The organism is Chitinimonas lacunae (assembly GCF_042650885.1).
GTDB lineage: Bacteria > Pseudomonadota > Gammaproteobacteria > Burkholderiales > Chitinimonadaceae > Chitinimonas_A > Chitinimonas_A lacunae.
On the sequence record NZ_JBHSBU010000001.1, the window covers coordinates 2,522,135 to 2,579,805 of the forward strand.

Here is a 57,671-nt window from a genome sequence, read left to right on the forward strand (position 1 = left end):
GGTAGTTGATGGTTTCAGGCTTCTTGACTTCGCCGAACGACCAGGAACGGATCTTTTCGGGCGACGCGAGGCCGATGCGGATTGCATCGAACTCTTCTTCCTGCGTCACCTGTTTGAATAAGTCCAGTAATGCTTTCATTCAAAACCTCCGGGTTTTGAAGTGAAACGTGAAACGTGCCGCAACGACTGCGGTGACGCGCAGCCAGGCCGCGCGACGTCTCACTTTTCACCCTTCACGTTTCACCAATCAGTAGCGTTCCAGGTCGATATCGATACCGAGCGAACGGATTTCCTTGACCAACACATTGAACGACTCGGGCATGCCGGCATCGATCTTGTGGTCGCCCTTGACGATGTTCTCGTACACCTTGGTCCGGCCGGTCACGTCATCCGACTTGACCGTCAGCATTTCCTGCAGGGTATACGAGGCGCCGTAGGCTTCGAGCGCCCACACTTCCATCTCACCGAAGCGCTGGCCACCGAACTGAGCCTTACCGCCGAGCGGCTGCTGTGTCACCAGCGAGTACGGGCCGGTGGAACGCGCGTGCATCTTGTCGTCGACCAAGTGGTGCAGCTTCAGCACATGCATATAACCCACCGTCACCAGGCGTTCGAACGCTTCACCGGTGCGGCCGTCGTACAGCGTGACCTGGGTCTTGGTCCGATTGAAGCCAAGACGTTGGGTATGGGCATCCTCATCCGGGTAGGCCAGCGACAGCATGCCCAGCAGGTCTTCTTCCTTGGCACCGTCGAACACCGGCGTGGCAAACGGCACGCCATCGCGCAGGTTGTGGGCCAGTTGCATGATCTCGCGGTCGCTCAGCGAAGCCAGATCCTCCTGCTTGCCACGCGCATTGTAGATCTGCTCCAGATAGCCACGCATTTCCGCCACTTCGCGCGCTTCCTGCAACATGCGATCGATGCGCTTGCCGATACCCTTGGCAGCCCAGCCCAAGTGAACCTCAAGAATCTGACCCACGTTCATCCGCGACGGCACGCCGAGCGGGTTGAGCACGATATCGACCGGAGTGCCGTCAGCCATGTAAGGCAGATCTTCCACCGGCAGGATCTTCGACACCACACCCTTGTTACCGTGCCGACCGGCCATCTTGTCGCCAGGCTGCAGGCGGCGCTTGACCGCCACATACACCTTGACCATCTTCTGCACGCCCGGCGGCAGCTCATCGCCCTGGGTCAGCTTGCGCTTCTTCTCTTCGAAACGTTGGTCGAATTCGGCACGCTTGAGCAGCAGGTTTTCCCGCACCAACTCAAGCTGCTTGGCCACATCTTCGTCGGACAGACGAATATCGAACCAGTCGTGGCGGGTAATGCTGCCCAGGTATTCCTTGTCGAGCGCAGTGCCCTTCGGAATGCGCTTCGGACCGCCGTTGACCACCTTGCCGATCAGCAGACGCTCCAGACGTTCGAAAGCATCGTTTTCCAGAATCCGCAGTTGGTCGTTCAGATCGAGACGGAAGCGCTTGAGTTCGTCGTCGATGATCGACTGGGCGCGCTTGTCACGCTCGATGCCTTCGCGCGTGAACACCTGCACATCGATCACCGTACCGCTCATGCCCGACGGCATACGCAGACTGGTGTCCTTCACATCGGACGCCTTCTCGCCGAAGATCGCACGCAGCAGCTTTTCTTCCGGGGTGAGCTGGGTTTCGCCCTTGGGCGTCACCTTACCGACCAGCACATCGCCAGCCTCGACTTCGGCTCCGATATACACGATGCCCGATTCATCGAGACGGCCCAGCATGCGCTCGCTCAGGTTGGAGATATCACGGGTGATTTCTTCCGGTCCGAGCTTGGTGTCACGCGCCACCACCGACAGTTCTTCGATATGGATCGAGGTGTAACGGTCATCCGCAACCACGCGCTCGGAGATCAGGATCGAGTCTTCGTAGTTGAAGCCGTTCCACGGCATAAACGCCACCATCAGGTTCTGGCCCAGCGCCAGTTCACCCAGATCGGTCGAGGCACCGTCGGCGATCACGTCGTTGCGGGCGATCACATCACCGACTTCGACAATCGGGCGCTGGTTGATGTTGGTGTTCTGGTTGGAACGGGTGTACTTGACCAGATTGTAGATATCGACACCGACTTCACCGGCGCTGGTCTCATCATCGTTGACCCGCACCACGATACGGTTGGCATCGACATAGTCAACCCGGCCGCCACGCAGCGCTTTGACCGCCGTACCCGAGTCAACGGCACAGGTACGCTCGATGCCGGTACCGACCAGAGGCTTCTGCGGCCGCAGACACGGCACCGCCTGACGCTGCATGTTGGCACCCATCAAGGCACGGTTGGCATCGTCATGCTCCAGGAACGGAATCAGCGAGGCTGCCACCGATACGATCTGGCTCGGGGCCACGTCCATATACTGGACGCGCTCGGGCCGGGCCACGATGGTTTCGCCATGCTCGCGGCAAGTCACCAGTTCGTCCACCAACTGGCCTTCCTCGTTGAGCTTGGCGTTGGCCTGGGCGATCACATACTTGCCTTCCTCGATCGCGGACAGGTATTCGATCTCGTCCGTTACCTTGCAGTCGATCACCTTGCGGTACGGCGTTTCCAGGAAGCCGTATTCGTTGGTACGGGCATACACGGCCAGCGAATTGATCAGACCGATGTTCGGACCTTCGGGCGTCTCGATCGGGCAGACCCGACCGTAGTGGGTCGGATGCACGTCACGGACTTCGAAGCCAGCGCGCTCACGCGTCAGACCACCCGGACCGAGCGCCGAGACGCGGCGCTTGTGGGTGATCTCGGACAGCGGGTTGGTCTGGTCCATAAACTGGGACAGCTGCGACGAACCGAAGAATTCCTTGATCGCGGCCGAGACAGGCTTGGCGTTGATCAGGTCATGCGGCATCAGGTTCTCGCTCTCTGCCTGGGACAGACGCTCCTTGACGGCGCGCTCGACCCGGACGAGGCCGGCACGGAACTGGTTCTCGGCCAGTTCGCCGACCGAACGGACCCGGCGGTTGCCCAGGTGATCGATATCGTCCACTTCACCACGGCTGTTGCGCAGCTCGACCAGGATACCGATCACGGCCACGATGTCATCGACTTCGAGTACGCCAGGACCGATCTCGTCCTTCTTGCCACAGCGCTCGTAGAAGCGACGCTGCCAGCCCGGCGCCTTCTCGTCGAGGCGGTCGGGGTAGGCGCGGCGGTTGAACTTCATCCGGCCCACGGCCGACAGGTCGTAGCGGTCTTCGGAGAAGAACAGACCCTGGAACAGCGCTTCGACGGCTTCTTCAGTCGGCGGCTCGCCCGGGCGCATCATGCGATAGATGGCGATACGGGCGGCATTCTTGTCCGGGGTCTCGTCCAGGCGCATGGTCTGCGAGATATAGGCGCCCTGGTCGAGGTCGTTGGTATACAGCAGCTTGACTTCGTCGACGCGGGCGATATCGAACTTGACCAGCAGATCTTCGGTGACTTCTTCGTTGGCACGGGCGATCAGCTCGCCGGTTTCCGGGTTCACCACATTGGTGCCGAGCACACGGCCGATCAGGAAGTCGGTCGGGATTTCCAGTTCGGTCACACCAGCAGTCTGTAGGTCACGGATATGTTTGGCATTGATCCGCTTGTCCTTCTGCACGATGACCTTGCCGTCGGCCGCGACGATATCGAACTTGGCAACTTCGCCCTTGAGCCGTTCCGGCACCAAGGAAAGAAATACGCCAGCACGGCTCAAGCGCACAGAATCGAATTCATAGAATTCGCTCAAAATACGCTCATTGTCATAGCCAAGCGAGCGCAGCAGGATCGTCACCGGCATCTTGCGGCGACGGTCGATACGGAAGTACAGCAGATCCTTGGCATCGAATTCGAAATCGAGCCAGGAGCCACGGTAAGGAATCACCCGGGCCGAGAACAGCAGCTTGCCCGAGGAGTGGGTCTTGCCACGGTCGTGTTCGAAGAACACACCCGGGCTGCGGTGCAGCTGGCTGACGATCACCCGCTCGGTGCCGTTGATGATGAAGGAGCCGTTGCGGGTCATGAGCGGAATCTCGCCCATATAGACTTCCTGCTCCTTGGCTTCCTTGACCGTGGGCTTGGACGATTCCTTGTCGAAGATGGTCAGGCGTACGCGCGCCCGCAACGGTGCGGCAAAGGTGATGCCGCGCTGCTGGCACTCGACCACGTCGAACGGGGGCTCGCCCAGGGCGTAGCTGACAAAGTCCAGACGGGCGTAACCGTTGTGGCTGACGATCGGGAAGATCGAGTTGAAAGCGGCCTGAAGGCCTACGGTGCGGCGATCATCGACCGGCACGCCCAGTTGGAGAAACTCGGTATAGGAGTCGATCTGGGTGGCGAGCAGGTAGGGAACATCCAGAACGCTCGCCCGCTTCGCAAAGCTTTTACGAATGCGTTTTTTCTCAGTGAATGAGTAACTCATAGAGTCTCCAATCGAGTTGCAAAGTCCCCATGCCGGGCATATGGCCCGGCCGGCCGGGACTCCGATGGGGCGCGAACAACAAACCGCAATGCCCGTTCGTCAGGTATTCCGGTTTGTATGCCGCAGTAGGGGCTATTCAACAGCTATAAGATTCGTAGCACATCCGCTCAAGGTTGAACGGTCGCGCCGTCCCTGAAGCGCAACAAGGCCGGCGGCCTAAGCCGCCAGCCTTTAGCGATCACCCGAGGGGTGATTACTTCATTTCAGCTTCAGCGCCGGCTTCGATCAGCTTCTTGACCATGGCTTCGGCGTCGGCCTTCGGCACGGCGTCCTTAACGGTCTTGGGAGCGCCGTCGACCAGGTCTTTGGCTTCCTTCAGGCCCAGGCCGGTCAGTTCGCGCACCACCTTGATGACGCCAACCTTGTTGGAACCGGCGGACTTCAGGATAACGTCGAAGTCGGTCTTCTCTTCCACGGCAGCAGCGGCACCACCGACCGGGCCAGCAACGGCCACCGCAGCGGCGGACACGCCGAACTTCTCTTCGAACGCCTTAACCAGGTCGTTCAGTTCCATAACGGTCATGCCGCCAACGGCTTCGAGGATGTCTTCTTTGGTCAGAGCCATGTTGGATTACTCCTGAATTCAGTAAAGTCTGTGGATCTATGAAAAGGCTTAAGCGGCTTCGGTCGCTTCGGCTTCGGCAGCTGCGGGAGCACCGCCACCTTGCTTCTCGGCCAGAGCAGCCAGCGCGCGGGCCATACCGGCCACCGGCGCCTTCATCACGTAGAGCAGCTTGGACAGCAGCTCTTCGCGGCTCGGGATCGAAGCGAGTTGGGCAACTTCAGCAGCGTTCAGCACTTTGCCGTCGTACGAACCGGCTTTCAGAACGATCTTGTCGTTGCCTTTGGCGAAGTCGTGCAGGACCTTAGCAGCGGCGACCGGGTCTTCGGAAATACCGTAAACCAGCGGACCGCTCATATGCGAGGCCAGGTCAGCGAACGGGGTGTCCGCTACGGCGCGGCGGGCCAGCGTGTTCTTCAACACGCGCAGGTAAACGCCCTGCTTGCGTGCTTCCGCACGCAGCTTGGTCATGGCGCCGACCTGGATACCGCGATACTCGGCCACGACAATGGTTTGAGCCTTCGCCACTTCGGCGGAGATCTCAGCCACTACGGCCTTTTTATCGTCGAGATTGAGACTCAAGGTCTACCCTCCTAGAAAATCCGTCGAACCATTCCGACGGGGCCTAAAGAAATGGCGACCAACAATCAGGAGAGTTGAACGGCACGGGAATCCGTACCGGAAAATCCTGTTCTTGGGTACACCATCTGCGTAGGGCGGGGCGACGTAAGCAGGGTTGATGCTTGGTTTCGCTGGTCAATTAAGCGGGATATGCCATCCGAAAATCGCTTATCCCTCCCCTACGGTCTTTGATAATCCGTCGTCCACCGGGACGACGGCCCAAAGATAGGGCGCAGCCTAGGCTACGCCGGATACAACTTAGGCGTTGCCGAGCACCGTAGCGGCGTCGACACGCACGCCAGCACCCATGGTGCTGGAGACAGCGATCTTCTTGAAGTACACGCCCTTCGAAGAAGCAGGCTTGGCCTTTTGCAGGGCCTCGACCAGAGCAGCCAGGTTGGCCTTCAGGTCAGCAGCTTCGAAAGTGGCACGACCGATGGTGCTGTGGATGATACCGTTCTTGTCGGTACGGTATTGCACCTGACCGGCCTTGGCGTTCTTCACGGCTTCGGCGACGTTCGGGGTGACGGTACCCACCTTCGGGTTCGGCATCAGACCACGCGGGCCGAGGATCTGGCCCAGCTGGCCGACGATACGCATGGCGTCCGGCGTGGCGATCACCACGTCGAAGTCCATCATGCCGCCCTTGACTTGTTCAGCCAGGTCGTCGAAACCCACCACATCAGCACCGGCAGCCTTAGCGGCTTCGGCATTGGCGCCTTGGGCAAACACGGCGACGCGCACGCTCTTGCCGGTGCCCTTGGGCAGCACGACCGAGCCACGGACCACTTGGTCCGACTTACGGGCGTCAACGCCCAGGTTGATGGCAACATCAACCGACTCGTTGAACTTGGCAGTAGCGCCTTCTTTGACCAGGCCCAGGGCTTCGTCGATCGGGTACAGCTTGTTACGGTCGATCTTGGCCTTGAGGGCAGCAACGCGCTTGGAAACCTTAGCCATTTACACACCCTCCACGTTGAGGCCCATGCTGCGGGCGGAACCGGCGATGGTACGGACGGCGGCGTCCAGATCAGCAGCGGTCAGGTCGGGTTGCTTGGTCTTGGCGATTTCTTCCAGTTGGGCGCGGGTCACCTTGCCGACCTTGTCGGTGTGCGGCTTGCTGCTACCCTTCTGGATGCCGGCGGCCTTCTTGAGCAGAATGGTCGCAGGCGGGGTCTTCATCACGAAGGTGAAGGACTTATCCGCATAAGCGGTAATCACCACCGGAATCGGCAGACCAGGTTCCAGGCCTTGGGTCTGGGCGTTGAACGCCTTGCAGAATTCCATGATGTTCAGGCCGCGCTGACCCAGTGCCGGGCCGATCGGCGGCGACGGGTTGGCTTTACCGGCGGGCACTTGCAGCTTTACATAGCCGACAATCTTCTTTGCCACGTTGAATGCTCCAAAAACGGGTAATTGACGCGATCGAAACCGCTCCCCGGTTCAACAGACCCGGCCGAGGCCGGGACCATACAGATCGATCAGACTTTCTCGACCTGCGAAAAATCGACTTCCACCGGCGTAGCCCGACCGAAGATCAGGACGGCTACACGCAGTTTGTTCTTGTCGTAGTTCACTTCTTCAACGGTCGCGTTGAAGTCGGCGAACGGGCCTTCGGTGACGCGCAGGGTTTCACCCACTTCGAACAGCACCTTGGGCTTGGGTTTTTCCACCCCTTCCTGCATCTGATGCAGGATTTCGTTGACTTCTTTCTGGCTAATCGGCGTCGGACGCATACCGGACCCACCGACAAAGCCGGACACCTTGGGAGTATTCTTCACCAAGTGCCAGGTATCGTCGGTCATTTCCATCTCGACCAACACATAGCCGGGGAAGAACTTGCGTTCGGTCAGGGCTTTATGACCATTGCGCATTTCCATCACTTCTTCGACCGGCACCAGAATCTGGCCAAACAGATGTTGCATGCCAGCCCGCTCGATCCGCTCGCGCAACGCCTTCTGCACGCCCTTCTCAAAACCGGAATAGGCATGAACTACGTACCAACGCATTGCCATGTTTGTTTTCCCCGCGAATCGTTCAACCACGTACCAGAAGCACGTCGAAGAACAGCCAGGTCAGGCCAGAATCGACCGCCCACATAAAGATTCCCAGCACGAAGACGAACAGGAATACGAAACCGGTGATCTGCCAAGCCTCTTTTTTGGTAGGCCAGACAACTTTCTCGGCTTCCTTGATCGAGTCGCGGGCATAGTCGACAAACACTCGACCAGGACCGGAGAACCACATCACCGTAGCGCCGAGCGCCACCCCAGCCAATACCGCAGCAACCCGCAGGATTTTCTGGTCAACCGGCAGAAGGTAGAAACCCGTCACCCCAGCTACCACGAGCAGCAGGGCACCGACCACCTTCAATTTATCCACGTTTTCCATGCGTCGATTCGCGCCTTCAACAATAAAAGACAGCCGTTTTCCTGTTGGGAAAACGGCTATCGTAATCAATCCGAATCTACTGGACTTATTCTGTGGCAGGCGAGGAGGGTCTCGAACCCCCAACCCCCGGTTTTGGAGACCGGTGCTCTGCCAATTGAGCTACTCGCCTGCATCGTCTAGAACACCGCCCTAAAGCGGCGTCCCAAATAAAAACTTACTCGATGATCTTGGCCACGACGCCGGCGCCGACGGTACGGCCGCCTTCGCGGATGGCGAAGCGCAGACCTTGTTCCATGGCGATCGGAGCGATCAGGGACACGGTCACTTCGACGTTGTCACCCGGCATCACCATTTCGGTGCCGGCCGGCAGTTCAACCGCACCGGTCACGTCGGTGGTACGGAAGTAGAACTGCGGGCGGTAGCCGTTGAAGAACGGGGTGTGACGGCCGCCTTCGTCCTTGGACAGCACGTACACGCTGCCAGCGAACTTGGTGTGCGGGGTGATCGAACCCGGCTTGGCCAGCACTTGACCACGCTCAACGTCTTCACGCTTGGTACCACGCAGCAGGGCGCCGATGTTGTCGCCAGCCTGACCTTGGTCCAGCAGCTTGCGGAACATTTCCACGCCGGTACAAGTGGTCTTGACGGTGGGCTTCAGACCCACGATCTCGATTTCTTCACCGACCTTGATGATGCCGCGCTCGACACGACCCGTCACCACGGTACCGCGACCGGAGATCGAGAACACGTCTTCCACCGGCATCAGGAAAGCGCCATCCACAGCGCGCTCCGGTTCCGGAATGTAGCTGTCCAGCGCTTCGGCCAGACGGAAGATCGCCGGCTCACCGATTTCGCTTTGATCGCCTTCCAGCGCCTTCAGGGCCGAGCCCTTGATCAGCGGCAGGTCGTCGCCCGGGAATTCGTACTTCGACAGCAGTTCACGCACTTCCATCTCGACCAGCTCGAGCAGTTCAGCGTCGTCAACCATGTCGCACTTGTTCATGAACACGATGATGTACGGCACGCCCACCTGGCGGGCCAGCAGGATGTGTTCACGGGTTTGCGGCATCGGGCCGTCAGCAGCCGACACCACCAGGATGGCGCCGTCCATCTGGGCAGCACCGGTAATCATGTTCTTCACGTAGTCGGCGTGACCCGGGCAGTCCACGTGCGCGTAGTGCCGGTTAGCCGTTTCGTACTCAACGTGAGCAGTGTTGATCGTGATACCGCGAGCCTTCTCTTCCGGCGCGCTGTCGATCTGGTCGTAGCCCTTGGCTTCGCCGCCGAACTTCTTCGACAGAATCGTGGTGATCGCTGCAGTCAGGGTGGTCTTGCCGTGGTCCACGTGACCAATGGTGCCAACGTTAACGTGCGGTTTTGTCCGCTCGAACTTCTCTTTTGCCATGATGAATTCCTTAGATTTTGCCGTAGAAAACGATCAAGCGAGTGGTGCCCATGGGCGGAATTGAACCGCCGACCTCTCCCTTACCAAGGGAGTGCTCTACCCCTGAGCTACATGGGCGTCCCGTACAAGATGGAGCGGGTGAAGGGAATCGAACCCTCGTCGTAAGCTTGGAAGGCTTCTGCTCTACCATTGAGCTACACCCGCAACGCCGCACGACGCGACTTCTTTACTACCCTTACCGCGCGCAGCGTTCGGCACCGCGACGCTACTACTACGAAACTGGTGGAGGGAGAAGGATTCGAACCTTCGAAGGCAGAGCCGTCAGATTTACAGTCTGATCCCTTTGACCGCTCGGGAATCCCTCCGTGATGAGCCGCGCATTCTAGAGATGACCCCAGCACCTGTCAACACTTTTCGGCAAAATTTTTTCCTGATCGACAGATTTTCCACAGCAACAACAGCAAAAACCCCTTATTCATCATCAATGTAAAGTGTTTTTACCGGCAGAAATTTTTTTTTGGCGCAGGCTTTGCAACTCAGCATTTCATGCGAAACCCTGCTCATCTCCAACGCCAAACCGGGGCCGTTTTTTTGCTGGTTCTGCTGATTTTCAGCATCGGAGCCGGATTTTTCGGCCTTTGGCTGCACCAATTCCCTCGCTCGGAGACTCGCGAGGCCCTGACGCAACGGTCGCTGACCCAGGCGAAGGACGCTTTACTCGCCTGGTCAGTCGCTCGCGGCGAACTGACCGGCACAGCCCGTCCCGGCGAACTACCCTGTCCCGATACCGATCCGCCCGGGCATCGCCAATACGGGCTACAGAACGTTCCCTGTGCCGCAGGCGCCATGGGAAGGCTGCCCTGGCGTGATCTGGGCATCGACGAATTGCGCGATGGAGAAGGCGAGCCGCTCTGGTACGCCATCGACGGCGCGTTTCGCGGTGGAAGCAGCAATAGTCGGCCGATCAATAGCGATACCCGCCCCAACCTCCTCTATCACCGTTCACCTGCTCATCCCGCCGAACCGATAGTTGCGGTCATCCTGGCTCCTGGCGCGCCACTTCCGGGACAGCGGCGAACGGCCGATACCCGGCTTGACCGCCACCATTACTTCGAGTCGTTCGGTCCGGCAGATAACCGTCGTCCAGGCGGACCTTATATGAATGGCGTGGATCAGCACCAAGCACCTGCCTTAAACGATCGACTGCTTGCCATCACCCCGCCCATATTGTTCGACGTGATCGAGCGTCGCGTCGGCAATGAATTGCATCAGTTATTACAGAGCTATCGTGCCCGTCATGGCCGCTGGCCAGCAGCAGCCGTGCCGGACAGCCCAGCATGTCGGCGCAGTACCGTGGCAACCCGGCCCGAAGACGGCTGCCTGCCGGCAGCAGGCCGCTGTAGTGGCCGGCTGCCCGCGCCCAATCTATTGAACTATCGCTACGAACCGAGCCGCGCCGTCTGGCAACTCCTGCCTTCGGCCCAGCGGATTACCGTGCCTGCCTGGCTTAACGTCAATCTGTGGCATCAGGTCACTTTCTATGCTGTCGACGGAAACCTGATCGATGGCGCTGCTTTGCCGACTGCCGCTCAACCCTGCCGCGCCGGCTTGCAACTCGATGGCCGAGCGCATGCTGCGTTGCTGATCCTGCCCGGCGCACCGGGCGAGGCTTCGGGGCGACAGGTCCAGCCCTACAGTGCCCAACTTGCCGACTACCTGATCGATCCGGCCAATCAATCGGCCTGGACCGTGGGTCTACCGCTCGATCTGCATTCACCGAGCCGTCCCAATCGGCTGCTATTGCTCGACCCCATCAATTGAGTATCCGGCTTCCCCTCCCCTTTTCCCAACAAGATCGAGGCTGTCCTGATGAGAAAAACGACCAAGGCGCCAGGTTTTACCCTGGCCGAGCTGGTGGTAGTGCTGGCGGTGATTTCACTGCTACTGAGTGGGGGCCTGTTGCTGACGCCGGCGCTGGCCGATGCGACACGTTACCGCACCACGCAGCAGCGGCTCGATACAGCGCGTGAAGCCTTGATCGGCTTTGCCCTGATCCATGGCCGCCTACCCTGCCCCGCCACGGAAGACAGTCAAGGACAGGAAGCCCCGTTAGGAGGGGGTATCTGTCTTCGTCCTTATGATGGGCTATTGCCCGCTGCCACCCTGGGACTGAACGGCACAGACCGGGAAGGCTTTCTAGCTGATGGTTGGGGTGAAGGGGCTTCCCATCGGCTGCGTTATGCAGTCACCGCCGTGCGGGATGGGGCTTTTACCAGCGCAGATGGGTTGGCACGTTATAAGGCGGCCTCAGGATTGGGGGCGATTGAAGCCGATCTACATATCTGTGATCTGGAAAGCGGCCTTGCTGTTGCAGAACCGGACAACTGCGGCGGGGCATTGCGTTTGTCGGGCAACGCCGCGGCCGTGCTGTATTCAACCGGTCCCAATGGTGCGGGCGCTGCGGGACCGCTTGAACAGATCAACCCTTATCACCATGGCGGCCACGCTGACCGGATATTCGGCCGGCGCAGTCGGGTCGGCAAGGAGGCGCCCAGTGGAGAATTCGACGATCAGTTGATCTGGCTGCCGTGGCCTGAGCTGGCCTTGCGATTGGTGGAGGCCGGGCGGCTTTGAACGCATCAAAACATGAAATGTTTGTTTCTTATCTTATAAAGCCAAATATCTAGCGAATGGATTTCATATTTTTATACTTTCATCTCCACCTTCTCTCCCTACCTCATCTCCTCTGCTACCCAGATGACCAACCTGTCGAAATCTCGACGTTGCAGTCGAGATTTCGACACGAAGCGGGACATGGATCTGCACGACGCTGTCCGCTGAAGGCGCCAGCACGGCCTGTTGGCTCAAGACATGATTTGGAACGGGAGTTGCGTTGAGCCTGGCCCAGTCCACAACATAGCGGAGCAAACGATGCGTCAGAGCACTCAACGTGGTTTCACCCTGATCGAGCTGGCCATGGTGCTGGTGATTATCGGGCTGCTGGTAGGTGGGGTATTGAAAGGACGGGAGCTGATCGACAGTGCCCGACTGCGCAATATTATTGGCGATTTTGATGGGATTGCTGCGGCGGTGCAGGTCTACCGCGAGCGGTATCGAGCGTTGCCGGGCGACGATCCGGGTGCGACGGAAAGTCGTGGCTGGGCCGCGCTGGCATGCAACGGAAGCGGATGCGATGGACTAATCGGCAGCGCAGGCCAGACACCGTTCGGCGCGGAGGGAGAGACACTCAATGCCTGGCGTGGATTGCGTTATGCCCAGTTATTGACGGGCGATCCGGCCGCGACCGGGGCGACGGCCCTTCCTGAACATGCAGGAGGTGGTCGGATAGGTATAGGCCGGGGCTTGTTTGGCTGGGGCAGCGCGCAGCACAGCGTATGCCTCGACAATCTCCCGGGAAAGCTCGCAGCAGCGCTTGATTTGCAGCTCGACGACGGTCGCAACCACAGCGGCAGCGTCAGGGCAGCAGGGACTACTGCGGCGATACAGCCGGACAGTCAACCCTATAGCGAGAACGGAACGGCTTACGTCTTATGCAGGCTGTTATAAGAAAAGCTGAGCGCACAACGGACCAGGCGCCCCAATGAAAAAGGGTAGACCATCTGGTCTACCCCGCCCTATCGCTCCGGCCGGACAGCACGGAGGCGTCTTGAGCGCCTACTCGACCATCAGACACTCGCCACGGCTGGTGCAGACCGCAACATATTTGCTGCCGCTGTCGCAACTGACTTCATAAGTGGCTTCATGGTCGCGCTTATCCGTAACCCAGGCTCCGCCGTGGCAGCCCTTGGCACGGGCCATTTTCTCAACCGCATACGACCAGGTGCCAACCTGACGCTGGGTGCGCGGTTTGGCATAGGTCATCGGCAAGGCAGCCGCCAGCAAATTGGCAGGTCGCGCCTGCGCCGGGGCAGCGGCTGGGGCGGAAGGGGCAGCTTGCGGAGCGGTTTCGGTCTGGGCTGCGGCAGCAGGCTTTTCAGCCTCGACCGGGTTGACTACCACGGCGGAATCGGCAAATACGGCAGTATGGAGAAAGACACCCAGGCACAAGGCTGACAACAGGGTTTGCGGGCGAGCGAGGATCTGCACGGGGGCCTCCACAGGTTTGTGCTAAGCACCGGCGATGGATACCGGTCAATTAGGGGCCGACATTACAGCAGCATAATGACGATGTCAAACACACGAAACATTAAGAACATGCTCAATTCCCGATTGGCATAGCCATAGCCACAACTGTCCGCCAACAAGCGAAAAACAGCACAAAAATACAAAGCAACGCAAAATCAGAAGCCTGTAGATCGGCCAGGGAAGGTGCTACAGAACAAGCACTATGACAGCAGGAAGACGTCCGTCGGTAAAACGGACGGACGTCTGGGGAGCATTACTGAAAATCGGGATGGATAGCGATCGGTTTGGCGCTCAGCTCGATCCGTGCATCGCTGGCCTGGGCGAACTGATCGAATTTCAGGGCGATCCGCCGGTCCTGCATCGCCAGCGTCTGCCGTCTGCCGCCACCCAGATCGATTGACGCCGTCGCGTCAGGTTCGGCGAACTCGAATACCACGCCTTTGACCATCTTCAGCGCCAGTCGGGCACGTGCCGACCAAGGCATCAGCGACACCGCTTCCTGCGCCTCGGCGGCGGCATTACGCAAATGGGCCAGCCGGTACTGGCGCTCGCCTGAGGAGCGAATCAGCGGGAAAAACAGCCAGCGCAGGGAACCGGCCTTACGGTTGGCGACGAATTCAGCGTTTTCAGCCAGTGCCTGGGCATCGAGCGGAACATCGAAAAAGCCGTCCTGATCGATATCGATCGCGATATCGGTGGTCTTGCCATAAAGATGGAGCGCCAATCCCTGAAGATTGTCACCGGGCCGGGTCGGCATCAGCCGAAAACGGATCATCACCGATTTATAAGGCGAATCCTTGAAGCGGGAAGCCAGATCGTAAGCCTTCTCATAAGGCATCCAGGCCGGGTCGCGCACCATCTGGACTTCCAGCTTCTCACCTTTTTCGACCGTGGGCTTGGTGGCGGCGAAGACGGGCAGCGGAGCAAATAGACCAAACGAAAGGATCAAAGCAGTGGGCAGTCGAGGCACGATGTCATCCTTGTCTTGATTAACCAGTCTGCTGAATCGGACAGGTCATTGTTATTCTAGGCAACAACAAGCGACTACCAGAACACCGCCGATAAAAGCAAAAGCCCATCTCGCGAAAGATGGGCTTTTGAGAAACCGAAACGGCCTGATCAGCTTAGAATCAGACAGCCGGACGACACTGTCCGGCCGAGCATACGACTAGCAAGGGCTTGTCGTTGCGGCAGTCGACGCGGTAGGTACCTACCCCATCAGCCTCGCTGACCAACCAGGCGCCCGAACCTTCGCAACCACGCTGCTTAGCCAGTTTCTCGACTTCGAATGACCAGGTACCGGCACGCTCACCACGGCGCTCGGTCGACTGTGCAGCCACCGGTGCGGTAACCGTCGCAGACGGCTGGGCAACTGCGGCAGGCTGGTTCACCAGCGGATTGCGGGCGACCACCTCACCACGCATATTGACCAAGACACCGTCGGGATAGGCGAAAGCAGCCTTGTTGGAGAAGTCGATCACGATGCCGATCAGGCCACCGAACAGGATATTGCCAAATACCATGCCACGTACCGAAGCGGCGGCTGAGGTCTCTCCTGTAGCACCTTGCTGCTGGCGGCAAGCCACTCGCAGATCACCACTGCTGCGGCGAACCCGGACCGTACCCGGCGCCTGCACTTCCCATTGACCACGATTATTGCTGAGCTGGCAGCGCGCATCGATGGACGAGCCATCGGCCGCCCGAGCCTGCACCGATACATCCTGCGAGGTACCCCCTACGATCGATGCACAGCCAGTCGCCAAGAAAACCGCCGCCAGCGCTGCCGCAGTCACACGAATATTCATATCCCTTTTCTCCGTCAAAATCCGTTACAAGTCGTATCCAGCACATTCCAAGCAGCCAGACTGCATAAGGTTCTGCCTATACAACAGAAGCCGCGAAAATTATAAAGATGTAATAAACAGGAGACAAATTTTCATATGCATCCAGGAACTTAATGTCTATTCCGTAGTCGCCGGCTGCGATTGCCTTACAGGGCCGCACCTTCTTTTATGCCCAGTCAGGCCCAGCAGATTGAGAAAGAGAAGAAGACTTACCAGGAAAACGGACACCGCCACAGGAATCACGGGCGCAATACATATCAGCGCCGTCTCCGCAACAGCGCTTAGCCGTGGGGCCGACAGATCGCCCCAGCAAGGCTGGAGCTGGCCGGCTCAGCCAGAGCCGGCTAGACCACTCACGCTTTGAGCAAGGACAGCACCAGTTCCGGGGGCCGGGCGACAATGGCACGGCTTCCTACCACCACGATCGGCCGCTCGATCAGCCGCGGTGTCTTGACCATGGCCTCAATTAATTGCTGCTCGCCCAGATTGGGATTGGCCAGCCCCTGTGTTTGATACTCACTTTCCTTACTGCGCAATAGCGAGCGGGCATCGGTGCCGAGCAGTTTCAGTAAGCGAGCGATCGTATCGGCATCAGGTGGCTGGGCCAGATAATCGATTACCGTCGGCTGCGCCCCTGCTGCCCATAACAGAGCGAGGGCCTGACATGACTTGGAACAGCGGGGATTGTGGTAGATCGTTACGGCCTGGGTCATAGTCAGCCATCCTTTCCAACAAACAGAGTCGACCGCCGAAGCATAGCGCGCTTCTGTCAGAAAACAGACTGGCAGCCGATATCCGGCCCTCCAAACCGCCAAACGGCTTTATCTATGTATTTTTTTATAAAGCCGTTTCATTGTCTACCAAGTGCTTGTCCTGAATATTTCATATTTAGGACCTCACGAGCATAGCCAGCTATCACGTCGTGACCGCTTACTTCAATAAGCGAGATTCGGCGCCAGATCGCGCTCTGCCTGCTCCACCGTCACGCCGCGCCGGCTGGCGTAGTCGAGCAGTTGATCGCGGTCGATCTTGCCGACGGCGAAATAGCGGCTGTCCGGGTGGCTGAAATACAGGCCCGACACCGCTGCCGTCGGCAGCATGGCGTAGCCCTCGGTCAGTTGCATCCCGATCGACTCGGCGTCGAGTACCCGGAACAGGTCGGTCTTGGTGGTGTGGTCAGGACAGGCCGGATAGCCCGGTGCCGGGCGGATGCCCCGATAGCGCTCGTCGATCAGCGCCTCGTTGTCGAGCTGCTCGTTCTCGGCATAGCCCCACAGCTCGGTGCGGACCTTGTGATGCATCAGCTCGGTAAACGCCTCGGCCAGCCGGTCGGCCAGGGCCTTGAGCATGATCGCCGAATAGTCATCATGGGCCGCCTCGAAACGGGCCACATGCGGCTCGATATCCAACCCGGCCGTGACGGCGAACAACCCCACATAATCAAGCCGGCCACTGTCGGCCGGCGCGACGAAATCGGCCAGGCACCAGTTGGGTTTGCCTTCAGCCTTGAGATTCTGCTGCCGCAGCGCATGGATACGCATCAGCGGCTTCCCCGCCGACCCGTCCGCCTGCGGCTCGTACAGCTCGATATCGTCGCTGATGCGCCGGGCCGGGAACAGGCCGATCACTGCATTGGCCGTCAGCCACTCCTCGGCCACCAGCTTATCCAGCATGGCCTGGGCATCGGCGAACAGTTCACGTGCCTGCTGGCCGACCGTGGCGTCGTCGAGGATGCGCGGATATTTGCCGAACAATTCCCAGGCGTTGAAGAACGGGCTCCAATCGATATAAGGCACCAGCTCGGCCAAGGGATAGCGCTCGAAGCGCTGTACGCCCAACTGACGCGGCACCGGCGGCTCATAGGTCGACCAGTCGGTCCGATGAGCATTGGCGCGTGCCTGATCGAGCGACAACAGTTGCGCCTTGCCCTTGTTGGCGTGGATATGGCGGATCGTCGCGTACTCGTCAGCCACCTTGGCCGAATAGTCGTTGCGCAGTTCATCGGACAGCAGGCTGGCGCAGACCCCGACGGCGCGCGAGGCATCCGGGACGTAGATCACCGGATATTGGTAGTTGGGAGCAATCTTGACTGCCGTATGAACCTTGGAGGTCGTGGCACCGCCGATCAGCAGCGGAATGGTGAAGCCCTGCCGCTGCATCTCCTTGGCCACATGGGCCATTTCTTCGAGCGACGGGGTGATCAGGCCCGACAGGCCGATCAGGTCGGCACCGACTTCGCGGGCGGTGTCGAGAATCTTCTGCGCCGGCACCATCACGCCCAGGTCGATCACCTCGTAGTTATTGCAACGCAGCACCACGCCGACGATGTTTTTGCCGATATCGTGCACATCGCCCTTGACGGTGGCCATCACGATACGACCCTTGGCCGCTGCATTGGCAATGCCCAGTTCGCGCTTTTCCTGTTCGATGAACGGTTCGAGATAAGCCACCGCCTGCTTCATCACCCGCGCCGACTTCACCACCTGCGGCAGGAACATCTTGCCCGAACCGAACAGGTCGCCCACCACATTCATCCCGTTCATCAACGGGCCTTCGATCACATGGATCGGACGCGGCAGGGTGCGGCGCGCCTCTTCGGTGTCTTCGACGATATAGGTCGTGATGCCCTTGACCAGTGCGTGAGTAATACGCTCCTGCAAGGTGCCCTGACGCCAGGCCAGATCCTCGCCTTGTTTGTCGGCGCTCTCGCCCTTGAAGCGTTCGGCCAGGGCAATCAGCGACTCGGTGGCATCGCTGCCGTCGCGCGGCGGGCGGTTCAGCACCACATCTTCGATCCGTTCGCGCAAGTCCGGCTCGACCTCCTCGTAGACCTCAAGCGCGCCGGCGTTGACGATGCCCATGGTCATGCCGCGCTGGATCGCGTGATAGAGGAATACCGCGTGGATGGCCTCGCGTACCTTGTTATTGCCCCGGAATGAGAAAGAGACGTTGGAAACGCCACCAGAGATTTTGGCGTATGGCAGGTTCTGCTTGATCCATCCTGTAGCCTCGATGAAATCTAGGCCATATTTGGCGTGTTCTTCAATACCAGTCGCAACAGCGAAGATATTGGGATCGAAGATCACGTCCTCGGGCGGGAAGCCGACCTCCTCCACCAGGACCCGATACGAGCGTTCGCAGATTTCGGTCTTGCGGGCAAAGGTATCGGCCTGCCCCTGCTCGTCGAAGGCCATCACGATCACCGCCGCGCCGTAGCGCCGTACCAGCCGGGCATGCTCGACAAAGGCATCGTGGCCTTCTTTGAGCGAGATCGAATTGACAATGGGTTTGCCTTGCACGCATTTGAGGCCCGCTTCGATCACCGACCATTTCGACGAATCGATCATTACTGGCACGCGCGAGATGTCAGGCTCAGAAGCGATCAGATTGAGGAAGGTCACCATGGCGTGCTCGGCGTCGAGCATGCCTTCGTCCATATTGATGTCGATGACCTGGGCGCCGTTTTCCACCTGCTGGCGAGCCACTTCCAGGGCCGCGGGATAGTCGCCGGCCAGGATCAGACGGGCAAAAGCCTTGGAGCCGGTCACATTGGTGCGCTCGCCCACATTGACGAACAGATCGTGATCACCGATGTTGAACGGTTCCAGTCCGGCAAGGCGCAAGCGGCGCTCGATGGTGGGCCGCTGACGTGGCGTGAGACCGCTGAGCGTCTCGGCAATCGCCTTGATATGTTCAGGCGTGGTCCCGCAGCAGCCGCCGACGATATTGACCAGCCCCGATTCGGCCCATTCGCGCACTTGCAGCGCCATATCGGCCGGAGTCAGGTCATAGCCGCCGAATGCATTGGGCAGGCCGGCGTTGGCGTGGACCGAAACGAAGGTTTCCGACACCCGGGCCATTTCCTCGACATAGGGTCGCAGCAGATCGGGGCCGAGTGCGCAGTTAAGGCCGAAGCTCAGTGCTTCGGCGTGGCGCAGCGAGTTGTAGAACGCTTCGGTGGTCTGACCGGTCAAGGTACGGCCCGACTGGTCGGTGATCGTGCCCGAGACCATGATCGGCAAGCGCTCCCGTGCCGGATTGGCATCGAAGAACGACTGGATCGCAAACACCGCAGCCTTGGCATTGAGAGTGTCGAATACCGTCTCGACCAGCAGCAGATCGGCACCGCCATCGACCAGACCGCGCACCGCCTCGGTATAGGCCGTCACCAGTTCATCGAAGCGGATATTGCGAAAGCCCGGGTCGTTGACATCGGGGCTGATGCTGGCAGTACGGTTGGTCGGCCCAAGCACCCCGGCGCAGAAGCGCGGCTTGTCGGGGGTGCGGGCGCTTTGCTCGACGCACAGCCGTTTTACCAACCGGGCGGCTTCGAGATTGAGTTCATAGGCCAGCGCTTCCATGCCGTAGTCGGCCATGGCAATGCTGGTGGCGTTGAAGCTGTTGGTTTCGAGAATATCGGCGCCGGCGTCGAGATACGCCTGATGGATACCGGCGATCACATCGGGTTGGGTCAGGACCAGCAGGTCGTTATTGCCCTTGAGATCGTGCCCCCAGTCGCGGAAGCGCTCGCCGCGATAGTCGGCTTCCTCAAGGCTGTGCCGCTGGATCATCGTGCCCATGCCGCCGTCGAGAATCAGAATGCGTTGCTGGAGGAGTTCTGTCAGGCGGGCGGTACGTGTCATGGCAAGATGCTGAAAATATTGCAGAAGTCGCCGATTCTAGCACGGAGCACCCGAGTATTATCGTTGCAGCTCTCTAAGCATCATGAGTGAAATTCATGATCGAATTTGCTTTGAATCTGCTTTCCCTACCTGCCCTATGTCTATCCTCTCCCCCTTCCTTCTCCTTGCCCTCGTCTTCATTGCCGTCGGCTTTTTCCATTGGCGTCACCGCCGCAAGCCGATTCCGGTCTGGTACCGCGGGGGACTGGGCACCGCTGCCATGCTGGTGCTGTTGGTAGCTCCCCGCTGCGTGTGCAGACTCGATCTGCTTGAGCTTTTTCTGCTTGAGCTATCAGGCGGAACGGTCTTTTATCTCCTAGTACTGTTCGGCGCCTTTCTTCTGTCGCTTATCCATTCGCGGATCGCGAAAACTTTGGTGCAACGTACTACGCACAAGCACGGGCTCAACGGAAAGTAAAATTTTAGGAAAATATCGTTCAAGTCATATAGCCATTTATTAAAATAAATAAACATAAATCGCAAAAATAAATCTCCCGCACTGCTTCCCCGGCCTATGGCAAAAGCCGAGCGGTCCATTCTTTCGAACAATAAAAAAGCGGACCCTGGACGGGTCCGCTTTTCCCTTATGCCCTGGAGCCTAGCTCACCCTTCGAGATTGACGCACTTTAACGCCACTTCGAAGACGAATTGGCATGACAAGCCCCGAGGTTCTGCCATACCCCCCAGGCTCCCGACTTGGTCGGATCTTCACCCTGGGTCCACCACTGGTTGCGGTAGTTATGGCCATTGGCCGATACCGTCGTGCCCACCTTGTCGTAGACCGTATTGGCGCTCCAGGCCGCAGCACAGACGCCGCTGGGTTTGGGTGTCGGTGTCGGCGTCGGTGTCGGTGTCGGCGTCACGGTGGTGCTGCAATTCCCTTGCAGCTTCCACGGCCCCCACTGATCGGCGCCTGGGATCGTGCCGACGTTCCACCATTGAGCCTTCCAGGCTTTCTGATTGTAGGAGACGACTTCACCGCCCGTGTAGGTCACGCTGGTGCTCCACGACGGCAGGCCGTTACAGGCCGGATCGGGGCTGCCGCCCGGTGGCAGGGTGATGTCGATCTGGAAGTGGTTGCCGCTGCCGTTCACCACATAGACGCGGTTTTCGCTGGCACTTCTCACCGCCGCCACATTGCCGCGCGGATCGAGCACGCCGACCTTGACCCGGCTGGAGGCGCTATTGACCTGATTGCCCAGCAGTTGCGGCCACAGATCGGCCAGGCCTTGGCCGGCAGCGAGTGTCAGGGTATGGGTTTCCAGATCGCGGCCGCCGCTGTCGAACAGCCGCAGTGTCACCTTGCTGTCTGCCGGCAGGTTCTGCTGGGCCCGAACCTGACCGGCTTCCTTCCAATTCGAGACCACCGCACCGTTGAAGCTTACATCCATGCAGGCATAGAACGCCTCGGGGCTGTCCGAGCGCTGCCAGATGTTATAGATCACATGGCGCCCGCTCTTATTCCTGGGCAGCGGACAGCTCATCTTATAGCGGCCGTTCTCCAGCTTGACCGTGGTGACGCGGCAGAAAGGCTGCGCTTCCAGATCGCTCCACTTGAGCGGCTTGGTCGGATCGTAGCCATCGCGGGTGATATAGAAGTCGAAATAGCGGGTGGCATGTGGTGCCGCCGCATGGTAGACGAATTCGAGATTACCGTTGGCATCGGCCGCGACCGGCGTGGACGGCCAATCGGCGCGCGGCAGGTCCATGCCTTTGTAGAGCGATTTGCCGCCCGAGCAGAGTTGGCCATCGGGCACGAAGTCACGATGGCGGCCGTCCGGATTCTGGTTGACGCCATTCCAATCGTAGAGCGCCTGGGTACCGCCCGCGGCGACGGCTGCCTGGCAAGCGGCCGATTTCGGTGCTTCGGGGCCTTCCTTGAAACAGCCGTAGATACGTGAGATCGGCAGCTCGAAGCTGCCATGGGCAGCCGCGAACAGCGGCATCAGCGCAAGCGCCAGCGGCGCCAGGCGCGGGGAAAACATACGACGCATAAGAGCCTCCTCAGAGTCGTGTCAGCCGTCATCATCTGGACGGCCCGAACGCCGCCCTGGCTACCTTAAGCGGCGCGTCCTGCGCCGCCGCGGTAATCGGTAGAACCGGAAATTCAGAAATCAGAAATCGGCAATCCGCAGCAACATCGGTCCGAACCGACGCAAGAAAGCGCCGCCCGCAGGCGGCGCTTTGCCGGACTTACTTCAGGGTCACGCCGAAGTAGCCTTCAACGCAGCGCACATAGTCGCCAGCATTGAGTGCCGTATAAGGCGTCTGATAGCCCACCAGCTTGCACTGGTAGCTCTTGCCGTCGGGGCTGGACGGGTTGTAGCTCCAGTCCTGGTCCCAGTTGATCAGCATCGCGCCGCCGCCCGTGGCAGTGAACTGCTTGCTGCCGGCACAACCGAGCTTCTCATCGGCCGGAATCGCCACGCCCAGTTCACGCGCAAAGTTCTTGTAGTACTCGATCCGGTTGAGCGATTGTTGCTTCTCGCTCGCACCACCGCACTCGATGCCACCGTTGATGATCATGGTGGTGGCGCCAAAACCCGGGGTCAGGCCGTTGGCCAGATCTTCGGCATTGGGCTTCCAGGTGCCGTCGAGCACATGGAGCATCGAAGGCTTGGGCGGTTGCGGATAAGCGAAGAAGAAGGTCGCCGATGCCAGGTTGAGCCAGGTGCTTGCCACCAGATCGGGGAATTGCAGCAGCGTGCCGTCACCGATCATCGCTTCCGAGAACGGGCCATAGTTGAAGTTGTACGACAACTGCTTGGCACCACGACCGTAGTACTTCTTGCCCGGCGCACATGGCCAGCGCTTGGCCTGCCAACTGGTCGGATCGCACGTACCGGCCGTGTATTCGCAACCGGCGCCAGTTTCCGAACAACCCATCTCCCGCAGATAGTGCAGACCCTGACGCCATTCCGGCACACCGAGGCCGGTCGAGTGGCCACCGGTTTCCTGGGCGAAGTGGGCAAACATGGTGGCCAGCGATTTACGGCAGATCGCCTCAGCATCGCGGCCATCGCTGTAGTCACCGCACAGCGCCGGGAACTTGGCCACGGCCTTGAGGAAGTTCGGGTAGGTGTAGGACGGCTCACGTACCGCAAACAGATGGTTCCAGCGGCTCTCCGGCACGATGCGCTCGACGCGTTTCACGTTGACCGGATTGTCGGCTCGACCCGGCATCACTTTCTCGACCGCCGCATTGTCGAGCGTGCGAATCGATGCCTTGACCTGGCGGAACAGCAACGTATCGGTCAGCGCCCGCTCGGTCGCCTCAGCCTGAGCCTTGGTCGGCACGCCGGATGGGGTCGGCGTAGGGGTGGGCGTCGGAGTTGGCGTGGGTGTAGGAGTCGGGGTCGGGGTCGGCGTACCGGTCCCCGAACATTCGCCCAAGCGCTTCCACGGACCCCATTGCTCCTTACCCGGCTCATCGCCCTGGGTCCACCACTTGGCTTCCCATTCGGCGCCGTTGAAGGCCACCCGGCGACCGCCCAGATAGACAGCGGCCTTGTTCCAGCCTTCCACACTGCAAGCGCCCGGCTTGGGGGTCGGGGTCGGTGTTGGCGTCGGTGTTGGCGTCGGTGTTGGCGTCGGTGTTGGCGTCGGAGTGGGTGTCGGGGTGGGTGTGGGAGTCGGCGTGGGTGTCGGCAGCACCGAGCCATCGCAGCTACCGATCTGCTTCCACAGCGTGGTCGAGGCAGCCGGGTTCCAATTGGTGCCGATCCAGGCCGTATGTGTCACCAGCGCTTCATAGAAAGCCCCGTTGAAGGCCACTTTGGCGCCCACTTGATAAGTCGGGCCTTCGGTCCACTTGGCGCAGCTCGACGGCACAGGAGTGGGGGTCGGCGTGGGAACCGGCGTCGGCGTCGGCGTCGGCGTCGGCGTCGGCGTCGGAGTAGGGGTTGGCGTGGGAGTCGGCGTAGGGGTGGGCGTCGGCGTACCGTTCACCCCCAGATCTGCCGCCAGCTTCACCAGCAGCGAACGTTGCGGGTCGTTGCGGACATCGCCCGACAGCTCCCAGAACATGGCGCCGCCCAGGCCCTTCTTCTTGATGTAATCGGTTTTGATGCCAAGCGATTCGCGGTCTTCATAGCTGATGACATGGCCGTTGCTGGCGTTATAGAGCCAGGGCACCTTGGCGATATCGTCCCAGTAGCGCTGATAGCCGCCACCGGCTTGCAGGCGCAGCACATCGTAGTAATCGTTGACGCCGGCTTCCCAGGTACCGGCCGGAATGGTGGCCGAAGTCGGCTGGAACAGACCGCCGTTGGTACCCGATTTGGCGGTCCAGCCCCGGCCGTAGAACGGCAGACCCAGCACCAGCTTGGCAGCCGGCGCGCCGCCTGCGATCAGGTTGTCGATCGATGCGGCAGCGTTGTAGTGCTTGCGCTGCGCTTCGGCGCTCGGATCGTTCGGATTGGAGAACAGCGCAGCGTGATGGTTGGAGACCTGTTCCCAGCCGCCGTGGTAGTCGTAGGTCATCACATTGGCCCAGTCCACGATCGACATGAACTTGGCCACTTCGAGATTGGCGATCTTGTCGTGACCGGCGCCCAGCGCAGCGGTCAGCAAATATTTGCGGTTGTCGTTGCGGCCACGACGGTCGAGTTCGTCGCGCAGGGCCTGCATCAACAGGGTGTAGTTCTGCTTGTCTTCCGGGCGGTACTTATTGGTTTCGAGGCCACCGCCGACCGGGTATTCCCAATCGATATCGACGCCGTCAAAGCCGTAGCGGATGGCGAAATCGACGCAGGAAGCAGCGAATTTCTGCCGCGAAGCCGGTGTGAGGGCCACATCGGAGAAGTATTTGGACCAGGTCCAGCCGCCGACCGAGATCAGCGTCTTGAGATGGGGATAGCGCTGCTTGAGCTTGAGCAGCTGATTGAAGTTGCCAAAGAAAGGCTTGGTTTCATTCCAGGATTCACCCGGGAAGCGCTTTTCGATATCGGCCCAGGTATCGCCGCTGACGCACTGGCCATCGGCCGAGATATTGACGAAGGCGTAGTTGATATGGGTCAGCTTGTCAGCGGGAATATCGCTGACCTGGTAGTTACGGCCATAGATGCCCCACTGGGCAAAATACCCCACCACCTTGGCGCTGTCGGCCAGTGCCGGCGCACAAGCCAGGGCGCAGGCCAGCCATAGCTTGGCCGGACGAAAAGATTTGCGCACGTCGGATTCTCCTGAAAAGAGTTTGTTGGATTCTTTGATCGCGTCGCCACGCCATCATGAGACAACTTCAATACCATGCCAGATGACGAATGGATTTTCAAGACAGTGTTATTCATATAGAGGACAAAGCAAATACCGAAACGTCATTTTTTTACCAGAAATAGTCGAGTCGCTCGGGACAACCCTGTCACTTTTCTACGCCAAATCGCTAGACAATTATCCAAATAAGTCTTTCCGGATAACTAGTTAGCACAAAAAGAAAGCAAAATGTAAGGTTGGTATCGGAGTGGTCAGCAAGCGGTCAGCAGGCGACGAACGGTAGGAAGAAAATTTGTGCAGTGCGATGGCCGAACGCCGGTCATCATGAAATGGTACGGTCCAGCGCTTGGCGCCGGGCGCTGAAGCGGCCAAGATGGTCTGGTCCATTTCCAGCGCTCAGCCCCATGTCCCTGACTTTCGTCTATCTGCACGGCTTCAACAGTTCGCCCGAGTCGGTCAAAGCCAGAATGCTGGCCGACTACCTGCGCCAATACGCGTCCGATGTCGGCTTCGACTGCCCCACCCTGCCCTATGCCCCCGACCGCGCAGCCGAACTGATCGCGACACGACTGGGCCGGCAGTCAGGGGAAATCCGCCTGATCGGCAGCTCACTGGGAGGCTTCTACGCCACCTGGGCGGCCGAGCGCTTTGGCTTGCCGGCCGTCTTGATCAATCCGGCGGTCCATCCGCATCGGCTGCTGCCCGCCTATCTCGGCCCGCAACAGAATCTCTACACCGGCGAGCGCTATCTCCTGACCGAGGCCCACCTCGACGCCCTGCTGGCGCTCGAAGTCCCTTCGCTCATGCCAGAGCGCTACTGGCTGATGGTGGAAACCGGCGATGAAACCCTCGATTACCGCGAAGCCGTCGACTTCTATGCCGGCGCACGCCAGACCGTGATCGAAGGCGGTGATCATGGTTTCCAGAGTTGGGGAAGTCTGCTGCCAGCGCTGCTGGCATGGGGACGCGGGGAAACTACCGACAAATAAATATATTCAGCAAATTCCTTGCAAGATTTTTAGCTTGATATAAACAAAAAAACATATATTCAGCCTAAAACCACGCCATTCCTGTCCACCCCGCCTTCACGCCAGCCAGACACAAAAAACGCCGCCCACCTTGTCAGTGGGCGGCGTGGCGCAAACCGGCACGAGGCCGGTTCAGCGGCTTCAGGGCTTGGCCGACGCGGTGCGCTTGGCGCTACCGGCGAAATCCCCGGCATAGCTGTGAACCAGCTTGGCCGGGTCCAGATGACGCCGGACCGCCTCATTGACCTCGGCCACCGTCAGCGCCTCGATGCGCTTTTCCAGATCGGCGACAAAGCGCATATCGCGGCCCAGGAACAGCAGATAGGCCAGTTGGCCCGACAGGCGCGAATCCTGGGTGCGGCCGAGCCGGTTGCGCTGCAACAGTGCGCCCTTGGCCTGGGTCAGCTCGGCTTCGGTGATGCCCTCGCGCCGCAGCGTTTCGAAGGTCTCGATCATGCCGGTCTTGAGCTTGGCCAGATTCTCGGGCGCGTAGCTGACCGTGACATTGAGGGTGCTGTTGGCGTCTTTCGAGTTGTCTTCAAGGCGGGCGTAGGCACCGTAGGTGATGCCGTCGCGCTCGCGCAGACGCTGCCACAGCCGCGAGCTGCCGTCGCCACCCAGGATATGTACCGCCACCGACAGCGCGGCAAAGTCCGGGGCATCGTCGCGGATCGGCAGCGCCAGTCCGGCCAGATATTCCGCATTGGCCTTGTCGGGCGTCTCGGCGCTCAGCACCTTGGGGGTGGCAGCGTGGTAGGGGTCCTCGATACGACGATAGGACACCTTGCTCTTCCAGTCGCCGAACAGCTTTTCAAGCTGGGCCTGCACCGCGGCCTGATCGAACGAGCCGACCAGCGCCACTTCGCCATGGTTGGCGCCGAAGAATTCGCGGTGGAATTTCTGCAGATCGCTGACCTGGGCCTGCTTCACCTGGGCAAGCTGCTCCTCGAAGGTCGGCACATAGCGCGGATCGGTCGCCGGATACGGATTGTCATGCCGCTCCAGCGCCAGCTGGGCCACGGCACGCGGCTGGCGACGCTGGTCTTCGATGCCGGTTATCCATTCCTGCTTGAGCTGGGCCAGTTCGGTCTGGGCGAAGGTCGGCTTGCGCAGCATGGTCTGCACCAGTTCGAGCATGGCCGGCAGATGCTGGCGACGGCTCTCGAAACCGATGTAGAGGTTGCCCTTGTCGTATTGGACGAAGGTCAATTGACTCTGCAAGGTTTCCAGCCGCTCGGAGATCGCACTGCGGCTGAGTCCGCCGGCACCGCGATTGAGCATCGCAGCCGTCAGCTCGGCGGCCATCGACTTGCCGGCCAGCGACTTCTCATCGCCGAAATGCAGGTTCACGCGGCCGCTGACCGTGTCGCCCCGGGTGGCTTTTTGCAGCAGCGCCACCTTCATGCCGTTCTTGAGCTGACTGCGCACCACCCGGCTGTCGATGTTGGCCGGGCTCGGGTCGAACGCTTCGCCCTGGGCCACGGCGTTGCGGCCGGTGTAGTTGGCAAGCAGGCTGTCCATGGCCGGCGCCTTGGGAATCTCGGCGCGGTTGGGTTTGTCGGTCGGCACGAAATGGCCGACGGTGCGGTTGCTCGGCTTGAAATAGTGTTCAGCAGCGCGCTGCACATCGGCCAGCGTGGCCGCTTCGATCCGGTCGCGGTTGAGGAAGGACAGACGCCAGTCGCCAGTGCCGATCGCTTCGGACAACTCGAGCGTAAAGCGGCTCTGGTCGTTCAGGGTCTTCTCGAAATCGTTGAGCAGCATGCGCTTGGCGAGCTTGAGTTCGGCTTCGGTGATTGGCTTTTGCTTGATGCCTTCGATCACCGACAGCATCACCTCCCGCGCCTTGTCACGCGACTGACGCTTGTCGAGCGCCAGCATGAAGACCTGGAAGCCGCTATCGGCCCAGCCCTGCCCCCACGACCAGGAACCGCTGGCCAGGCCCTTCTCGACCACGGCCTTATGCAGCCGGCCGTTCGGGGTATCGCCAAGGATCACGTCCAAGAGCGCATTGGCGGCATGGTCAGCATGGCTGCCCGGCGCAACATGGTAGAACACGCCGACGCGCTGGCTGTCGCCGACGCGCTCGAGCGTCACTTCCTGGGCGCCGTCCTGGGTCGGCTCGCGGGTATACAGCGTCGGCAGCTTGCGGCTGGGCTTGGGCAGCGGACCGAAATAGCGGGCGATCAACTGGAGCGTCTTGGCTTCGTCGAGCTGGCCCGTGACCGCCAGCACCGCGTTGTCGGGCTGGTAGTAGAGCTTGTAGAACGCCTGTAGCCGGTCGATGCCGACGTTCTCGACATCGCTGCGCGCGCCGATGGTCGATTTGCCGTAGTTGTGCCACTGGAAGGCGGCCGAGGTGAGCTTATCGACCAGCACCCCGTCCGGGTCGTTCTCGCCCCGTTCCATCTCGTTGCGCACCACCGTCATCTCGCTGTCCAGATCCTGCTTGAGGATCAGGCTGTTGAGCATGCGGTCGGCTTCCATCCGCAGCGTCCAGTCGAGGTTGTCGTCGGAGGCGGCAAAAATCTCGAAATAGTTGGTGCGGTCATACCAGGTAGTGGCATTGCTCTGGATGCCCCGGCGCGAATATTCGCGGTCGAGCGTGCCATTGGGGAAGGTCGGCGTGCCCTTGAACAGCATATGTTCGAGCAGGTGGGCCATGCCCGTTTCGCCATAGTTCTCATGGCGGCTGCCGACCAGATAGGTAATGTTGACGGTGGTCTTGGGCTTGCTCGGGTCGGCAGCGATCAGCACACGCAGGCCGTTGGCCAGCAGGTATTCGTTGACGCCCTCGACGCTGCGAACCCGGGTGATGCCCTCAGGCAGCGGCACACTGGCCGCCTGCGACGCGGCCGGCTGGGAAGTGGTGGCGGCCTGAAGCGGTGTCAGCGTGGCCAGGGCCATGGCGACCGCGCAGACAACGGTGCGAAGCGGGTAATGCATGGGAAGAATCTCCTAAGTGCCCCGGCCGTCATGGCGGCAACGGGCGTCTATCAGGCCAGCGCGGCCTGTTCTCTATGAAACCGTCACCGGCCAATACCGGTCACAATTCCGAAAAGATAATATTCTGTCTTTATCCTGCAAGACCAGTCGATTATTTAGAGAATATTATCTATTAACCTGACATATCTTTTTGCTCGTCGGTACTGCTGGCCAGGGTGCGCAGCGTATCCCCTGCGACGCGGCATAGCTGCCACTCGGGCATGATGGTGGCGCCGAGCTTGCGGTAGAAGGCAAGTACCGGGGTATTCCAGTCGAGCACCGCCCACTCGAAACGACCGCAGCCACGTTCCACCGCCCGTGCCGCCACCTGACGGAACAGCTTCTCGCCGATGCCGTTGCGCCGGTATTCGGGCAGAACGAACAGGTCTTCGAGATACAGGCCGGGCTTAGCCAGAAAGGTCGAGTAATTGTGGAAGTACAGCGCAAAGCCGACTGCCTGCGCCCCGTCGGGCCGGACGATCTCGGCCACCAGTGCCTCGGCATAGCGCGGCTGGCCGAACAGATGGTGGCGCAGTTGTTCGGGCGTGGCGGTAAACAGATGGGTCAGTTTCTCGTAGACGGCCAGTTCGTGAATCAGGCCATGCAATGCTGCTTCGTCGCCCGGCGCGGCATCGCGGATGGTAAAAGCCACTTTCATCGCACCACCTCACGCAACTGGGCCCGCAGCCGCTCGGGCAGGGGCTGGGAAGCGCCACTGGCATAGTCGACCCAGACCAGCACCGCTTCGCCTTCGGCGGCGATCTGCTCGGGTTGGTCGGCCGGACAGAGCCGGTGGCCCAGGGTGAAACTCGAATTGCCGAGCCGCTCGACCCAGGTTTCGACCCGGACCGTGGCCGGGTAATGGAGCGGCTGGCGGAACTGGCAGGCAGTCGAGGCCAGCACCGGTCCTTGACCGGCATCGGGCGAGACGCGCCAGCCGTGATGCTCCAGCCATTCGACCCGTGCCTGTTCGAAAAAACGGAAATATAAGGTGTTATTGAGGTGGCCGAGCGCGTCCATATCGCCCCAGCGCAAGGCAAGGAGATCGACGGCAAGCAGCGGCTTGTCTGACATGGCAGCAGGACGTAGGTGGGAAAACCCCTAGCTTATTCCGGCCGCCGCCGCTTGGAAAGCCAGACGGGCGCAGCCGGGTCGATCAGGGCCGGGCCGATCCGGGCGGCATAAACGCGACAGCCATGCCGATCAAACGCAAATACACACGCAGGCTGGATTGGGCTTTGCTAAACTCGCGCGTTTTTTGACTTTTAGCTGACGATTTCCATGGCTACGCTGATTTGCGGTTCGGTCGCTTACGACACCATCATGGTGTTCCAGGATCACTTCAAGAACCATATCCTCCCCGACAAAGTGCATATGCTGTCGGTGTCGTTTCTGGTCCCGGAGATGCGGCGCGAGTTCGGCGGTTGCGCCGGCAATATCGCCTACAACCTGAAGCTGCTGGGCGGCGACCCGATCATCATGGCCACGGTCGGCCAGGACTTTGCCCCCTACAAGGACCGGCTCGACCAGCTCGGCATCCGCTACGACTGCGTCCGGGTGCTGGAGCAGCAATACACCCCGCAGTGCTTTATCACTACCGATCTGGCCGACAACCAGATTACCGCCTTCCACCCGGGCGCAATGAGCTTCTCGCACGACAACGGCTTTGGCCACGTCAGCGGTGAGATCAAACTCGGCCACGTCGGCCCCGATGGCCTCGACGGCATGCTGAAGCGCTGCCGTGACTTCCAGGCTGCCGGCATTCCGTTCGTGTTCGATCCAGGCCAAGGCACGCCGCTGTTCACTGGCGAGCAGCTGCTCGAATGCATCCGCGCCGCCGACTATGTCACCTTCAACGATTACGAGGCCGAACTGGTACGCAGCAAGACCGGTCTCGGTGCCGCCGAGCTGGCGCGCGACGTCAAGGCGCTGGTGGTGACGCTGGGCTCGCAAGGCTCGACCATCTACGCCGACGGCAAGGTATTCGATATTCCGGTGGTGCAGCCGGTCAGCGTGGTCGACCCGACCGGCTGCGGCGACGCCTACCGTGCCGGCCTCCTGTACGGTATCGAGCGCAACTGGGACTGGGACACCACCGGTCGCCTGGCTTCGCTGATCGGTGCAGTCAAGGTGGCAGCGCGTGGCGCCCAGAACCATCATTTCAGCCTCGACAGCCTCGCAGAAGCCTTCCGCCGCCATTTCGGCCGCGAACTGCCGCGCTAAGTCATCGCGCAGTAAGCCACGATAACGGCGGTCTGAAGACCGCCGTTGTTGTTTCTTGCGGAGCCTCCCGGCGCGGTCTAGCCTGAGTTGGTCAAGGCCACTTCAGGAAACACTACTATGCGCCGCATCTTCGCCCCTGCCCTCCTGTCCGCCCTGGCGCTGCCCGCGCTGGCGCTCAATCTCACCACCGAAGACTACCCGCCCTACAATATGACCCAGGGCGGCAAGGTCGGCGGTCTCGCCACCGAGATCGTCGAGGAAATGGCCAAACGCGCCCAGGTGCCGGTCAAGATCGGCCTGTTCCCCTGGGAGCGCGCCTACAATATGGCCCAGTCCGACCCTGACACCTGCGTCTACTCGACCACCCGCACTCCGCAGCGCGAGGCGCTGTTCAAATGGGTCGGGCCACTGGTCAATAACGACTGGGTGCTCTACGCCGTCGACAATGCCAAACCGATCGCCAAGATCGAAGACGCCAAAAACGCCAAGATCGGTGGCTACCGTGGCGATGCCATCGCGGTATTCCTGAAGGAAAACGGCTACAAGGTCGAAGAGACCACCAACGACAGCCAGAATCCCGAAAAGCTCAAGGCCGGCCGGATCGACTACTGGGCCACCGGCAAGCAACTCGGCGCCTATCTGGCCAAGCAGAAGGGCATCACCGGCATCAAGCCCATCCTGACCTTCAAGGAAACCCAGATGTATCTGGCCTGCGGCAAGTCGGTGCCCGACGCCACCATCACCAAGCTCAACGACGCACTCAAGGCGATGCAGGGCGATGGAACGATGGACAAGATCAACAAGAAGTATCTGTAAGCGCTCAACACGAAACGGCCAGCGGATGCTGGCCGTTTTGCTTGGCTATTCACGACTTGTCCTCGACCATCCAGGGCATTTCGGCACGGGTTGTCGCTCGCTCCACCACACGAGGATGCGGATCAACCGCTTTCAGCAACTGCCGCAGTTTCTGCTGTACATCGGCTGGCTCAATCGCCCGCCGACGCAGTTTGGAATGCTTGGCCGGTTGCTCGAGATGGAGCACCACACGCAACTCTTTGCGCTGGGCAACCGCCTTGGCCAGCTTCTTTTCTTCCGAATCATTAGCGTTGAATCTGGCAGCCAGCAATCCCGCCAGGGTATCGCGCACCTTAGCGGCTACCTCATCACCGAGATCCGTGGGCTTGGTTCTGGTATGGCCGCGATAGTCTTTCACCTCGATCAGCCAGACGGCGGTACTGTCCAGGCAGATCATATCTACCGCCTTGGTGCCGCCGAAGGCACTGTTGAACTGATTGCGATAGAAAGACCAGTCATCGTATTTGCCAGCCAGCGCCGTATCGAAGCGAAAGACCAGCAGGCCTTCCTCGATCTCAACCATTGTCCGGCTCCATCCCCATGAACCGGTCGGACTGCTTCAACTCCTCATCGAGCAATACCAGGGTTTCCAGATCTTCGACGCTATCGCCCTGCTCCAGCTCAACACCGTGTTGACTGGCTTTGAGCGAAAAATAGCGCTGCGCCACTGTCGCCAAGTCAGGTCGGGAGGCAAGCATTTCCAGCTCACGCAGCAGAAACAGGGAATGGGTTGCCATGAATACCTGCACACCTTGGCTGCACAAGACCATGATGCTTGCGGCAATTACCTTGATAAGCTTGGGGTTCAGATTGGCTTCCGGCTCATCCCAGAATAGGCACCCTTGCTCCAGCAGCTCGCCGGTACTGACCAGACGAGCCAGCATCGCTACCTTACGTAAGCCTTCTGCCACCAAGGGCATCTCCAGCTTACCCTCACCCGGAATCTGCAAATAAAAACGCCCCGTCTGTCCATCTACGATGACCTTGCCACCCATCGCTTCCTCAAGCCGGCCCAACAGTTTGGCAACCACCGTGCTACGCGCTCCACGCAAACCAGGCGCGCCAAGCAATGAACAAGTATCGCGCCAGCTTTCCTCAAATTCGACGTGATAGTTGTCGTAAAGCGGTACAAACCACGGACAGAGCGTCAAGAGTTCACGGGTTGGCAAGAAAACTGGAGATTTCTCGGGACGCGCCGTAGGCAGCTGGTCTATTTGCACGGAATTGACGGCCTGAGATGCGAAATTGATGGCACAACTCTGATCCGCTCTTCTCATCTCCACAGCCAGCTCACAACGCTCCCGCCCCTGCTTTCGCTTAACTAGCCGTCCCAAGGTGTCTGCACGGAACACTCTTACCAGCTTTTCGGCGTATTCCCTTTGTAAAGCCGTCTTGGTCAATTCACCTGATCCGCTCGCATTGACTTTCAAGATCGAATAAAGCGCCTTGAGCAGATGCGTTTTGCCCAGACCGTTTTCGGCGATCACGACGTTGAGACCCGGCGCGAAACGCAAATTGTCGTTTGGCAGGGTGGTGAAATTCTGGAATCTGGCGCTTTTGATCATGGGTGGCCTCTAGCGAGCCAAGCGGCTGAGGATAAGAGAGCTGGCCAAGGAGAGGCGAGGCTTATTCGTCTGCCGACCCGCTGTCGGGACGCTGTCTCGCCGCCTGCCGCAACCACCCGATCTGCGCCCCGAAACGCCGACAGTAGGCGCACTTGAGCACATGCCAGCGCAGCGACCAGCGTTCGGTGCGGGTGAGTTCTCGGTCCATGGCTGCCGACAGCAGTCGGGTAGCCTGTTTACAGCTCAGCATCATGATGGCGTCCGTCCGAACCAATGTTGGTCGAGGCAAAGTCGCAGGCTCATCCGCGCCCGGTACAACAGGACTGAACAATTGGTCGCACTGATATCGAGATTCTGACAAATCTCGTCGATTTCACACCCCAGGTTCTCGCGCATCGCGAACACCAGGGCCGTGCGCTTGGGCAGCCGCTCGGCGCAGCGCTGGTAGACGCTCCAGAAATCGCGCTGGGTCAGCGCGGCTTCGGGGTCGGCCCAGTGGCGCGGGCCGTCCGAGCCCCAGTGGCCGGTCCTGTCGAACAGGCTGTCGAAATCGCTCAGATCCTCCTCGTCGGCCGGGCCGTCGAGCAGCAGCGGGTCACGGGTCTGGCGCCGCTGCAAATCGATGATCTTGTGTTTGAGGATGCCGGTCAGCCAGGTACGTACGCTCGACTGGGCAGCAAAACCCTCACGCGCCTGGACGGCCGCGAGCAAGGTATCTTGCACCACGTCTTCGGCCAGGGTTTCGTCGCGCAACTGGTAGAGGGCGTAGCGCAGCAGATAGTCGCGATACTGGGCAAGCTGCTCGGAGGCCAGCGCGGATTCGCTCATGGTTTCTCGAAATAAAAAAACACGCAAAAACGGTGCAACCATCCATGCGTGTTTTAATTAAAAGGAAAATTCTACTGCCAGATCAGGCGTCCAGCCACTCGGTGTGCTCGCCGCGCAGGGCATGACGTTGCAGGATGTGCTGGAAGTAAGCCGGGTCTTTCCGATAGGTCAGTTCGCCCGGGCTTGGCTTATGCCAGTCATACAGCCGCGAGACCCAGAAACGCAGCGCCGCCGCGCGCAGCATCAGCCACCAGGCGTGGCGCTCGTCCTCGCCAAGCGGCCGGGCCGACTGATAGCCGGCGCAGAGTGCGCGGGCGCGTTCGGGGTCGATGTCGCCGCCGTCGATCGCGCACCAGTCGTTGACCGTGATGGCCAGGTCGTACAGCAGAATATCGTTACAGGCGTAGTAGAAGTCGATAAAGCCGCCGATGCGTTCGCCATGCATCAGCACATTGTCGCGGAACAGATCGGCGTGGATCACCCCGGTCGGCAGATGGGCAAAACGGTGGCGGGCCTGCAATTGCACTTCGGCCCGCAGCAGGGACAGCGTCTCCGGTTCGGCGGCGAGATAGGGGTAGAGCTGCGGCGCCACCCGGTTCCACCAGGCCGGGCCGCGTGGGTTGGGCATATGGCCGGCATAGGTTTCGCCGGCGCGGTGCATCTGCGCCAGCATCACCCCGACTGCATGACACTGCCGCTCGCTCGGCTGCTCGGCCACATCGCCGTCCAGCCAGGTGGCGAGCACGGTCGGGCGGCCGTTGAGCTGGTCGATATATTCGTCGCGCTGGTTGGCGATCGGGGCGGCGCAGGCAATGCCATGGTGGGCCAGATGCGCCATCAGATTGACGTAGAACGGCAGCTCCTGCGCCGACAGCGTCTCGAACAGCGTCAGCACATAGCGGCCCTGGTCGGTGACCACGGCGTAATTGGTATTGGTGACACCCTCGGCGATGCCTTCGAGCCGGACCAATTGGCCGATGGCATATCCCTTGAGCCAGACCGCCAGCTGCTGCGGCGTAACGACAGTGAACACGGACATGAGGCGCCCTTCAGAAACGCTTGATGACCCAGCGCGGCACCGAGTTCTTCGGCATGATTTCGCGCCGGACCATGCTGCCGCTGCCGTTCTCATCGATCAGGAAATACTCGGGCCCGACCTTGGGTCGTACCTTGACCATATAGAGCTGGCCGTTGACCCGGTACTCGGTATGGGTCGCATCGGCCTTCTCGATCACCCGGACTTCCGGCTCGGGTTCGGCGGCCGGGGCCTCGGACGGGGTCGCCGTGGCCGGCGGCAGCGGTGGCGGCGGCGGAATATCGGCGGCCAGGGCAGCGCCAGCCAGCCACAGCAGCAGACAGTACGACAGGGTACGCATGGTCGGTTCCTCCTGGCCGGCGCTTACAGACTGAGCTGCATTTCGCGTTCGGCCGGACTGGGGGCGAAACCCCGGGTCTCATAGAATTTGAAGATCGCATCGACCACCGCACGCGGCTCGTCGATCACCTGGATCAGATCCATATCTTCGGGATTGATCATGCGCTCGCCAGCGAGCGTGGCTTTCATCCAGTCTAGGAGACCGCTCCAGAACTGGCTGCATACCAGGATGATCGGAATCCGCCGCGATTTGCCGGTCTGGATCAGGGTGAGCGCCTCGGACAGCTCATCGAGCGTGCCGAAGCCGCCCGGCATCACCACATAGGCGGTGGCGTTCTTGACGAACATCACCTTGCGGGCGAAGAAGTGACGGAAACTCTGACTGACATCCTGATAGGGATTGCCGTGTTGCTCGTGGGCAAGCTGGATATTGAGCCCTACCGAAGGCGAGCGGCCATGGAAGGCGCCCTTGTTGGCGGCTTCCATAATGCCGGGGCCGCCGCCCGAAATCACCGAGAAACCGGCGTCGGAAAGTAAACGGGCGATCTCCTCGGTGAGCTTATAATACGCGTGGTCGCGTGGGGTACGGGCCGAGCCGAAGATACTGACTGCGGGCTGGATTGCCTGCAAACGCTCGGTCGCCTCGACGAATTCCGCCATGATCTCGAACACCCGCCACGCCTCGCGGGCGCGGTAGGCATGCGACGCCGCCAGGGCGGCTGGGTCGGTTACGCTCGGTAGTTTGTCATGCACACTCATAAACCACATCCCGGAGCCATCAGGCTCGTTTACCGGCGCGGGCGGGGCCGCGCCAAGGATATTCGATGACAACGCTCTTACTGATCGACGGCTCGTCCTACCTGTACCGTGCCTTCCACGGCCTGCCCGATCTGCGTAACAGCTCCGGCGCGCCCACTGGCGCGCTCTACGGCATGATCGCGATGTTGAAACGTCTCGCGAAGGAACAGCCGGCCGATTATATCGGCTGTGTGTTCGATGCCAAGGGCAAGACCTTCCGCGAAGATCTCTACCCCGACTACAAGGCCAACCGGCCGTCCATGCCTGACGATCTGCGCTTGCAGATCGAACCGATCCATCAGGCGGTGACGGCCCTGGGCTTGCCGATGCTGATCATCGACGGCGTCGAAGCCGACGACGTGATCGGCACCCTGGCCCGCCAGGCCGCCGCAGCCGGCCATGATGTGGTGATCTCGACCGGCGACAAGGATATGGCCCAGCTGGTCGATGGCACGATACGCCTGGTCAATACCATGAGCAACGAAACGCTAGACCAGACCGGCGTGCTCGCCAAGTTCGGCGTGCCGCCCGAGCGTATCGTTGACTATCTGACCCTGGTCGGCGACGCGGTCGATAATGTGCCGGGCGTCCCCAAATGCGGCCCGAAGACTGCCGTCAAATGGCTGGGCGAATGGGGCACGCTCGATAATCTGATTGCCAATGCCGAACGGATCAGCGGCGCCGTGGGCCAGAATCTGCGCAATACCCTCGACTGGCTGCCCATGGCGCGCCAGCTGCTGACCATCAAATGCGATGTTGACCTGAGCGGGGCGCTGCCGCGCGGCATCGAAGCGCTGCGCCCCAACGCCCCCGATCGCGATACCCTGCGTCAGCTCTACCAAACCTACGGCTTCAAGACCTGGCTCAAGGAACTCGACACGCCAGGCAATGGCGCGGCGTCCCCGGTCAATCCCGCTGTGCCGGCACCCGCGGAGCCGGGTGAGCCGGTCGAGCTGGCACGCGACTATCCGGCGATTCTCGACGAGGCCACACTCGATCGCTGGATCGCCAAGCTGACAGCCGCCCCGCTCGCTGCCGTCGATACCGAGACCGACAGCCTCGATCCGATGGCTGCCCGTATCGTCGGCATCAGCTTTGCCGTGGGCGAAGGTGACGCTGCCTATCTGCCGCTCGACCATCGCTATCCGGGTGTGCCCGAGCAGATCGGTCTTGAGGTAGGCCTGGCCAAGCTCAAGCCCTGGCTGGAAAACCCGGACTGCAAGAAGGTCGGCCAGAACCTCAAGTACGACCAGCATGTATTTGCCAACCACGGTATCCGACTGGCCGGGATAGCCGCCGACACCCTGCTCGAGTCCTATGTGCTCGACGCCACCGAGCGTCACAATATGGACGATCTGGCCGCCCGCCATCTCGGCATCAAGACCATGGTGTACGAGGATGTCTGTGGCCGTGGCGCCAAGCAGATCGGCTTTGAGGCCGTCGAGATCGAGCAGGCGGCCCGTTATTCGGGTGAAGACGCCGATGTGACGCTGCGGCTGCATCACACTTTCGCGCCACGGCTCGCTGCCCTGCCCCGGCTCGAGGCGCTCTATCGCGATATCGAGCTGCCGGTGCGCGAGGTGCTGTTCAAGATGGAGCGCCATGGCGTGCTGATCGACCGCGAGCAGCTGGCGCGCCAGAGCCACGAGATCGGCCAGACCCTGTTGCGGCTCGAACAGGAAGCCTACGAACTGGCCGGCCAGCCGTTCAATCTCGGCTCACCCAAGCAGATCGGCGAAATCCTGTTCGACAAGCAGCAGCTCCCCGTCCTCAAGAAAACGCCCAAAGGCGCACCGTCGACCGATGAGGATGTGCTGGAACAACTGGCCCGCGACTATCCGCTGCCGGCGAAGCTGCTGGCCCACCGCTCGCTCGCCAAGCTCAAGTCCACCTATACCGACAAGCTGCCGCAGCGCATCGATCCGCGCACCGGCCGGGTCCATACCAATTACGCCCAGGCCGTGGCGGTGACGGGGCGGCTGTCGTCCAACGAGCCCAATCTCCAGAACATTCCGGTACGCACCGCCGAAGGCCGCCGCATCCGCGAAGCCTTTATCGCGCCGCCGGGCAGCCATATCGTTTCGGCCGACTATTCGCAGATCGAACTGCGCATCATGGCTCACCTGTCGGGTGACGAAGGCTTTATCGAGGCGTTCCGCCACGGCGACGACATTCACCGCGCCACGGCAGCCGAGGTATTCGGCGTGGTCAATGCCGCCGATGTCACGTCCGAGCAGCGCCGCTACGCCAAGGCGATCAACTTCGGACTGATCTACGGCATGAGCGCGTTCGGCCTCGCGGCGCAGCTCGGTATCGAGCGCGGTGCGGCGCAGCAGTACATCGACCGCTATTTCCAGCGCTACCCGGGCGTCGCCGACTATATGCAGCGCACCCGTGAACAGGCGCGCGAGCAAGGCTATGTCGAGACCGAATTCGGTCGCCGTCTGGCCGTGCCAGAAATCCGCTCAAGCGTGCAGGCCCGCCGTGCCGCCGCCGAGCGCGCCGCGATCAACGCACCGATGCAGGGCACAGCCGCCGATCTGATCAAGCTCGCCATGATTGCGGTGCAGAACTGGATCGAACGTGAACAGCTCGCCAGCCGGCTGGTGATGCAGGTCCACGATGAACTGGTGCTGGAAGTGCCAGAAGCCGAACTCGACCGAGTGCGCGAGGAACTGCCGACGCTGATGTCGGGCGTGGCCAGCATGACCGTGCCGCTGCTGGCCGAAGTCGGCTATGGGCCGAGTTGGGAAGCCGCGCATTAGAAGAAGAAAGCCGGCCATCGCGAAAGGGTGGCCGGCTGACTCTTTTCGGTAATTTCTCTTGTTTATCCGCTCTAGTTCTTGCAAAGATTTGTCAATAATCTTTCCATCAAGTCTCTACCTTTCTTCTCCCCCTCCAGGTTCCCACTGAACCGGACGCTCCTGTCCGCCAGTGCCCGTCAGCAGCCGGCAGCGATGATTCGCTACTTATTGGCTGGTTTCTGCTCCACTACTTGCAGACAATCGGGCAGAAATCCACTGTCCGGCCATGGCGCCGCCAACCCGGCGACTGTTGGTACTTTTGCTTCAATTACCCTGTTTTTCGACAAAACGTCTGCATCGGCAGCGATAGCTCTCTATCCTATGGCGGTCTTTTCCCCTTGCCCTGCCCATGCTCGACTTTTCTGAATACCGCCGTTACGACGCCCTGGGTCTGGCCGATCTGGTGCGGCGCGGTGAGGTCAGTTCGCTGGAGTTGCTCGACACGGCGCTTGCCCGCTGTGAGGCCGTCAATCCGGCGCTCAATGCGGTGATCCGCCAGTTTCCCGAACGCGCCCGCCATCTGGCCGCGACCGCCCGGGCCGAGGCGCCGTTTGCCGGGGTGCCGTTTCTGCTCAAAGATCTGCTGGCGGCGTTGGCGGGGGAAGTGCTCGGTTACGGCTGCGCCGCCTTGCAGCAATTCCGGCCCGCTTACGACAGCGAACTGGTGCGGCGCTTTCTGGCGGCCGGGCTGGTCCCGTTTGGCAAGACCAGCACGCCCGAATTCGGCCTGCTTGGCTATACCGAGCCCAAGGCACATGGCCCTTGCCGCAATCCCTGGTCCTTATCGCATACCCCGGGTGGCTCCTCGGGCGGCGCCGCCGCAGCGGTGGCGGCGGGTATCGTGCCGCTGGCCCATGGTGGCGATGGGGGCGGATCGATCCGGATTCCCGCCGCCAACTGCGGTCTGTTCGGACTCAAACCCAGCCGCGGCCGGGTGCCGCAGGGGCCGGATTTCGCTGAAGTCTGGTCCGGTGCGGTACAGGAGCACGCGCTCAGCCGTTCGGTACGCGACTCGGCCGCGCTGCTCGACGCGATTGCCGGGCCGGATGTCGGTGCGCCGTATCGGATTGCCCCGTCGGCCCGCTCCTACCTCGAGTGCGTCGCCACCCCGCCTGAGCGCCTGTGTATCGGTGCCGTGCTCGAATCGAGCGCAACACCCATCGATCCCGACTGCCGTCAGGCGGTCGAAACCACCATCAGACTGCTCGAAGACCTGGGTCATCGGGTCGAAGTCGTCGCCCTGCCTTATGAGCACGCTGTGCTGGTCGAATGCTATCTGAGCATGTACTACGGCGAAGTGGCGGCGGCGCTCGATTGGCTGGCCGAGGTACTGGGACGCCCGGTCGAGCGCGAGGATGTCGAGCTGGAGACCTGGATTCTGGCCCGGCTTGGCCGCCAGCGCAGTGCCGGTGAGCAGACCCGCTCACGGCAGCGCTGGAACGAACTGAGTCGGGCAATGGGGCGTTTCCATCTTCATTACGATCTGCTGCTGACGCCGACGCTGGCGACGCCACCGGTGCGGATCGGCGAACTGGCGACGCCAGCCAGAGAAAGTCTGGGATTGAAATGGGCCGATCGGCTGGGCCTGTCGCACCTGCTGCTCGGCTCGGTCCACAGGGAAGCCCGCCGCAGTTTTGCCCGCCTCCCGTTTACCCAGCTCGCCAATCTGACTGGCCAGCCGGCGATGTCGCTGCCGCTGCATTGGAATCAGGCCGGGCTGCCGATCGGCGTGCAATTGGTCGCCGCCATCAATCGCGAAGACCTGCTGTTCTCACTGGCCGGCGAGCTGGAAAGCGCCGCTCCCTGGTTCGACAAGGTACCACCCGAGTGTTGAAAAGCGCTTAATTAATTGGCATGTTTTAGTAATTAATTTACATACTCAGCACTAATAATTACATACATTGTGCATATTTTTTACCACGGAGACAGCAGCGGCCCCGACGATTCTTGCACACTCTGTCAAACATGACAGTGGGAGAAATCGTCGCTAGCGGCTAAGCTGCCGGTCCTGCCGTGTCATCAACGCCGCCCGCAGGCGGTGGAATGCGATCCGTTTTGACTTTGCCGGACCATTGTTTGACTCAAGGTTGCCACGCCACCCTGCCCTGCCACCGCGCCGCCCCTGCCTTCTGGCCGGGGCGGTTTGCCATTGGGGAGCAGCGAAGCGGGGGAGCCGGGCGCTTTCGGTTAAAATGCCGGCTTTGCCTTACCCGCTGCTGCTGTGACCAACCGTCAACTGTATTTCCGCATCCTTGGCCATTTCCGGCCCTATCTCGGCATCGCGGTGCTGACCATGATCGCTGTCGCGCTGGCCTCGATGACCGATGTGATGCTGGTCAAGCAGCTACAGACGGTGATCGATGCCCTGGGCACCACCAGCCAGCAGGCCGCGCCCGGGCTATTGCCCGAAAATGGCCTGCTCAGTCGGGTGCAGGCGCTGCTGGGCAATCTCCTGGGGCCGCTCGACCCGCGCACGGCGCCGCTGTGGAGCATTCCCACCGTTATCCTGCTGCTGGCGCTGGTGCGCATGGTCAGCAGCTTTGCCGGCGACTACGGCAGTGCCTGGCTGGCCGGCCAGGTGCAGCTCGATCTGCGCCAGGCCATGTTCGGTCGTCTGCTGACCCTGCCCAACCGTTTCTACGACCGCAGCTCGGTCGGCGAGACGCTGTCGCGGGTGGCATTCGATGTTGGTCAGGTGTCCAACGCCGGTCTCAATGTCCTCAATGTGGTGGTGCGCGACAGCGTGGCCGTGGTGGGCTATCTGAGTGCCATGTTTACGCTCGATTGGCAGCTGTCGCTGTTCTGTCTAATTCTGGCGCCCGGTGTCGGGCTGGTGGTGGCGGTCGCGGGCAAGCGGCTGCGCAAACTCAGCCGGGGCACCCAGGCCACGATGGGCACGCTGACCCGGGTGCTCGACGAATCGATCGGCGGCCAACGGGTAGTGAAGATTTTTGGCGGTGCCCACTATGAAGGGCAGCGCTTTTTCGAAGTCGCCAACCGGGTGCGCCAGCTTGGCGTCAAGCAGGCTGCCACCTCGGCGCTGAACTCGGGCCTGATCATGTTGCTGATCGGCCTGACCCTGTCGGCCATCATCTATTTCGCCCTGCAACGCGCCCAGCATGGCGCGCTGTCCCCGGGCGCCTTCGTGGCCTTTATGGGCTCGCTGCTGGCGATCCAGGGGCCGATCAAGAATCTGACCAAGATCAACGAGCCGCTTCAGCGCGGCCTGGCGGCAGGCGAATCGGTATTTGGCGTGCTCGATGCCGAGGCCGAACCCGACCACGGCCGCCAGCCCATCGAGCGGGCGCGCGGGGAATTACGCTTCGAGGCGGTGGAATTCCGTTACGACGCCGACCAGGACGAACGGCCGGCGCTCGATCGTTTCGACCTGCATATCGCCGCCGGCGAAACGGTGGCGCTGGTCGGCGGCTCCGGCAGCGGCAAGAGTACGGCAGCGAGCCTGTTGCCGCGCTTCTACGACCCGAACCAGGGCCGCATCCTGCTCGATGGCGTCGATCTGCGCGAACTGCCGCTTGCCGACCTGCGCCGCCAGATTGCCCTGGTCAGCCAGGACGTGGTGCTGTTCAACGACTCGATTGCCCGCAATATCGCCTATGGCGATGCAGCCCCCGACCGCGACCGGGTGATCGCGGCAGCCCAAGCGGCCTATGCCGACGAATTTATCCGCCAGTTGCCCGACGGCTACGACACCGAAATCGGCGAAAACGGCGCCCGGCTCTCGGGCGGCCAGCGCCAGCGGCTGGCGATTGCCCGGGCGCTTTATAAAGACGCACCGATCCTGATTCTCGACGAGGCGACCTCGGCGCTCGATACCGAGTCCGAGCGCCAGGTCCAGGCCGCGCTCGAGCGGCTGATGCAGGGCCGCACCACCCTGGTGATCGCCCACCGGCTCAGCACCATCGAGCGGGCCGACCGCATCGTCGCCATGGAGCGGGGCCGGATCGTCGAAAGCGGCAGCCATGCCGAACTGCTGGCCCGCGACGGGCTGTATGCCCGCCTCCATACGCAACACCGACTGGCCGGACCGGCCGAGGAAACCCGACCATGAACCGACCCTTGCGCATCGTCCATACCGAAAACTCCTGCGGCTGGGGCGGCCAGGAAATCCGCATCCTGACCGAGATGCGCGGCATGCTCGACCGTGGTCATCAGCTCACCTTGCTCTGTCCGCGCGAAGCGGCCATCCACGATGCCGCCATCAAGCTCGGCATTCCGACCGTCGCCCTGCCGATTGCCCGCAAGAAGCTCGGCGGCGTGCTGGCCATGCGCGGCTGGCTGGCCCAGCATGGCAGCGAGGTCGATGTGATCAACTGCCATAGCTCGACCGATTCCTGGTTGAGCGCCACCGCCAGCACCCTGCTCGCCAAGGCGCCACCCATCGTGCGCACGCGCCATGTCTCGACCGCCGTCAACAACGCTGCCACCACGCGCTGGCTCTATCTCAAGGCCACCCGCCATATCGTCACCACCGGCGAGCGGCTGCGCCAGCAGCTGCACCGCGACAACGGTTATCCGCTTGAACATATGACCTCGATCCCGACCGGGATCGACCTGGACCGCTACCAGCCGCGCCCGCGCACCGAGATGCGGGCCGAACTGGGCCTGCCCGAGCGGCCGACGCTCGGTATCGTCGCCACCTTGCGCGGCTGGAAGGGTCATCAATACCTGTTCGATGCCTGGCGTGAACTGCAACAGCGTTTCCCCGACTGGCAACTGGTGGTGGTCGGCCATGGCCCGCAGTGGGAAGCGCTCAATCAGCGCGCCCGCGACGAAGGGTTTGGCGAGCGGGTGCGTTTTGTCGGCAATCGCGACGATGTGGAGAAATGGCTCGGCGCCTTCGACCTGTTCGTGCTGCCGTCCTGGGGCAATGAAGGCGTGCCGCAGGGGATCATGCAGGCGATGGCCACCGGCCTGCCGGTGGTGTCCACCACCGTCGGCGCCATCGATGAAGCGGTCGCCGCCGATGAAACCGGCTTTCTGGTCGGGCCGCGTGACGCGGTGGCGCTGACCGCCGCGCTCGACCGCCTGATGGGCAACGAAGCGCTGCGGCGCCAGTTCGGCGAAGCCGGGCTGCAACGAGCGCGGCGCCAGTTCGGCCTCGACCATATGCTCGACCGCATGCTCACCGTCTTCGAGGCCGCCTGTGCCGGGACGGAGCGCTGATGCGGCTGGCCTACGCCTATAACGAGATCCTGCCGAAACGCTCGGCCCACGACGTCTATGTGGCGCGCAACGCCCATGCGCTGGCCGCAGCGGGCGTGGAAACCACGCTGCTGGTCGGCCGCGGCGGTCCGCACGATGCCGCCCTGCTCGACCATTACCGGCTCGATCCGCTGCCGACCTTCCGGCTGGCCCGGCTGCCCATCGTGCGGCGCAATCTGGCGCTGCCGATCACGCTCAATGCGGTGTTCAACTGGTCGGCCCAGTCCTGGCTGCGCCGGCAACGCCCCGACTGGCTGGCGCTCAGCGTGATCAAGCAGGGCCAGTTCCATCTGGCGCGGCGGATCAGCGGCATCCGCTATGTCTATGAAGTCCATGAGCTGGCCTGGTATCCCGGCCGCGACGCCGGCGCCCCGGCCATCGCGGCGCGGCTGGCCGCCGAGCGCACGATGCTGGCAGCCTGCGACCTGGTGACTGTCACGACCGAGGCACTTGCCACCATCCTGCGGCAACCGCCCTATTCACTGCGCGTCCCGATTGCCGTGATTCCGCTGGCGACCCCGCCGCTTCTCCCCGCAGGGCCGACCGAGCACCGCACCCCCACGCTCAGGCTTGCCTATATCGGCCAGCTCTACCGCGAACAAGGGGTGGAACTGCTGCTGGAAGCGCTGGCCCGCACCAACTCGGCCGAACTCGATGTGATCGGCGGCAAGGAAGCGGAAGTCGCCGCACTGCGCACGACGGCCCAGCGTCTGGGCATCGCCGATCGGGTCCGCTGGCATGGTTTTCAGGCACCGGCAGCCCTGCCTGCCCTGGTGGCAGCGGCCGATGTCTGTGTCGCGCCATTTCTGTCGGTCGGCCGGATGCCCTATGTGGCCCATACCAAGCTGCTCGAATATATAGGCTGGCGCCGACCGGTGATTGCGCCGCGCCTGCCGGTGGTCGAGGAGCATTTCCCGGACGGTGCCGGTGCCGAGCTGTATGCAGCCGATGATCCGGCGGCGCTGGCCCAGGCGATCGAAGCGCTGCAACAGCCGGACAAGCTGGCACAGCGGCGGTGCGAGATCGCCGCCCATCGTGGCTGCCTCGACTGGGCCGGGCGCAGTGCCGCCTATCTGGCAGCGCTGGAAGCCGTCGCGGCGGGGCAGACCCTGTGAATCAGCCGCCCTTGTCGGTCGTGATCCCGGTCCACGACGCCGCACCCTATCTGCCGGCGCTGTTCGAGGCGCTCGATGCCCAGACCCTGGCCGGCATCGCCTATATCTTCGTCAACGACGGCTCGCATGACGACTCGGCCCGCCTGCTCGACGACTATGCGGCCAGCCGTCCCGGCGTGCTGGTGCTGCACCAGCAGCCGGCGCGCGGCGTGTCGGCGGCGCGCAATCTGGGGCTGGCCCATATCCGTGGCGACTATGTCGGTTTCTGCGACGCCGACGACCAACCAGCGCCCGACCACTACGCCCAGCTCTACGAACTGGCCTGCCACCATCGGCTCGATATCGCCTTCGGCAATGGCTGCTATTTCAACCAGGCGCCCGGCGACGATCACCGGCTGATCGTGCAGCAGCCCAAGCCCACTGCCGTGCTCGATGGCGCCGGTTGGCTCGATGCCTGTCTGGTGGGGCGTGAATGGATCTATGCGGTCTATCTGAGCCTGTTGCGCTGCGACTGGCTGCGCGAACACGGTCTGCGCTTTCCCGAAGGCATGGTGCATGAAGATGTGGTGTGGACCAACGAGCTGCTGTTGCGGGCAGGTCGGGTAGCCTATCAGGCAGCGCCCACCTATCATTACCGCCGCACGCCCGGCTCGATCATGCGTAACCGCAGCCGCGACGGACTCTGGCGCCGCATCGACGGCCACACCAAAGCCGCAGCCCATCTACAGCGGATCAGCGACAGCGCCGCAGCGGCGCTGCGCCCGGCACTGCGGGCCCAGGCGCTGATCGAGTTGAACAAGCTGCTTGGCCTGTTGGGCGATCTGGACGACTGGCAACTCAAGACCGCCTGCGCCCGTCGACTGCGCCGCAGCGGCCTGTTTGGCTGGGGCTGGCATCACGGCGGCGGCCGTTTGCGCTGGCGGCTGGTGCGGGCCTCGCTGCTGGCGGCGCTGGCGACGGGTTCGGCCGACGGCTAGAATCGATCAGATTTATTCCTTTTTAAACAGAACGCTCTCCCGATCTAGCGACTATTTTGCAGATTATTTTATATAATCCTCACACTCCAGCATCCGCGCCCCTGATGGCCTCAATAAGGGCCGGTGTTGCGGAACCTCACCTGTCGCGTCGGGTCCGACCCGGCCAGCTTACTGATCCGTTCTATGCCTGCCGTCAGCGTCGTCATCCCGGTCCATAATGCCGCGCCGTATCTGCCCGCGCTGTTCCAGGCGCTTGTGGCGCAGGCGCTGGCCGATCTTGAATTCATCCTGATCGACGACGGCAGCAGCGATGGCAGTGCCGCGCTGCTCGACGGTTTCGTGGCGGCAGAGCCCCGCGCACAGCTGATCCGCCACGCCACGCCACAGGGCGTCTCACGCGCCCGCAACGCCGGCATCACCGTGGCACGCGGTCGCTATATCGGTTTTTGCGATGCCGATGATGTGCCGGCGCCGCAACTATGGTCCTCGCTGCTCGCGGCGGCCGAAGCAGAACAGCTCGATGTGGTGCTGTGCAACGGTCGCCGCTTCGAAGGCGAGCCATCCGACAGCGCCCCGCTGCTGGCACGACGGCCCAAGCCCGAGGGTGTGCTGAGCGGGCGCAATTGGCTGGTCCACAGCATCGAGCAAGGCGAATATCTGGTAATGGTCTACCTGACCCTGGTGGCGCGCCGCCTGTTCGAGGGCGGGGCCTTGCGTTTCGTCCCCGCCATCGTGCACGAGGATGTGCTGTGGATGACCGATCTGCTGCTTCACACCCAGAGACTGCGCTATCTGAACCAGCCGCTCTACCACTACCGCCGCACCCCCGGCTCGATCACCGAAGGCCACAGCGAGCAGCGCGCCTGCGAGCGGGTGGCGGGCTATGCGGTGGTGATCGATACCCTGCTGCGCTGGTCCGACGACAGCCGCGAGCCGCGTCTGGCCGGCGCCTTGCGTGCCCAGGCCCGTGCCAATGCCCGGCATCTGCTGGCGCTGGCCGAACGACAGACCAGCTCCCCGGCCAGACGGCGGGTAGCGGCAGTCATCGCCCGGCACGGTCTGTTGCGGCTGCTGTGGCAACGGGCGCAGGGACTGGGCGACCGGCGCCGCATCGCCCGGGTCTGGATGGCGGCCAAACTGGCACGACCCACTTATGACTAGCGCCCTGGCCCGTTTTACCACTGCTCCCTGGTTGCGCAGTCTGACCGAATTGGCGCTGGTCGCTTTCGGGACCACGCTGCTCGCCACCCGTCACACCTATGGCCGCTGGGGCGCGCTGCTGGCGCTGCTGGGCATTGCGCTGGCACTGGTCGATCTGCGCCGGCACGAGCGCTGGCCGTTCGAGCGGGCGGATTGGCTGCCAGCGCTGGCGGTGCTGCTGTTTCCGCTCTATCAGTCGCTATCTATCCTGGCCCACGGCGGTCCGCCCCATCTGTTCGAATGGACCTGGCATCTGTTCTACGCCTTGCCGGTCGCTTTTGTGGTCCGCCGACTCAGACCCTCTCCCGCCACCTTTCCGGCCGGCCTGGCCGTCGGCGCCGGTGCCGCCTTCGCGCTGGCGCTGCTTCAGGTTGTCTCGCAGGAAATGGAGCGGGCGCGCGGCTACTGGCATATGGTGGTCTTTGGCAATCTGGCGCTGGCGATCGGCCTGTTACCGCTGCTATGCCTGGAAGCCCGCTGGTTCCACGAGCGACTCCAGGCGCTGGCCATCGTCGGTGCCCTCGCTGGCACCATGGCCTCACTGCTGTCGGGTTCACGCGGCGGCTGGCTGGCACTGCCCTTTTTCTGGCTGATCTGGTACCGCTCGCGCCGGCCCCGGGTCGGCGGCCCTCCGCCGCTCGACCGCCGGCTGCTCGGCCTGTTCATCGGCTGCGCCGTGGCGATGGCGGTGGTATTTGGTCCTGGGGTGATCAAACGGGTCGAGCAGGCTGGCCAGGATATCGTGGCTTACCGCAGCGGCCAGGTGGTCACTTCGCTTGGCATGCGCTTTGAAATGTGGGGCGCGGCCATCGATATGGCACGCGAGCATCCTTTGACTGGCGTCGGCCCATGGCGCTTCGGCGCCGAACTGGCCGAACGGGTCGAGCAAGGCAAGCTGCCCCGACCGCTGCTGGAGTTCGAGCACGCCCATAACGAATTCCTCAACATCCTCGCCACCCAGGGCGCCCCGGGTCTGCTGGCGCTGCTGTTCAGCTATCTGGGCCTGGCGCTCTACTTCGAGCGGCAGCGCCGGATCAAACGCAACCGCGAAGCCCCGCTGGCTGCCATGGGACTGGCACTGGTGGTGATGTTTGCGGTGTTTGGCTTGTCCGAAGTGATGTTCGCTCACCGCGTCAGCTATCTGCTTTTTGCGGTGCTGATCGGGGTGTGCTGGGGCTTCCAGCAAGGCCCGAGCACGACACGGCTGCGCTATGTCCATCGTGAAAAGACGGTCTGGATGCCTCGCGATCTGAGTCGAGTGCCTTGAGACAAAGAATTCTGTAGCCACGTCTGGTGGCGCTAAGGGAATGGAGACCTTCCCCATGAAAATGCCTACCAAGAAGAAGGCAGGCATTTTTCTGGCGGAGTATTAAACCCTTGCCAATTAAAACGCAAGCGGTTTATGTAAAAAATCTAATCCACACAGAATTCACTGAGTCGCTGTACGACCTTTCCATTAATAAACAGAATAATTCGACGTCGATAGCTATGATCACCCGGGCTTTTACTATCGGCCCAACCGTACTGATCTCCCTCGTCTTTGAATCTTGCCAACGGCTCTCCAAGCAAGGCAAGTACTTGCTGCTCTGAGAACCCATTTTTCCACCTGAATAAAAGAAGCCTCGGAGTATTTTGACGAATACAATGTATCCTCTTTGTAGACATGAGAGGATATGTATCCTAGCCAACCATCAAGCGAGAAAACCTCAAACATTGCAGCGCTGAAGAACAGCCCGCAACTCACTCCCAGACCAAAGCACAAGAAATTCTTATTTTTCGTTTCTTGCATTCCCTGCAGCTCCTCCAACCCAATAAAATTGAGGCTTGCGCAGAACATTTATCAGGACCAAAGAAAAACATCCATCAATTATCTGCACGAAATGCATTCTTGATTGCATTTTCACCTGAGGAAATCAAAAATCATCCCACCCACTATTTTTGCCATAAGCTCTTGCATCGCCACCTAATAAATTTTCCGAATATTCTCATTACAGCAGCTTCTAGCAAGACACTTATCTCACTTGCCAAGCCGCATAGAAGCTGGGCTTGCGGTGCAAAGGAGCAAGGTGTCCTCTCCTGCCCGCAGGACGCAAAGTGCTGCATGGATTAGGGTAAACTCAGCCGCCTATCGGCCACCCTTGGTGAAAAGCCATGCACGATCCCACCTCCGTCGGCCTGGTCCGCGCGCAGCGTGCCGAATTCGATCAACCGTTGACGCTGCAAAGCGGCGCAGTCCTGCCGAGCTATGAACTGGTCTACGAGACCTACGGTACGCTCAACGCCGAGCGCAGCAATGCCGTACTGATCTGCCATGCCCTGTCGGGCAACCATCATGTCGCCGGGCGCTATAGCCCCGAAGATAAATATCCGGGCTGGTGGGACAATATGGTCGGCCCCGGCAAACCCATCGACACCAACCGCTTCTTCGTGGTCGGCGTCAATAATCTGGGCGGCTGCCATGGCTCGACCGGGCCATCCTCGCTTGAACCGGGGCGCAATGAAGCGTGGGGATCGCGTTTCCCGGTGGTGGTGGTCAACGACTGGGTCCATGCCCAGGCCCAACTGGCCGACCGGCTTGGCATCGACTGCTGGGCGGCGGTGATCGGCGGCAGTCTGGGCGGGATGCAGGCGCTGCGCTGGAGTGTCACCTTTCCCGAGCGGCTGCGTCATTGTCTGGTGATCGCCTCGGCCCCCAAGCTGTCGGCTCAGAACATCGCCTTTAACGATGTGGCGCGCAATGCCATTCTGACCGACCCCGACTTTCATGGCGGCGACTACTACCGCCATGGCGTTACCCCCAAACGCGGCTTGCGGCTGGCGCGGATGCTGGGGCATATCACCTATCTGTCCGATGCGGGGCTGGGCGGCAAATTCGGTCGTCAGCTCAAGAACGACGGCTATCGCTTTGGCTACGATGTCGAATTCGAGATCGAATCGTATCTGCGCTACCAGGGCGACCGATTCGCCGATGTGTTCGACGCCAATACCTATCTGCTGATGACCCGGGCGCTCGATTATTTCGATCCGGCGCGCCATTTCGACGGCAGTCTGGCCCAGGCGCTGTCGGCCACCTCGGCGCGGTTTCTGGTGGTCAGCTTCACCACCGACTGGCGTTTCTCGCCCGAGCGCTCGAAAGAGATCGTCAAGGCCCTGCTCGATGGCCGGAAATCGGTCTGCTATGCCGAAATCGACTCGCAGCACGGTCACGACGCCTTCCTGATGACCGACCCCGCCTATATGCGCCTGATGCACGCCTATCTCAACCGCGTGGCCGACGAGGTAAATCCGCGATGAACCCGACCGAATTGCGTCCCGACCTGGCGCGGATTGCCGCCTGGATCGCCCCGGAAAGCCGGGTGCTCGACCTCGGCTGCGGCGAAGGCGAATTGTTGGCCTGGCTGCGCGACCATAAGCGCGTGGCCGGTTATGGCGTCGAGATCGATATGGATGGCGTGATCGCCTGTGCCGGTCGCGGCGTCAATGTGATCCAGCGCGACCTTGAATCGGGCCTGGCCGGTTTCGAGCCCGACTCCTTCGATTATGTGGTGCTGTCGCTGACCATCCAGGCCATGCACCGGGTCGAGCTGATCATCGACGAAATGCTGCGGGTCGGCCGCACCGGCATCGTCACCTTCCCCAACTTCGGCTACTGGGAAAACCGCTGGCAACTGCTGCGCGGGCGCATGCCGGTCTCGGAAACCCTGCCCTACCAGTGGTACGACACGCCCAATATCCACCTCTGCACCGTGCGCGATTTCGAGCACTTCCTCGATCAGCGCGGCGCCCGCCTGACCGGCCAGACCGTGCTCCATCGCGGTCAGCGCGTCGAATGGCTGCCCAATCTGCTCGGCAGTCTGGCACTAGTACGCTTTGAACGGACCCGTTGAGGCGGATACACTCACCGTCATATTCCTGAAACATTCCAGTCACATCATCAGCCGCGCAGCACCTAGCATCGCTCAAGCAGATTATTTTAATAATGTGCGCTGACGACTGCCTTGCGATGCCGGTCTCAGGCACTATGCTTGGAGAACTATGAGCACAGCATTTTTCCTGATTCCGGCCGGCATCGCGACAGTCATCGTGATGCTGATCCTGGCCTACCGGCGCAAACAGCGGCTGCGGCAAGCCTATATCGAAGACGCCCCGCTACCCAAGGGGCTGATCGAGCGGGTCAAGCCTAAGCATCCCCATCTGACCAACGCGCAGTGGTCGCAGGTCGAAGCGGGACTGCGCCAATTCTTCCGCCTCAATCTGCACTCGAACTTCGAACTGGTGGCGATGCCGTCCCAGGTGGTGGACGACCTGTGGCACGAGTTCATCCTCTACACCCGCAACTATCAGGAATTCTGTCGTCGGGCACTGGGCCGCTTCCTCCATCACACCCCGGCCGTCGCGATGGAAAACGCCGGCACGCAGCGCAAGGCTCTGCACCGGGCCTGGCTGCTGGCCTGCGCCGATGAAAAGATCAATCCGAAAAAGCCCTCGCGCCTGCCCAAGCTGTTCGCGCTCGATGCCAGCCTCGCCATCGTCGGTGGCTTCGTCTACCTGCCCGACTGCCAGGCCGCCCAGGCCGCCGGACAGAGCGGCGTCCACTGCGGCAGCGCTCTCGGCAGTTGCAGCAGCGGCGGTGATGGAGATGGCGATGGAGGGGGTGATGGCGATGGAGGTGGGGACAGCAGCGGTTGCGGTGGCGGCGGCTGCGGAGGTGGCGACTGAACGCCGCTCAATCCTGCCCCCTGCCTGCTGTACCGTCGCCAGCCTCCTCTTGCTGACCGCTTCCTCCAACGGGTTTTCGCCCGTTTTTCCGCTTGCGCCCTCGCGCCAAAAAAACTCCTCGTTGAGGCTGCTCTGTCATTTGGCTGAAACATTCCCGTCACATGATAGGCCGCGCAACACCCGCATCGCTTCAGCAAAAATCCTTTAAAAACATCGCTGAAGACCGCCTGGCGATGCCGGTCTCCGGCTCAGGAGATAAACAAGATGAGTATCTGGATCGTGGGTGGCATGTTCTTCGGGGCAATCGCCGTGTCCTACCTTGCCCTACGCGTCGAGCAACGTCGGCGCCAATATCTGGCCAGCGCGCCCTTGCCCAAAGGGCTGATCGAGCGAGTCAAGCCCAAACACCCCCATCTGACCGCCGCACAGTGGCACGATGTCGAAGCGGGGCTGCGTCAGTTCTTCCTGTTCAACCTGCAGGCCAAGGGGCATCTGGTGGCGATGCCGTCCCAGGTGGTGGACGACCTGTGGCACGAATTCATCCTCTACACCCGCAACTACCAGGAATTCTGCCGCCAGGGCTTCGGGCGCCTGCTCCACCACACACCGGCCGTGGCGATGACCCATGACGACCAGCAACGCCACGGACTGCGCCGGGCCTGGTATCTGTCCTGTGCCTACGAAGGCATCGACCCGAAGCAGCCCTCACGCCTGCCCAAGCTGTTCGCGCTCGACGCGAGCCTCGCCATCGTCGGCGGCTTCGTCTACCAGCCCGACTGCCAGGCCGCCGGACAAAGCGGCGTCTACTGCGGCAGCGACCTCAGCAGTTGCAGCGGCGGCTGCGGTGGTGATGGCGGCGATGGTTGCGGCGGTGGCTGCGGCGGCGACTGAGCCCTGCCAGCCTTTCCCCGACCTCCCCCCTCTCCTCCCTCACTCCCCAACCCACCCGGGTTGTTCGTCATTTTCCCCCGCCTCACCGCCCGCTCCACCACGGCCCCAAGCCAAACCCCGGCCCCGCCGTCCATGCCATACTGCGTGCTTTCGCCGCTGTGCCCGCCTGTTATGGATGCTTCGTTCGCTGCCCGACTCCCTGCCCTGATCGACCGTCTGGCCACCGATGGCTGGTTTGTCTGCCCCGATTTCCTCGACGCTACCACCGTCGCCGCCTTGCAAGCGGAAGGCCGGCAACGGCTTGAGGCCGGAGAATTCCACCGAGCCAGCGTCGGCCGTGCGACGGGCGCGTCGATCCGCGACCAGATACGCGGCGACTCGGTACTATGGCTCGACCCCGCGCAGGCCACTTCCCCCGAACAGGTTTATTGGCAGCAGATCGAGCTGTTGCGTCAGACCATCAACCGCGAGCTGTATCTGGGCGTTGCCGACGGTGAATACCATTACGCCCACTATCCGGTCGGTACGTTCTACAAGCGCCATCTCGACCGCTTCCGCGACGACGATGCGCGGGTGGTGTCTTGCGTGTGCTACCTCAATCAGGCCTGGCAGGAGACGGAAGGCGGCCAGCTCAGAATGCAGCTCGACGACGGCCGTGAAGTCGATATCGCACCTCAGGGCGGCAATCTGGTCTGTTTTCTGTCCGACCGTTTCCCCCATGAAGTGCTGCCGGCGACGCGGGAGCGTTGGTCGATCACCGGGTGGATGCGGCGGCGGACGGGATAAGCAGGTGGACCGCTAATGGAAAGTTTTAGGAAAATTGTTTGCAAGTATTCAATTGGGTTGGAGGCGTAAATAAATATCTTCAACAAAAATGCCCGGATAAACCGGGCATTGTTCTCTTTATCCAGCCCACCACTCAATGGCCAGGCTTGGCCACCGGTTTGGCGCTGATCAATCGGTCGGTGAAGGCCATGGCCACCGCCGAGATCAGGAATACGCAGTGGATGATCACCTGCCACATCAGGGCCTGATAGTTGGTCTCGCTCGACGCGCCGATAAAGCTCTTCAGCAGGTGCACCGAGGAAATCCCGATCAAGGCCATACTGAGCTTGACCTTGAGCACCCCGGCATCGACATGGGCGAGCCAATCGGGGCGGTCGCGGTGGCTCTTGGCGATTTCGAGCCGCGACACGAAGGTCTCGTAGCCGCCCACCACCACCATGATCAGCAGATTGGAAATCATCACCACATCGATCATGCCCAGCACCGTCAGCATGATCTTCACTTCATTGGGTCGGGCAGCGTCATGGAGCAGATGAACCAGTTCGAGGAAGAACTGGTAGACATACACCCCCTGCGCCACCACCAGCCCGACATAGAGCGGGGCCTGCAGCCAGCGGCTCCAGAAGATAAAGGATTCCAATCCGTTCACGATGGGTTTCATAGGGTCTCCGCCACTTTAGAGAATAAAAATCGAAGGCGCCGGACCAGGCCCGGCGCCTCCAGGGAAAATTCGGGGGAAATCAGCGATTGGGCTGCCAGCGGGCGATCTTGTCGCGGATCTGTGGCAAGGCAGCTTGCAGGGCACGTTCGCCTTCAAGGACTGCCGTATGTTTGAGGTCGAAATCGGCCGCACCGATCTGGCCGACGCGCGGACGGACCACCACATCGGCCCGGCTCAGCTCCTGCTCACCGAGCTTCTGGCCCATGATGATCACGGTCTGATTGAGAATGGCCGGAATCCCTTCAGCCTGCCGGCCGTATTGCGCCTTGGCCGAGATATCGACGGCGATCACGATATCGGCGCCCAGCTCACGCGCCGCATCGACCGGCACCGGACTCACCACGCCGCCATCGACATAGCGCTTGCCACTGATCACCACCGGCTGGAATACGCCCGGAATGCTGCACGAGGCACGCACTGCCTGGCCCACATTCCCACGCGAGAAGGCCACCCGACGGCCGGTGTCGAGTTCGGTGGCGACGGCGGCAAACGGCCGGTTCAGCTTCTCGAACGGCCGGTTGCCGACCAGCTTGTTGACGAAGTCCTGCAATTTTTCGCCTTTGACCAGACCGCCACCGCCAAAGGCCAGATCGCGCAATTCAGCCTGATCGAGCGAAAAAGAGCGTTCCTGCAAGGCAAAACCGTTCATCCCGCTGGCGTAGAGCGCCGCCACCACACTGCCGGCACTGGTACCCGTCACCACATCGGGCACGATGCCCTGGGCTTCCAACGCCTTGATCACGCCAATATGGGCAAACCCCTTGGCAGCCCCACCGCCGAGCGCCAGACCAATACGCGGTTTGGCTACCGGCTTGACGACCGGCAAGGCCGGTTGGACCGCCACCGGCGGCTGGGTAGTGGAAGTACAGGCAGCCAGCGATAGCGCGGCGCCGAGCAGAAACAGGCGACGGTTCATAAAGGATTCGACAGGAAGATCGGCCAAGAAAAACCGGCCCGGCAGTGCCACGCCGGACCAGTCCGCCATGCTAACGCCTGCATCGCGGCCCCGCCAGCAGCAAGCCGCTTCGACCGAAGACACATGGGTCGGTTCCCAAGGAGACAGATTGGGGAGAGAGTGGAGACAGGTGTTGGCGTTTTTCGATTCTTTTTAAAACTATCTCGCTCTCTGTATTGCGCTTAGTTTTCCCATTATTTTCATAATGGTCCACAGCCGCTCTGTCCGCCCGCGCCGCGACTCAATCTTCAGGCGGCACGACCTTGAGCACCTCTTCAAGCGTGGTCGAGCCGTTGGCGATCTTCTGGGCGCCCGACAGACGCAGCGGCTTCAGGCCGTCGCGGATCGCCTGTTCCTTGACCTGGCCCGGCGTGGCCGTGGTCGAGATCAGGCGGCGCAGTTCGGGCGTGACGGTCAGCATCTCGTAGATGCCGACCCGGCCCAGGTAGCCCGTGGTCCGGCATTCCAGACAACCCTTGGCACGGTAGCTGCCGCTGGGCACGGCGGCCTTCCACGGCGCCACCAGACTTGCCCATAGGGACTCATCTGGCGTGCCGGGCTGCTTGCAGTGCGGACACAGCGTCCGCACCAGCCGCTGCGCCATCACCCCCACCAGGGTCGAAGCGATCAGATAGGGGGGCACGCCGATTTCCAGCAGACGGGTGACCGCCGAGGGAGCGTCGTTGGTGTGCAGGGTGGACAGCACCAGATGGCCCGTGAGCGCTGCCTGGATTGCCATTTCGGCCGTTTCGCGGTCGCGGATTTCCCCGATCATGATGATGTCGGGGTCTTGCCGCAGCAGCGTGCGCACGCCTTCGGCAAAGCTCAGTTCGATCTGGCTCTGCACCTGCATCTGGTTGAACGAAGGCTCGATCATTTCAATCGGGTCTTCGATGGTGCAGACATTGACCTCTTCGGTCGCCAGCTGCTTCAAGGTGGTATAGAGCGTGGTGGTCTTGCCCGACCCGGTCGGACCCGTCACCAGCACGATCCCGTGCGGCTGCCGCACAAAGCCCTGCCAGCGCCGCTCATCGTCGCCCGAAAAGCCCAGCGCACTGAAATCGCGCACCAGAATGGCCGGGTCGAAGATCCGCATCACCAGCTTTTCGCCAAAGGCGATCGGCATGGTGGACAGCCGCAGTTCGATCTCGCGGCCATCGGGGGTCTTGGTTTTCAGGCGACCGTCCTGTGGGCGGCGCTTTTCGGCCAGGTCCATCCGGCCGAGCACCTTGAGCCGGGCCACGATGGCGTTCATCACCGCCGGCGGCACGTGGTAGACCGAAT

50 protein-coding genes and 4 tRNA genes (2 of these 54 running past the window's edge) are annotated in these 57,671 nt (G+C 61.4%); 20 read left to right on the forward strand and 34 right to left on the reverse strand.

Annotation, left to right across the window (positions count from 1 at the left end; genetic code table 11):
- From rpoC to ACFOW7_RS10670, 14 genes are all read right to left on the reverse strand, one after another.
- Positions 1 to 139, reverse strand: partial view of a DNA-directed RNA polymerase subunit beta' gene (rpoC, locus tag ACFOW7_RS10605; protein WP_378163946.1) — the beginning only. Its footprint begins 4,049 nt before the window's first position; only the first 139 of its 4,188 coding nucleotides appear in the window; the start codon lies at positions 137 to 139; the stop codon falls past the left edge of the window.
- Between the two features lie 108 nt (positions 140 to 247).
- Positions 248 to 4,417 (reverse strand): DNA-directed RNA polymerase subunit beta, encoded by a 4,170-nt coding sequence (gene rpoB / locus ACFOW7_RS10610; RefSeq protein ID WP_378163948.1) that lies wholly within the window; start codon positions 4,415 to 4,417, stop codon positions 248 to 250.
- Between the two features lie 253 nt (positions 4,418 to 4,670).
- Complete coding sequence (rplL, locus tag ACFOW7_RS10615) at positions 4,671 to 5,042, reverse strand: 50S ribosomal protein L7/L12 (RefSeq protein WP_378163950.1); 372 nt, start codon at positions 5,040 to 5,042, stop codon at positions 4,671 to 4,673.
- A gap of 48 nt (positions 5,043 to 5,090) precedes the next feature.
- Positions 5,091 to 5,621 (reverse strand): 50S ribosomal protein L10, encoded by a 531-nt coding sequence (gene rplJ, locus ACFOW7_RS10620; protein WP_378163952.1) that lies wholly within the window; start codon positions 5,619 to 5,621, stop codon positions 5,091 to 5,093.
- Between the two features lie 297 nt (positions 5,622 to 5,918).
- On the reverse strand, positions 5,919 to 6,620 hold the full coding sequence (rplA, locus tag ACFOW7_RS10625; protein ID WP_378163954.1) for a 50S ribosomal protein L1: 702 nt from the start codon (positions 6,618 to 6,620) through the stop codon (positions 5,919 to 5,921).
- Positions 6,621 to 7,052 (reverse strand): 50S ribosomal protein L11, encoded by a 432-nt coding sequence (rplK, locus tag ACFOW7_RS10630; RefSeq protein WP_378163956.1) that lies wholly within the window; start codon positions 7,050 to 7,052, stop codon positions 6,621 to 6,623.
- Positions 7,053 to 7,141: 89 nt separating this feature from the next.
- Positions 7,142 to 7,675 (reverse strand): transcription termination/antitermination protein NusG, encoded by a 534-nt coding sequence (nusG, locus tag ACFOW7_RS10635; RefSeq protein WP_378163958.1) that lies wholly within the window; start codon positions 7,673 to 7,675, stop codon positions 7,142 to 7,144.
- A 22-nt stretch (positions 7,676 to 7,697) separates the two neighbouring features.
- A complete protein-coding gene (gene secE / locus ACFOW7_RS10640; protein WP_378163960.1) occupies positions 7,698 to 8,120 on the reverse strand; it encodes a preprotein translocase subunit SecE in 423 nt (140 codons plus the stop codon).
- Between the two features lie 24 nt (positions 8,121 to 8,144).
- Positions 8,145 to 8,220, reverse strand: a tRNA-Trp gene (locus ACFOW7_RS10645).
- Between the two features lie 45 nt (positions 8,221 to 8,265).
- Positions 8,266 to 9,456: an elongation factor Tu gene (gene tuf / locus ACFOW7_RS10650; protein WP_378163937.1), complete on the reverse strand. Its 1,191-nt coding sequence runs from the start codon at positions 9,454 to 9,456 to the stop codon at positions 8,266 to 8,268.
- 42 nt (positions 9,457 to 9,498) lie between these two features.
- A tRNA-Thr gene (locus ACFOW7_RS10655) sits at positions 9,499 to 9,573 on the reverse strand.
- Positions 9,574 to 9,586: 13 nt separating this feature from the next.
- Positions 9,587 to 9,660: transfer RNA gene (locus ACFOW7_RS10660), tRNA-Gly, on the reverse strand.
- A gap of 76 nt (positions 9,661 to 9,736) precedes the next feature.
- Positions 9,737 to 9,821, reverse strand: a tRNA-Tyr gene (locus ACFOW7_RS10665).
- Positions 9,822 to 9,927: 106 nt separating this feature from the next.
- Positions 9,928 to 10,104, reverse strand: coding sequence for a hypothetical protein (locus ACFOW7_RS10670; RefSeq protein WP_378163962.1), 177 nt, complete (start codon positions 10,102 to 10,104; stop codon positions 9,928 to 9,930).
- 198 nt (positions 10,105 to 10,302) lie between these two features.
- On the opposite strand from ACFOW7_RS10670, the gene ACFOW7_RS10675 reads away from it, so the two are divergent.
- The 3 genes from ACFOW7_RS10675 to ACFOW7_RS10685 all read left to right on the forward strand — a co-directional run bounded on the left by ACFOW7_RS10675 (position 10,303) and on the right by ACFOW7_RS10685 (position 13,023).
- Positions 10,303 to 11,277 carry a hypothetical protein gene (locus tag ACFOW7_RS10675; protein WP_378163964.1) on the forward strand — a complete coding sequence of 325 codons (975 nt, stop codon included), beginning with the start codon at positions 10,303 to 10,305 and terminating at the stop codon, positions 11,275 to 11,277.
- Positions 11,278 to 11,325: 48 nt separating this feature from the next.
- A complete protein-coding gene (locus ACFOW7_RS10680) occupies positions 11,326 to 12,090 on the forward strand; it encodes a type II secretion system protein (RefSeq protein WP_378163966.1) in 765 nt (254 codons plus the stop codon).
- Between the two features lie 297 nt (positions 12,091 to 12,387).
- A complete protein-coding gene (locus ACFOW7_RS10685; protein WP_378163968.1) occupies positions 12,388 to 13,023 on the forward strand; it encodes a type II secretion system protein in 636 nt (211 codons plus the stop codon).
- A gap of 108 nt (positions 13,024 to 13,131) precedes the next feature.
- On the opposite strand, the gene ACFOW7_RS10690 is transcribed toward ACFOW7_RS10685, so the two are convergent.
- The 5 genes from ACFOW7_RS10690 to metH all read right to left on the reverse strand — a co-directional run bounded on the left by ACFOW7_RS10690 (position 13,132) and on the right by metH (position 20,089).
- The gene (locus tag ACFOW7_RS10690; protein WP_378163970.1) at positions 13,132 to 13,563 is read right to left on the reverse strand and encodes a hypothetical protein; all 432 of its coding nucleotides are present in this window, start codon (positions 13,561 to 13,563) and stop codon (positions 13,132 to 13,134) included.
- 292 nt (positions 13,564 to 13,855) lie between these two features.
- Complete coding sequence (locus ACFOW7_RS10695) at positions 13,856 to 14,572, reverse strand: hypothetical protein (protein ID WP_378163972.1); 717 nt, start codon at positions 14,570 to 14,572, stop codon at positions 13,856 to 13,858.
- Positions 14,573 to 14,732: 160 nt separating this feature from the next.
- Positions 14,733 to 15,407 carry a hypothetical protein gene (locus ACFOW7_RS10700; protein ID WP_378163974.1) on the reverse strand — a complete coding sequence of 225 codons (675 nt, stop codon included), beginning with the start codon at positions 15,405 to 15,407 and terminating at the stop codon, positions 14,733 to 14,735.
- Between the two features lie 392 nt (positions 15,408 to 15,799).
- Positions 15,800 to 16,159, reverse strand: coding sequence for an arsenate reductase (glutaredoxin) (gene arsC / locus ACFOW7_RS10705; protein ID WP_378163976.1), 360 nt, complete (start codon positions 16,157 to 16,159; stop codon positions 15,800 to 15,802).
- Positions 16,160 to 16,381: 222 nt separating this feature from the next.
- Positions 16,382 to 20,089 carry a methionine synthase gene (gene metH / locus ACFOW7_RS10710; protein ID WP_378163978.1) on the reverse strand — a complete coding sequence of 1,236 codons (3,708 nt, stop codon included), beginning with the start codon at positions 20,087 to 20,089 and terminating at the stop codon, positions 16,382 to 16,384.
- 82 nt (positions 20,090 to 20,171) lie between these two features.
- Between metH and ACFOW7_RS10715 the strand changes: the two genes are divergently transcribed.
- Positions 20,172 to 20,546: a hypothetical protein gene (locus tag ACFOW7_RS10715; protein WP_378163980.1), complete on the forward strand. Its 375-nt coding sequence runs from the start codon at positions 20,172 to 20,174 to the stop codon at positions 20,544 to 20,546.
- A gap of 208 nt (positions 20,547 to 20,754) precedes the next feature.
- Here the strand turns inward: ACFOW7_RS10715 and ACFOW7_RS10720 are convergent, their stop codons facing one another.
- Together ACFOW7_RS10720 and ACFOW7_RS10725 are read right to left on the reverse strand one after the other, a co-directional pair.
- Positions 20,755 to 22,122, reverse strand: coding sequence for a lytic polysaccharide monooxygenase (locus tag ACFOW7_RS10720; protein WP_378163982.1), 1,368 nt, complete (start codon positions 22,120 to 22,122; stop codon positions 20,755 to 20,757).
- 199 nt (positions 22,123 to 22,321) lie between these two features.
- A complete protein-coding gene (locus ACFOW7_RS10725; protein WP_378163984.1) occupies positions 22,322 to 25,300 on the reverse strand; it encodes a glycosyl hydrolase family 18 protein in 2,979 nt (992 codons plus the stop codon).
- Between the two features lie 443 nt (positions 25,301 to 25,743).
- Between ACFOW7_RS10725 and ACFOW7_RS10730 the strand changes: the two genes are divergently transcribed.
- Positions 25,744 to 26,328, forward strand: coding sequence for a YqiA/YcfP family alpha/beta fold hydrolase (locus ACFOW7_RS10730; RefSeq protein WP_378163986.1), 585 nt, complete (start codon positions 25,744 to 25,746; stop codon positions 26,326 to 26,328).
- A 180-nt stretch (positions 26,329 to 26,508) separates the two neighbouring features.
- On the opposite strand, the gene ACFOW7_RS10735 is transcribed toward ACFOW7_RS10730, so the two are convergent.
- From ACFOW7_RS10735 to ACFOW7_RS10745, 3 genes are all read right to left on the reverse strand, one after another.
- Positions 26,509 to 29,313 carry a M16 family metallopeptidase gene (locus tag ACFOW7_RS10735; protein ID WP_378163988.1) on the reverse strand — a complete coding sequence of 935 codons (2,805 nt, stop codon included), beginning with the start codon at positions 29,311 to 29,313 and terminating at the stop codon, positions 26,509 to 26,511.
- Between the two features lie 172 nt (positions 29,314 to 29,485).
- The gene (locus tag ACFOW7_RS10740) at positions 29,486 to 30,010 is read right to left on the reverse strand and encodes a GNAT family N-acetyltransferase (RefSeq protein WP_378163990.1); all 525 of its coding nucleotides are present in this window, start codon (positions 30,008 to 30,010) and stop codon (positions 29,486 to 29,488) included.
- A complete protein-coding gene (locus tag ACFOW7_RS10745; RefSeq protein ID WP_378163993.1) occupies positions 30,007 to 30,426 on the reverse strand; it encodes an acyl-CoA thioesterase in 420 nt (139 codons plus the stop codon). The genes ACFOW7_RS10740 and ACFOW7_RS10745 overlap by 4 nt, the downstream gene beginning before the upstream one ends.
- A gap of 207 nt (positions 30,427 to 30,633) precedes the next feature.
- Here ACFOW7_RS10745 and ACFOW7_RS10750 point away from each other — a divergent pair, with 207 nt between their 5' ends.
- Together ACFOW7_RS10750 and ACFOW7_RS10755 are read left to right on the forward strand one after the other, a co-directional pair.
- Complete coding sequence (locus tag ACFOW7_RS10750; RefSeq protein ID WP_378163995.1) at positions 30,634 to 31,575, forward strand: carbohydrate kinase family protein; 942 nt, start codon at positions 30,634 to 30,636, stop codon at positions 31,573 to 31,575.
- 117 nt (positions 31,576 to 31,692) lie between these two features.
- Positions 31,693 to 32,391 (forward strand): substrate-binding periplasmic protein, encoded by a 699-nt coding sequence (locus ACFOW7_RS10755; protein ID WP_378163997.1) that lies wholly within the window; start codon positions 31,693 to 31,695, stop codon positions 32,389 to 32,391.
- A gap of 49 nt (positions 32,392 to 32,440) precedes the next feature.
- On the opposite strand, the gene ACFOW7_RS10760 is transcribed toward ACFOW7_RS10755, so the two are convergent.
- The 7 genes from ACFOW7_RS10760 to ACFOW7_RS10790 all read right to left on the reverse strand — a co-directional run bounded on the left by ACFOW7_RS10760 (position 32,441) and on the right by ACFOW7_RS10790 (position 36,957).
- Positions 32,441 to 32,953 carry a hypothetical protein gene (locus ACFOW7_RS10760; RefSeq protein WP_378163999.1) on the reverse strand — a complete coding sequence of 171 codons (513 nt, stop codon included), beginning with the start codon at positions 32,951 to 32,953 and terminating at the stop codon, positions 32,441 to 32,443.
- Positions 32,946 to 33,995: an AAA family ATPase gene (locus ACFOW7_RS10765; RefSeq protein ID WP_378164001.1), complete on the reverse strand. Its 1,050-nt coding sequence runs from the start codon at positions 33,993 to 33,995 to the stop codon at positions 32,946 to 32,948. Before ACFOW7_RS10765 ends, ACFOW7_RS10760 begins: the two co-directional genes overlap by 8 nt.
- Positions 33,996 to 34,056: 61 nt before the next feature.
- On the reverse strand, positions 34,057 to 34,248 hold the full coding sequence (locus tag ACFOW7_RS10770) for a zf-HC2 domain-containing protein (RefSeq protein WP_378164004.1): 192 nt from the start codon (positions 34,246 to 34,248) through the stop codon (positions 34,057 to 34,059).
- Positions 34,245 to 34,823 (reverse strand): sigma-70 family RNA polymerase sigma factor, encoded by a 579-nt coding sequence (locus ACFOW7_RS10775; protein WP_378164006.1) that lies wholly within the window; start codon positions 34,821 to 34,823, stop codon positions 34,245 to 34,247. The genes ACFOW7_RS10770 and ACFOW7_RS10775 overlap by 4 nt, the downstream gene beginning before the upstream one ends.
- Before the next feature lie 82 nt (positions 34,824 to 34,905).
- Positions 34,906 to 35,862, reverse strand: a complete 957-nt coding sequence (locus tag ACFOW7_RS10780; RefSeq protein WP_378164008.1) for a homoserine kinase — start codon at positions 35,860 to 35,862, stop codon at positions 34,906 to 34,908.
- Between the two features lie 10 nt (positions 35,863 to 35,872).
- Positions 35,873 to 36,199 carry a DUF2782 domain-containing protein gene (locus tag ACFOW7_RS10785; RefSeq protein WP_378164010.1) on the reverse strand — a complete coding sequence of 109 codons (327 nt, stop codon included), beginning with the start codon at positions 36,197 to 36,199 and terminating at the stop codon, positions 35,873 to 35,875.
- 23 nt (positions 36,200 to 36,222) lie between these two features.
- Positions 36,223 to 36,957 (reverse strand): LOG family protein, encoded by a 735-nt coding sequence (locus tag ACFOW7_RS10790; RefSeq protein ID WP_378164012.1) that lies wholly within the window; start codon positions 36,955 to 36,957, stop codon positions 36,223 to 36,225.
- A gap of 65 nt (positions 36,958 to 37,022) precedes the next feature.
- On the opposite strand from ACFOW7_RS10790, the gene polA reads away from it, so the two are divergent.
- From polA to ACFOW7_RS10855, 13 genes are all read left to right on the forward strand, one after another.
- The gene (polA, locus tag ACFOW7_RS10795) at positions 37,023 to 39,761 is read left to right on the forward strand and encodes a DNA polymerase I (RefSeq protein ID WP_378164014.1); all 2,739 of its coding nucleotides are present in this window, start codon (positions 37,023 to 37,025) and stop codon (positions 39,759 to 39,761) included.
- A gap of 388 nt (positions 39,762 to 40,149) precedes the next feature.
- On the forward strand, positions 40,150 to 41,634 hold the full coding sequence (locus ACFOW7_RS10800; RefSeq protein ID WP_378164017.1) for an amidase: 1,485 nt from the start codon (positions 40,150 to 40,152) through the stop codon (positions 41,632 to 41,634).
- A 387-nt stretch (positions 41,635 to 42,021) separates the two neighbouring features.
- On the forward strand, positions 42,022 to 43,869 hold the full coding sequence (gene msbA / locus ACFOW7_RS10805) for a lipid A export permease/ATP-binding protein MsbA (RefSeq protein WP_378164019.1): 1,848 nt from the start codon (positions 42,022 to 42,024) through the stop codon (positions 43,867 to 43,869).
- Complete coding sequence (locus ACFOW7_RS10810) at positions 43,866 to 44,984, forward strand: glycosyltransferase family 4 protein (protein WP_378164021.1); 1,119 nt, start codon at positions 43,866 to 43,868, stop codon at positions 44,982 to 44,984. Before msbA ends, ACFOW7_RS10810 begins: the two co-directional genes overlap by 4 nt.
- Positions 44,984 to 46,138, forward strand: coding sequence for a glycosyltransferase family 4 protein (locus ACFOW7_RS10815; RefSeq protein ID WP_378164023.1), 1,155 nt, complete (start codon positions 44,984 to 44,986; stop codon positions 46,136 to 46,138). Before ACFOW7_RS10810 ends, ACFOW7_RS10815 begins: the two co-directional genes overlap by 1 nt.
- Positions 46,135 to 47,115, forward strand: coding sequence for a glycosyltransferase (locus tag ACFOW7_RS10820; protein WP_378164025.1), 981 nt, complete (start codon positions 46,135 to 46,137; stop codon positions 47,113 to 47,115). The genes ACFOW7_RS10815 and ACFOW7_RS10820 overlap by 4 nt, the downstream gene beginning before the upstream one ends.
- A 183-nt stretch (positions 47,116 to 47,298) precedes the next feature.
- Entirely contained in the window at positions 47,299 to 48,276 is a 978-nt protein-coding gene (locus tag ACFOW7_RS10825; RefSeq protein WP_378164027.1) for a glycosyltransferase, read from the forward strand.
- Positions 48,269 to 49,582: an O-antigen ligase family protein gene (locus ACFOW7_RS10830; protein WP_378164029.1), complete on the forward strand. Its 1,314-nt coding sequence runs from the start codon at positions 48,269 to 48,271 to the stop codon at positions 49,580 to 49,582. The genes ACFOW7_RS10825 and ACFOW7_RS10830 overlap by 8 nt, the downstream gene beginning before the upstream one ends.
- An 884-nt stretch (positions 49,583 to 50,466) precedes the next feature.
- Positions 50,467 to 51,609, forward strand: a complete 1,143-nt coding sequence (metX, locus tag ACFOW7_RS10835) for a homoserine O-succinyltransferase MetX (RefSeq protein WP_378164031.1) — start codon at positions 50,467 to 50,469, stop codon at positions 51,607 to 51,609.
- Positions 51,606 to 52,202: a methionine biosynthesis protein MetW gene (gene metW, locus ACFOW7_RS10840; RefSeq protein ID WP_378164033.1), complete on the forward strand. Its 597-nt coding sequence runs from the start codon at positions 51,606 to 51,608 to the stop codon at positions 52,200 to 52,202. The genes metX and metW overlap by 4 nt, the downstream gene beginning before the upstream one ends.
- Before the next feature lie 148 nt (positions 52,203 to 52,350).
- Positions 52,351 to 53,034, forward strand: a complete 684-nt coding sequence (locus ACFOW7_RS10845) for a glycine-rich domain-containing protein (RefSeq protein ID WP_378164035.1) — start codon at positions 52,351 to 52,353, stop codon at positions 53,032 to 53,034.
- Positions 53,035 to 53,298: 264 nt separating this feature from the next.
- Positions 53,299 to 53,925 (forward strand): glycine-rich domain-containing protein, encoded by a 627-nt coding sequence (locus ACFOW7_RS10850; protein ID WP_378164037.1) that lies wholly within the window; start codon positions 53,299 to 53,301, stop codon positions 53,923 to 53,925.
- A 171-nt stretch (positions 53,926 to 54,096) separates the two neighbouring features.
- Complete coding sequence (locus ACFOW7_RS10855) at positions 54,097 to 54,711, forward strand: 2OG-Fe(II) oxygenase (RefSeq protein ID WP_378164039.1); 615 nt, start codon at positions 54,097 to 54,099, stop codon at positions 54,709 to 54,711.
- A 133-nt stretch (positions 54,712 to 54,844) separates the two neighbouring features.
- Here the strand turns inward: ACFOW7_RS10855 and ACFOW7_RS10860 are convergent, their stop codons facing one another.
- The 3 genes from ACFOW7_RS10860 to ACFOW7_RS10870 form a co-directional block, all read right to left on the reverse strand.
- Positions 54,845 to 55,372, reverse strand: coding sequence for a TIGR00645 family protein (locus tag ACFOW7_RS10860; RefSeq protein WP_378164041.1), 528 nt, complete (start codon positions 55,370 to 55,372; stop codon positions 54,845 to 54,847).
- 79 nt (positions 55,373 to 55,451) lie between these two features.
- Complete coding sequence (locus tag ACFOW7_RS10865) at positions 55,452 to 56,348, reverse strand: patatin-like phospholipase family protein (RefSeq protein WP_378168009.1); 897 nt, start codon at positions 56,346 to 56,348, stop codon at positions 55,452 to 55,454.
- Positions 56,349 to 56,628: 280 nt separating this feature from the next.
- Positions 56,629 to 57,671, reverse strand: the 3' portion of a protein-coding gene (locus tag ACFOW7_RS10870) for a GspE/PulE family protein (protein WP_378164043.1). The gene runs 757 nt beyond the window's last position; 1,043 of the gene's 1,800 nt are visible here — the last part of the coding sequence; its start codon lies off the right edge, out of view — the gene reads right to left on this strand; the stop codon is at positions 56,629 to 56,631.

Coding starts and splice junctions, on each gene's coding strand:
- rpoB (WP_378163948.1), bottom strand. CDS start 4,417: ATGAGTTACTCATTCACTGAGAAAAAACGCATTCGTAAAAGCTTTGCG.
- ACFOW7_RS10785 (WP_378164010.1), bottom strand. CDS start 36,199: ATGCGTACCCTGTCGTACTGTCTGCTGCTGTGGCTGGCTGGCGCTGCC.
- ACFOW7_RS10760 (WP_378163999.1), bottom strand. CDS start 32,953: ATGGTTGAGATCGAGGAAGGCCTGCTGGTCTTTCGCTTCGATACGGCG.
- ACFOW7_RS10680 (WP_378163966.1), top strand. CDS start 11,326: ATGAGAAAAACGACCAAGGCGCCAGGTTTTACCCTGGCCGAGCTGGTG.
- ACFOW7_RS10735 (WP_378163988.1), bottom strand. CDS start 29,313: ATGCATTACCCGCTTCGCACCGTTGTCTGCGCGGTCGCCATGGCCCTG.
- ACFOW7_RS10775 (WP_378164006.1), bottom strand. CDS start 34,823: ATGAGCGAATCCGCGCTGGCCTCCGAGCAGCTTGCCCAGTATCGCGAC.
- ACFOW7_RS10800 (WP_378164017.1), top strand. CDS start 40,150: ATGCTCGACTTTTCTGAATACCGCCGTTACGACGCCCTGGGTCTGGCC.
- rplA (WP_378163954.1), bottom strand. CDS start 6,620: ATGGCTAAGGTTTCCAAGCGCGTTGCTGCCCTCAAGGCCAAGATCGAC.
- ACFOW7_RS10700 (WP_378163974.1), bottom strand. CDS start 15,407: ATGAATATTCGTGTGACTGCGGCAGCGCTGGCGGCGGTTTTCTTGGCG.
- metH (WP_378163978.1), bottom strand. CDS start 20,089: ATGACACGTACCGCCCGCCTGACAGAACTCCTCCAGCAACGCATTCTG.
- ACFOW7_RS10815 (WP_378164023.1), top strand. CDS start 44,984: ATGCGGCTGGCCTACGCCTATAACGAGATCCTGCCGAAACGCTCGGCC.
- metW (WP_378164033.1), top strand. CDS start 51,606: ATGAACCCGACCGAATTGCGTCCCGACCTGGCGCGGATTGCCGCCTGG.
- ACFOW7_RS10740 (WP_378163990.1), bottom strand. CDS start 30,010: ATGAAAGTGGCTTTTACCATCCGCGATGCCGCGCCGGGCGACGAAGCA.
- ACFOW7_RS10675 (WP_378163964.1), top strand. CDS start 10,303: ATGGGAAGGCTGCCCTGGCGTGATCTGGGCATCGACGAATTGCGCGAT.
- ACFOW7_RS10865 (WP_378168009.1), bottom strand. CDS start 56,348: ATGAACCGTCGCCTGTTTCTGCTCGGCGCCGCGCTATCGCTGGCTGCC.
- ACFOW7_RS10745 (WP_378163993.1), bottom strand. CDS start 30,426: ATGTCAGACAAGCCGCTGCTTGCCGTCGATCTCCTTGCCTTGCGCTGG.
- arsC (WP_378163976.1), bottom strand. CDS start 16,159: ATGACCCAGGCCGTAACGATCTACCACAATCCCCGCTGTTCCAAGTCA.
- ACFOW7_RS10845 (WP_378164035.1), top strand. CDS start 52,351: ATGAGCACAGCATTTTTCCTGATTCCGGCCGGCATCGCGACAGTCATC.
- rplL (WP_378163950.1), bottom strand. CDS start 5,042: ATGGCTCTGACCAAAGAAGACATCCTCGAAGCCGTTGGCGGCATGACC.
- tuf (WP_378163937.1), bottom strand. CDS start 9,456: ATGGCAAAAGAGAAGTTCGAGCGGACAAAACCGCACGTTAACGTTGGC.
- ACFOW7_RS10720 (WP_378163982.1), bottom strand. CDS start 22,122: ATGCGTCGTATGTTTTCCCCGCGCCTGGCGCCGCTGGCGCTTGCGCTG.
- nusG (WP_378163958.1), bottom strand. CDS start 7,675: ATGGCAATGCGTTGGTACGTAGTTCATGCCTATTCCGGTTTTGAGAAG.
- ACFOW7_RS10780 (WP_378164008.1), bottom strand. CDS start 35,862: ATGTCCGTGTTCACTGTCGTTACGCCGCAGCAGCTGGCGGTCTGGCTC.
- ACFOW7_RS10860 (WP_378164041.1), bottom strand. CDS start 55,372: ATGAAACCCATCGTGAACGGATTGGAATCCTTTATCTTCTGGAGCCGC.
- ACFOW7_RS10715 (WP_378163980.1), top strand. CDS start 20,172: ATGAGTGAAATTCATGATCGAATTTGCTTTGAATCTGCTTTCCCTACC.
- ACFOW7_RS10810 (WP_378164021.1), top strand. CDS start 43,866: ATGAACCGACCCTTGCGCATCGTCCATACCGAAAACTCCTGCGGCTGG.
- ACFOW7_RS10685 (WP_378163968.1), top strand. CDS start 12,388: ATGCGTCAGAGCACTCAACGTGGTTTCACCCTGATCGAGCTGGCCATG.
- ACFOW7_RS10770 (WP_378164004.1), bottom strand. CDS start 34,248: ATGATGCTGAGCTGTAAACAGGCTACCCGACTGCTGTCGGCAGCCATG.
- ACFOW7_RS10855 (WP_378164039.1), top strand. CDS start 54,097: ATGGATGCTTCGTTCGCTGCCCGACTCCCTGCCCTGATCGACCGTCTG.
- ACFOW7_RS10850 (WP_378164037.1), top strand. CDS start 53,299: ATGAGTATCTGGATCGTGGGTGGCATGTTCTTCGGGGCAATCGCCGTG.
- ACFOW7_RS10825 (WP_378164027.1), top strand. CDS start 47,299: ATGCCTGCCGTCAGCGTCGTCATCCCGGTCCATAATGCCGCGCCGTAT.
- ACFOW7_RS10765 (WP_378164001.1), bottom strand. CDS start 33,995: ATGATCAAAAGCGCCAGATTCCAGAATTTCACCACCCTGCCAAACGAC.
- ACFOW7_RS10730 (WP_378163986.1), top strand. CDS start 25,744: ATGTCCCTGACTTTCGTCTATCTGCACGGCTTCAACAGTTCGCCCGAG.
- ACFOW7_RS10830 (WP_378164029.1), top strand. CDS start 48,269: ATGACTAGCGCCCTGGCCCGTTTTACCACTGCTCCCTGGTTGCGCAGT.
- metX (WP_378164031.1), top strand. CDS start 50,467: ATGCACGATCCCACCTCCGTCGGCCTGGTCCGCGCGCAGCGTGCCGAA.
- ACFOW7_RS10790 (WP_378164012.1), bottom strand. CDS start 36,957: ATGAGTGTGCATGACAAACTACCGAGCGTAACCGACCCAGCCGCCCTG.
- polA (WP_378164014.1), top strand. CDS start 37,023: ATGACAACGCTCTTACTGATCGACGGCTCGTCCTACCTGTACCGTGCC.
- ACFOW7_RS10755 (WP_378163997.1), top strand. CDS start 31,693: ATGCGCCGCATCTTCGCCCCTGCCCTCCTGTCCGCCCTGGCGCTGCCC.
- ACFOW7_RS10750 (WP_378163995.1), top strand. CDS start 30,634: ATGGCTACGCTGATTTGCGGTTCGGTCGCTTACGACACCATCATGGTG.